Source organism: Legionella jamestowniensis (genome assembly GCF_001467745.1).
In the GTDB taxonomy this organism is placed as follows: domain Bacteria; phylum Pseudomonadota; class Gammaproteobacteria; order Legionellales; family Legionellaceae; genus Tatlockia; species Tatlockia jamestowniensis.
In genome coordinates this window covers 224,042-281,712 of record NZ_LNYG01000012.1, presented here as the reverse complement: position 1 = coordinate 281,712, position 57,671 = coordinate 224,042, and the positions used below count along the sequence as shown (strand labels likewise).

The window sequence follows — 57,671 nt, the reverse complement described above, 5'->3', positions numbered from 1 at the left end:
GGAAAAACGTCAGTGTTCTTCCTCGGCTACGATGGTAGATAAAATGGGTAAACCCGTAAAATCTTCCATGGAAATTACATCACCAGAGAAGCGACAACAAGAAGAGACACTGCCCACTGAAACAAACGAGGAAAAACCAGATTTGAAACGGGCTCCGCCACCTCCTACCCCACTTAAATCCACGCCTTTTTAGAGTTTAAATAGGATGTTGATAATTTGATCCTACTGTTTCTGGATTTGGAATCATTATTTATTCTAAAGATTTATCATTAATACCACCAATAATTACCCGCGTTCCTTTAATACCACCGCCGGGAATATCAACAAACTCTTCATTGAGCCAGCGTGCGTCTTCAGTAAAAAGACGTATACAACCATGACTAGCACGATAGCCTGGTACTTCTTCACTACCATGAAGCGCATAGCCACGGAAAAAGTGCATGCAAAATGGCATTTCAGCACCGCCGTGGTTTCCATCAGAACGTCTAGGGAAAGCAGTAGAGACGCAATCAATATCTTGTTTTCGAATAATTCGATACGAACCAGTAGGCGTAGAACAGCCTCCTACGACCCGACATTGATCAATTCCTGAAGAAATTGGACCCCACCATAAAAGTTCCCCATCTTCATCGTAAGCCCCCCAGGCCAGTTTTTCCTGACTGACATAAATCGTTTTTTCCCCATCCGATTCAATGTAACGAGGGAAAGGGGAAACGTCATAAATGGTAATACGATCAAGGTTTTTGGGAATTGCAATGGTTATTCCTGGACGAAGACGAATATTCATGCGGTTAATTCGTTTGATGATATCTCTAGCTTCACTATTAGGGAACAAATTACTCCAGGTTTGACCTGATTTAATTTGGATGCAGAAAAAATCGGGATGGTTGCATAAAGTTTCTCCGTAACGTGTATACGACCAGGCAGTGGTAACTGTCGTCATCATTATTATTATAATTAAGCTTCTCATGATGATTCCAATTTTTAGTACTGGTGATCTTTTTAACGGCACATCGCAAAAAAACTTTATTTAAATTTTCAACTTGAAAGGCGATTATTAAAAGTAAAGACCCTAGGCAAATACCTAGGGTCTAGTTAGGGATTAAATAGTTAAACTGGAGGTGGGGGTCCTCTACCCACTAATCCCATTATCAATAGAACAACAAAGATAACCAGGAATATGAAAAACAACACTTTTGCTATACCGGCTGCTGCTGAAGCTATACCACCAAATCCAAAAGCAGCTGCAATGAGTGCAATAATTAAGAAAGTTAATGCCCATCCTAACATGCTTCCTCCTTACGCTATCCATAACGATTGAAGTATCCATACTTTTTGAGTGTTATACTCCTACTTTGAGCGATTTTTTTTAACTCCTTCGCTAAAACATAAGCTTAAAAAATAGCCCTTCATTTTCTAATTTTAGACCTTTGAACCTTTTTTTGACAAATACTCCTCACTCTAAACGCAGTCAAATATAAAAAAACAGGGTAAAAAATACATAATTTTCAAAAGACTAACTTAATTTCGATTAAAAATGTTTATTTACAGTACGTAATGTCAGAGGTTTCGAATGATATATTACCCTCGATTTTCAATAGGGCATTCAGGGCAAGTAAAAGTAGAATATCCTTCTGATAAGGTTGATAAAGCTATTCAGGAGCGATGAATGGACTTATTCGGTGCTGGAGTGTAAATAATTGATTGGCGCAATAGGGGATACGAAAGCAGCAAATTAGAATACTTAAACTTTAAATTGGGTTATTTCTATGAAGGGCATCGGGCCATTGTCGATTGTTGGGCTACATTAATCTTCTCTTGCAGGGACAAGGAGCTTTTGAAGAATTAAAATCAAAAGTCGAAGCAAAAAAACCTGAAAATGCAGCATTTGATAAAAAAGGACTTACTCAATTTAAGAAATTATCGTTGGTCAGATGGGACAGGCAGACTGCCAAAATGTGGGTGGTCCATTATTCCTAAGGACCAACTGACCGATGAAAAAGCATGGTTAGACGAACAAATCTATTGTCGGGTCGGTGCTTCAGATGCCTTACGGCAAAGTGAAATCACAGCCTTTAAAAGGTATTCATTTTCGAGCAGAGCAAGTTTGAATCAATCAGAAGGTTCTTTTTTAGACTAGATTGCCTGAGATAAAAATAAGTTTCTAAAAATACTTGAACGTCAAGACTGTTTTTTTAGAATTTATTTGTTAATATGTCTGTCCGCAGTTACGTTTTTTATTCTCACCACATCTTGTGGATATTTATCTTAAATTTTAGCATTAATTTCTCAATACATTCTTTCAATATTAATTAAACTCCTTTGCTGGCAAGGACTCTTATTCTTGATACAAGAACAATTCTTCCATTGATTTATCCACAAAATCTGTGGATAAATCTGTGCATAGCTTGTCAAACATTATATAAAGTTAATAGTTAGAATTGTGTTTATAAATCATCCCAAGTATGGCGACTCGAACAATTATAATCCTTATTATTGAGCCAATTGATTATGAAGAGCGACATGGTCACTATCCATCAAGTTTTAATTTTATATTGTTTCAGGGCAGATCCAATTAACCCATGGAATTGTGAGAATTGTAATGGGATTTATCCAACTCATTAATTTTTTTCTGCGAACTTGATGAGTATTCTGCAAAGAATCTCTTAACTTAAAGCAATCAAAGTACTGTTCTATTTGGCTTTAAATTAGTTCAAAACTATTGAGAAGGAAATAATTACTTAAAAGCTACCATAAAAAATTGTATGGTAGCGAAGGTAGGTTAGAAAGGACGTTGTCCTATATCACAAAGAGAATATTGCATTGCTCGTTCGCATGGAGCATTATCTACGCCATAGTGTATTTCTAGTTCTCCAATGTTTTGAGAAGTTAATACCATTAAATCATTTTGTTTTACAAATTCATTAATGTCATTAATGCCAGTTTTCCATAAGTTCTTCAATACTGAATTGGGAGCTAAAGAATCGATAGTCTTTTGTTCAAAATAGTCAAATAATAAAGAAAACTCAGAGAAAGCCAATTTTAATTTCTGAATAACCAGAAGTATTTGTTCCTTCTCTAAGTACATTGTATTCCCCTCCCAAATAATGAGGGTGGGTAACTGAAAATCAATATTCGAAGAGGTTAATATTTGTATAAAATCTTCTTTAGTGTAATCAGCTCTTAAGTAAGTAGCATTTTTGTCGAGTCCATGACCTTTAAATATGTTCTCTTTCTCATCTAAAATTTCAGCTTTATCAATTTCCCAGAATCTTACTTGAGCATATTTAGGCGCATTTTTTTTATCCTTTTGATTTTCTATATTTTTTTTATAAGCTCTTATATCAAATCCGGCTCCTAATATAATAACTTGTTGGTAATTGTTTTCTTTTATATATTTTTCATATTGTTTATTAATCCATCTTTCGCGAGAGCTAACTGTTTTAATCTGCTTAATGTCTGGCCTTTTTTCGGCATTATTTATATCTTCCTCATTTAAAAAGAGTCGAGCAGACTCATTATGTGCAAGAGGCGTTTGGCGATTACCATAACTCATTTTTTGCCAAAATGAAGGCTGAGAAGTAACATATTTGACGGCCATAACAGGCTTCGCTGTTTTACTTACTTCTATCTTAGTTTGCATTGAATCTCCTTTTAACTATTGATTAAAAAACCTCTCTCATTCAAAGCTCTAAAATTCATTGGATAGCATATTAATTAAGAGTTTAGAATTTGGGTTTTGAACAAGTTCCTCTTTTTGTGTTTTTGAAAGTGTTTTGATATAACGTTCAATGCGCATAGCCTTTCTTTTATTGCCCTTTATTTCCCAGCTTTGAGCAATTGAGAGAGGTTTGAAGCTTCTCGTATATTTACTTCCTTTGCCTGTAAGGTGTTCTAAAAACCGTTTTTCAAGATTATCTGTATATCCTGTGTAATAGCTTTGATTGCTACAGCGCAAAATATAAACCCAATAGATTTTTTCAGGCATGTTGCAGAATAGTTACTTAGATTTAACTTGGATGAATATATCGTGTTGTATATTACTAATCAAACATAGGGGAATAATTGGAGCTAGACACCCCCTTTTTTTGTCACAAATTCAAGAAAACATCTCATCCCAGGGTTTTGGTATATAAGATGGTGGGTTAGATCTTGCAGCGGTTCATCGCTTAACGTGGGTTCACCGAAAGTATTTTAGGCTTCTTTTACCTTGAAAAGCATGCTCACCATACTCTCTTTTGAGTCCCTTGCTTGAAGTATTAGCCGTGCAAGATTTCTAATCACGATTATAGAATAGCAAAAATAGTTATTTTCAACCGCTTTAAAAGCCCTTATTAGGGTAAACAAAAAGAAAAGATGGGATTTAATTTTTTTCACTCGTACTATTTATTTGAACTATCTTCCTGTTTTCTTCTAACAGTTTATTTTTTCTGTTCTATACTTGATTCACCCTATCAATAAAAGGAGATAATCATGAACAGGGACGATAAAGAACGCATGAATCAAAACCAGCAAGGTCAAGGTGGCCGCAATATGGGACAAAATCCCGATGAACGGAAACAAGCCCCTGGCCAAGGTGGTCAAAAACAAGGTCATCAACCTGGACAAGGTGAAAAGAAAGACCAACCAGGTCGATACCAACGTTAATTTCTTACACCACTAGAAGGGTTCTTCTAGTGGTTTTTTGAGTTTCTTTCCCAAAAGCCAATCCACATTCACCTCTAATTCATCGGCAATGGTTTGTAATGAATGTTTATTAATTTCAATGTCCTGCAAGACAGATTCTGTTTTAAACTTGGGAAGTTTAAATATTTTGGCACATGCGGAAATTCGCTCCGGTAAAACGATAGAAACTCCTATGGAATCTTTATTCGAATGTTCTGAGAGAAGACGATTAGGTATCATAAACCTCGGGTTCTTCGTTAGAATACAGGTGTCCAAATTAGTCCCTAACGAGTCAGTTGATAAATTAAAAGTGCTGCACGCAAAGAAGGTGGAAGCAGGGTGTTTTATTAAATGTTTGTTTAAATCGAGATAAGATTCGATATAATCATCAGCCGGAGAGGGGGAAACCTGCTCGAACTTTTGAGCTATAAGGGGAATGCCTCTGGGTTGCTCTAGCAAGTAGTGCTTGATTTCATGAATACGTGAAATGGGAACACGAATGGTTTTTGTCGCTTCGCCATATTTATTACTGCCTGCGGGACGTCCTGCTCCTACTCTTCTACCCCCACAACTCACTGCCCCCGTTGTTATAATTATTGTGACACTAATCAAATGATAGAGGGCGGTAAAGCGCGCTTGTAAATAGCGCAAATTGACCGTTTCTTATCAAAAATGTTTAAATATCTTGAATAATCAGTAAAAATTTTTTGATGACTTAACCCATTAACAATCTTAACTCAAAGAAACCCTTAGATAAGGTGATTGAAGCTTATAAATAATTCGATACACGAAAAGAGGGCTGGCTAAAAGTCGCTCTTATCACGTAATGGATTACCAATCATTTTTGGTGTCTTTATTAGGTCTGATATTTAAAATAATTGTTCCAGGTATTAGAAACGTTCATGTGGGGTTTGAGCTCTTTGATTCCCGGTCGGTATAATTACTGTGTAAACACACAGGTCTTTCTAAATGATAGTCATTTTCAGCTAATTCAGTGAGTTTTTTAGCTAAAGATTTGGTGTTATTTCCATAATTTAGGGTATCTTCTGAGCAGTTACTAAGAATTTCATGAAATTGATTATAGGCCTCCTGGCTACTGGGCATCGATAAATAATGTTGTGCCCAAAACAACAGCTCAAACTTCTCGTTTCTTAGTTGTCTTGCTTCGGCTTTGGATTCCTCCTGAATATTCTTATTCCACAGAATAAACAGATTTTTCGCTATACTTCTCGCAAGAGGGTCGTCGCGCCGAATATCATCTTCCAGTTTGATTCGGTATTGGCCAATAGCATCATACAACTTTCTGGTTTTGATGGTTAATTCTGACACCTCTTGATTGGCACTTGTAAAACTAACCAAAACACTGCTTAGGTTAGTTATATCATAACTATTACAGTTATTTTTAACTGGAATCCGGTTAGCCGTAATGATTTCTTGCATTTGCTCTTGAGTATGCCTGGCTTCTATATCCAGGTTTAGTGTTATCCGACCTAAATCGGTATGGCTGAAGGAAAGAAATTGTTTTCCACTCATATCGCCATTTTTATTAATATTTATTTTTGTACCGGGTATGTTTATATTGAGGTCGTATATACTAAGCTGGTTAAGTAACGTTTGACAGGCCCCTTCGTCAAGTAGTTCTGGATGGCTATCCGAATAGCTTATTTCTAAGCGCTCATCCGTTAACCGTAAGGAACTTGCATTTTCTACCATGTAATCAAAAGAATTTCCCAGACTTGGGTGGGGGGACAACTTTAATCCTGAAACTTGGCATAATTCTATCATTTCTTTAAGAATTGATAGTGCTGTCAGATGCTCTTCGTAATTCTGACTGTTGTAATACTCTTTTCTTACCTCAAATATATCCGACAGACGATAGCCTAAAGGTATGTTTAAAGAGCGCTTTTGACGGGATGAGTATTGCTCGTTTCTATTAAGTAGCTCGATAGCCCCGATGGTGTGTTTTACCCCTAATAAATCCCCCAATTTTTTATTTAACTGTTCCCACTCCCCACTTGTTTTTGAAAAACCAAAACTAATTTTATCTGTTTCTATATCTATAGGCGTCACCAAAAAATAATTCCCAAGCCCATCATCTTCAAATCTAAACGCATGAAGCGCTAGCCCTCCAGGAAATAAATCAGGGTTATTATCAACTAACTCCGATACTTCTGCGGCAAAACCCCTATTGTCTTCTGTGGTCAAGCCCACATTACACGAGAAAAGCTCTATGTCTGTTACCTGAGGATTTTGTTCTTTAAGCCTGATCAGAAACTCAAAAAATTCGTTAGAGGACTCGAAATCCCCAAAACCATTACGTCTCCCGTGCCCCATAAAGCTCACCCGAACTTGCTCTACTGGCAGTATAGGAACATCACCCCATTGGTATATGCTTGCTGCTTCTTGGAGTGGTAATAAGTCCAGCGTCTCGGGCTTTGCCATAACGACCATATCCTGATTTAATTTCTCAGCAATTTTTTGGTTATGCAGGAGATAATCGCTCTTTTGCTGATCCGTCGAAGTGGGTAAATGTATAAAAATGCGTCGCATAAATATCCCTATTAATGACATTATCTTAATATTAGTACATGCTGGGTTTAATACGCATATTTGATGTAGGCCAATGAGTTTATATTGATTATCGGGTTCATTTAGAAAAGCATTTAATTTTTGTAGGTATCTCGGTCTAGGCACTGAGATTCATTTTTGTTTACAAGGATGAGCAATTCTTCTTTTAATGAGGTTCTCCAAGAAAACAAATGGGTAAATCATTTTTATCCTTGTAAAAAAATAACACCAGGTTGATAGGGGGTATTTAAATCGGTAATGAGTTTAGAAGGTTTACGGACTCATTATAAATGGCTTTTGCTTTTACTAGAGGGTTAAAGGCGTAAATTCCTTAAACGTTTTCTGTAAGAAGTTGCACATCACTTGCCGCTTGATGCCTTTGGTCTTGTGATAAATTTAATTGAAGCAGTGAGCTTAAATCATAATGGGAAAGCAAGGGATAACAACTTCTCGCTAATTTTAGAGTTCAAAGCACTTTGGATTGGTAACCGATAGCCACATTGTTTAAATGCATTTTTTAAAAATCCATAATCAAATAGCGCATTGTGTGCTACCAAATACAATCATTCAGCAAAATCAAATAAATCAGAAGCAATGGCTTCAAAGGGAAGGGCAGATTTTACCTCTGGATTAGTAATCGTGATTTTCGGGTTAATCAAAGTAGCCCAAGTTTTTTCAATGCCTTTTTCGCTTAGTATGATAACAGCGAGTTCAATGATTTATCGCGTGTCACTTTTAGGCCAGTGGTTTCGATATCGATTACTGCCTATCGAAATGGAATGGACATACAACTTTACGATTAAAAAAAGAATACATTGTAATTAAAAAAAACTTCAAAAATAATCACCCAAATTAATTAATTCATATGTAAAACTATCGTTGTCCATGTCAGAGTCAATAAATTATCCTAGCCCATTATTGTCAATCAAGCTTTACCAATACTTCATGATTACTTAGCTATAATAAATTGAAAGTGTAATTATTTTACAAGTGATGAGATGGTATCTTCTATACATAATCAGCATAGACGTGAGTCTTTTTCAATTCAGAGAAAAATGCAAAGGATTATGACAAATATTTTATTTCCCACGATAAAACGAGATTGGTACGCCTTTAAGGGTTATAAAACCTTTGAAGAATATGCCGAAAGTATGTTTTCAAAGAAAGCTATTAATAATAATATAATAAAGAAAGGCTGGGAAAATATTAAAGCTGAACGTAATTTTGTTATGAGTCAGGATGTAAGAGGAAATTTTTGCAAATTAGATAGTATTAGCTTGTCTCCTATAAATAAAAATAACAAGCTTCCTGGGGCTGGAAAACACATTCTTAATTTCCTTGGAAGTCAGCAGTTTTACGAGGGATTTGTTCCCAGCATGATAAAACAACAAATAAAATCTGGAGCCACCATTCATGCGTTTAACTATCCAGGAATGTATAGCAGTACCGGAGAAGTTTTAGAGTTTAATGATTTGGTGAATTCAGGCATTGCCATGGTAAATGATTTACTGCAAAAAGGTATAAAACCTGACGATATCATACTTCAAGGCAATTGCATGAGGGCTGCAGTTGCAGAGGCGGTTGCTACCCAATTTAGAGCGCAGAATGTTCAACTACGAGTTGTAAATAGTAACAGTTTTAAATCTATGAAATCAGTTATTCTTGAAAAATATCATATACCTTCAATGTTAAGCAATCTTGTCGATAAATTATTAAATTATACAGGGTGGAAGATAACGCCTGGCAAACAACGGCAAGGGGAGCATTATAGCCCCTATCATATGATCTTAAGGAGAGCTGGAGATAAAACTATACCTCTAAGAAGTCAAATGTCTAGCTCAAAAAAATACAGTAATGGAAATGACAGTCCCTTCGAAAATTATAAAGAAGAATTTAAACAAAAATTAGAACCTCATTTAGAATTAAAACACGAAAATGCATTTCTTACAGAAGAGCAACGCAAAGCATCAGAAGAGCTTTCCAAGATATTGGGTTCCAAAGTAGTCAAAGATCCCCACCTTGCTCCTTCAGAGAGTATGTATTCTGCGCGGGATCAGACTAAGAACTTTTATGATATAATTAATACTTATCTGCAAATATCCGAAGAGTATATTGCTAATCATAAGCAAATTCTCCCTGCCGGGTATATCCCAACGGCTCCATTCATTTTAGAAACTGAAGAACAAGTCGTAAGCTATGAAGAAGAAAAAAAAATGTCGGCTTTAGTTGATGTTATTCAGGCATTGCATAATGACTACTATGAGGAAGAATCTGACAATAAATTAACAAGCTTTGAACGAAAAATTCAAGCTTTTGTTAATCATTCTTTTATATTATACCACCAGCTTTATAGTGGCAGTGTTGCCCATGATGGATTTAAGGAATACAGTAATTTTAGTCTTGCTATTTCTCGCATTGAAAAATTAGGATCCAATACGATTACGGCTTTGTCTGATGTTCTAGAGGAACACATTAGTAATAAAATGAAACCTAATTCTTATAATCAATTTATGGTAGACCTTTTATTAACCTATCTAGCTCCAGAAAGGATGGAAAAAAAATCACATGCCACACGAGAAGATTTACAATTTTTAATAGGAACACTAAGAACGCTCAATACTGAGCTACAAATTAATACCACTGTTTCGCATCATCAAGCTATATAGTCGAGATATGGGTTGAATTATACATCTGGGTAAAGCGAATTGATTCATTTGTTGACAAGAAAAGACTATTATAGCTTATTTGTGTGATTCATAGAGCGATCGCAAAAAACAGATCTTGAAGAGTTTTACGCTATTACAGATTTATCTGACTTTGAAACTCTTAGAGAAGAGCTAGCTCAATGGCAATTTTTTTATAACTGACAGCGTCCTCATGGTTCACTAAGAGGAAAACCTCCCTCGGCTATCGTAGCTGAATTAGCGAAATAACTCCCTTCAGTGAAGAGGTGAGTAATAACTATAGAATAGACAATGAACGCATCCAAATAGCCAATTATCATGCAGATTTGATTATGAAAAAATTGAAATGATCTCTATGAATCACACAGTTTATGTGTACAGCATAGTTGTACTATTGGTGAGGTATTAAATATTTTTTGGCATGGATGAATAATAAAACTTGCTAAAAACATTAGATAACAACTATCCTTAACGAGTGGTACCATTTTCGAATGGTATGGAATTGTACCGAATAGTTACTATTACTCTTTGTCTATCTTTTCCCTTATATCTTGCCATGCTTGGTGAATTTCGGCTAATAAAGTATTGGCTTGGGTTAGTAAATTAACATCATTATCTAGGTTGGCTTTTAACAAAATTCTTTGAATATATTCATAAAGTCTATCAAGATTTGCAGCAATTTCCCCACCGTTTTCATGATCAAGACTGCTTCGAAGCCCTTCAATGATACTGATCGACTTACTGATATGTTCCCCTTTTTCACTGATTTGATTGCGTTGAATATTGCCTTGCGCTGTTGCGATATGAGAGCGTGCGCCTTGAAGCAATAAATGAATTAATTCATGGGGGCTCGCCGTATCAATTCGAGTTTGGAGCTCTATGGATTTATATTGCTCAAGCGCTTGTTGGTACGGTATTTTCATGGCTATTTCCTATTTAATTGCGGTAAATTGGCAAGTTGTTGACTTAAAAAGTCACTGGTACCCTGCATTCTTACTAAAAGCGAATCCAGCGCAACAAATTGTTTCGTATAGCGTTTAGTAAGTATTTCTGCCCTCATTTCAAGTTGTTCACGCTCTTTTGCAATTCCTTCAACCCGTTTATCCAATTGTGCAGTACGGGTAGAAAATTCACCGTTTTTCTCATCCAAATAGATTTTTAGTAAATCATTAAATTTCGCGGCCAAACCGTCGGTGACAGTAATTTTTCCTCGAGAGCCTGTTCCTCCGGCAAGGATATCTACTGCAAGACCTTTAAAATTATCAGTTCCTGACAAAGTCAGGCCATCACTGGAGGAAGCATAGACGCCTCCAATTTTCCCTGATAAGTCAACTCCCGGAGTGAAACTGTCTACTACGAGATCGTAGCTGCCAGCTTTAACGGTTGTACCTACTGATTTTATGCGAACATTGCCATCAGTTGCTGTGGCTGTTTTGGCCAAAAGAGTCCCAATATCGTTATAGTGATTATCAAGAGCCTCGGTAAACTTGGTGTCATTAATCACAAGAAGACCTTTTTCATTGGTTGTGATGCCAATGTCTGCCAAGGAACGAATTGCATTACCAGATTCACCTACAGGTTCACTAATCAATTTACTAAGATTTAATTTAAGGCTACGAATACCGGTATCACTTTGCATCAGCCCACCTTTTTTGGTTGCTGAATTATAAGAGGTTAATGAATTAATGGTTGTAATAGTGTCGTTATATTGTTTAACGAATTCATTGACCATTGCTTTGAGTTGATTTGTATCTTTCTCAATTCTTAAATCAACAAGAGTACCTGGTTGGGCTTTCTTCAGATTAAGGGTAATACCTGCAATCGCATCTTTAAGCTGGTTACTGCTTTGCGTTAATAAAAGCCCATTGATCATCACCTCACTATTTTTAGCCTCTACCGTTTGAGTTAACGAATTAATACCTGTAGTCGGGTCGTAGGCAAGGGCAGATAATCCAGCGGTATCATTATTAGTCCCATCATCATCGACAACGGTAATTTTCATAGCCATTGCCTTGCCTGTTTCAGGGCTTAATAAAGTCAGGCGTGCCCCTTGTCCGTCTTGAATAATACTTGCTTGCACACCGGAGTTACTATTGTTTATCGCATCTCTAATTGCTGTTAACGTATTGGAGCCTGGAGCTATGTTAATTGTCACTGGGTCTTTATCGGGATTAGCAGTAAAGCTGCTGTAATCTGCACTATAAGTGCCAAAATCGATGGTGATACTACCGCTGCCTATCGTGGATGTTGAACTGGCAAAGGCAGTTGTTGCTAAATTTTGTTTTGTGGCAAGCTGATTGACTTCAATTTGATAGGCTCCTGAGGCCGCCTCTTTGCCAATGATGGCAGCAAGGATGCTTTCATCACTTACTGTACTTTTCATTGAATAGACTTGAGAAATATCAGCCAACTTGGCCATGGTAGTCTGCATTTTGGCAAGGCTACTTTTTATCATCCCTAATGCTGACAGCTGCGTTGAAAAATTAGCTTCCTGCTTGTTTAATCTGTTCTGGGCTGGCGTTAAATCTGCTTTTACCAGTGCTTCTACGATTGCTTTAATATCAAGGCCTGAACCGACTGATGAGACTGCCACGATAATGTCCTTATTCTGTTGTAAGCCATACTGGATGTATTGTCTCGTGGAGAGTTACGGCCACATCCATTCCTAATTAACCTGTAACTAGTTGCCGAAGTGCTGTACTCAAACATGCTTATCAATAGAGCCACTAATCATTTCATCAATTAATGATAACAATTGCAAGTACTCGTCTGCAGGTATTTTACGAATGACTTCTTCGGATAATTTATCGGTAACAATCGCTTGTAAAATGCCAGTCACTTCATCAACTGAATATTTAGTATCAGCAGCTTTTGGCGTTGTCGAGGTAGGCCCTTTGTTGAACTCCATTTTCTCGCTGCTTATTTTATTAGATTCAAACGAAATCGCGTTTGGTTTCTGTAGTTCAATATCCATGACAACAAACCTCCTCTATGCCACCAATTTTGAAGGCATACACAAAAAAACACCATGCGGTTGAAGCCCGCATGGTGTGTACTTACTATCCAAGCAAAGACAACACAGACTGTGGCAAACTATTCGCTTGGGCAAGCATGGCAGTACCAGCTTGTTGCAGAATTTGCCCTTTAGTCAGGTTGGCTGTTTCTGCTGCAAAGTCAGCATCTTGAATTCGGCTTCGTGCAGCAGACAGGTTTTCTGATACGTTCTGCAGGTTCGCAATGGTTGATTCAAATCGGTTTTGCAGGGCACCCATTGCGGCGCGGTTAGAGCTCACGGAAGAAAGCGCTGAGTCTAAACGCAGGATGGCGGTTTGTGCGCCATCAACAGTACTTACGTCAAGGGTATCAATACCACTTGCATCTCTGGCGATTGAGGCAGAAAGACCTATGGTGGCAACTGTACCGCCGATGGAGATACTGTCGGTAGCACTCAGTGTAAGATTACCACGTAGGACACCATCAAAATCACCACCCGTTACAGTGATACCATCTGTACCAGCGGTGAAACCAGTACCACTTTCAGTCACATCAATGTTACGGCCATCACTCGCTGTGAGTGTGAGGTCACCGCCATTTAAGCTGGCTATTACTCCAGTTTGGCTGCTAGCGGAGTTAATTGCATCACGCAGTTGGGTATTAGTTAACGCCGTAGATACATCTTCGTTGGTAAAGATGGCCACACCATTAATTGACAAGTTATAAGTATCTGCTGCAGTACCACCAATAGCACCTAATGTTTGTGTACCAGAAGTAGATGCCGTTACTGACAGTCCTGCAATACCTGCATCGTTGATAGCAGCCGCTTTGGCATAGGCAGAAGTAGCATCTTGGAAAGCATTGCCTGTAAAGCCAGCACTGGAATTAATTGTAGATGCGGCACCACCACCCACAGCTATAGTAATGTCAGTCGCTGCTGCTGCAGAGACTTCCGTTCCGACTTCTTGCGCAATACCTCCGATAGAAGACGATTTAATACTACCCACTGCGAAAGTGATAGTTTGGTTAGCATTTGCCCCGACCTGGAAGCTGGCACTTGAGAACGAGCCATCAAGGATCCGCTGGCCGTTAAACTCGGTGTTTGTAGCAATCCTGTCAAGCTCGCTCTTTAATTGGTCAACCTCCTCCTGAATGGCTTGACGGTCACCGGAGTTGTTAGTTGAGTTTGCTGATTGCAATGCCAATTCCCGCATACGTTGCAAAATATTGGTTGTTTCCTGCATCGCACCTTCAGCAGTTTGTGATAATGAAATACCATCGTTCGCATTACGGATGGCCTGATTCATACCCCGAACTTGGGCAGTCATACGTTCAGAAATAGAGAGACCGGCTGCGTCGTCCTTTGCACTGTTAATGCGCAATCCTGATGAAAGACGTTGGATCGCTAATTGCATTGTTTTTTGTGAGCCGTTTAAGTTACGTTGCGCATTAAGCGACATCACGTTTGTATTAATCACTTGAGCCATGACTAAAATCTCCTCGAACCTGAATCCCTGGATGTGGGATTTACCTTATTATCGATAAATCGTTTTGTTATTAAATTTATCGAACCCATCGTTTTTATCGGAAATAAGGAAAAAAACTTTAGGGTTTAACTCGATTTTTTACACAAAAAATGAGATAAAAAGTGAGATTTATTATGCTGTTAATTTAATGGTCATTTAGCATTATTTTGGATAATTTTGTTAACGCAGCGCAATAAAAACAAGCGCTTAAATTAAATTCAGGTTATACTATTGCGCTAAAAAACTGGTGGATTTTGTTATGAGTTGGCTAAAAAAATTATTACCTTCGAAAATTAGGACTGAAACCTCTCAAAAAAAGGGGGTTCCTGAGGGACTTTGGGTTAAATGTTTAGGTTGTAGCTCTGTACTTTATCGTAGTGAATTAGTAAAAAATCTTTCTGTTTGCCCTAATTGTAATCATCACCATCGACTGTTGGCACGTGAACGAATTGCACAGTTTCTTGACGAGGCAGGCCAAGAGGAAATCGCTGCCCATTTAGAGCCTATTGATCGTTTAAAATTCAAAGATTCCAAAAAATATAAAGATAGAATCAGCCAAGCTCAAAAGGCAACTGGCGAAAAAGAAGCATTGATAGTGGTGAAAGGAACTTTAAAACGACAGCCTGTTGTCGTAAGTGCGTTTGAATTTAATTTTATGGGCGGATCCATGGGGGCTACTGTTGGCGAAAAATTTGTCCGGGCAGTCGATGCGGCTACCACTGAAAGACGCCCCTATATTTGTTTTACCGCAAGCGGCGGTGCCCGTATGCAAGAAGGACTTTTTTCATTAATGCAGATGGCTAAGACATCGGCAGCCCTTGCACGATTTCAGGATACAGGCTTACCCTTTATTGTCGTTCTAACCGATCCCACAATGGGTGGTGTTTCTGCCAGTTTTGCCAGTCTCGGCGACATTATTATTGCTGAACCCAATGCGCTCATTGGTTTTGCCGGACCGAGAGTCATCGAACAAACGGTAAGACAGACTTTACCAGAAGGATTTCAACGCAGTGAGTTCTTACTTGAACATGGTCATATCGATATGATTGTAGAGCGTAAAAATTTACGTTCTACCATTGCAGAGTTCATTGCAAAACTTTCACATCGAGATTCAGTTGACACGTTTGATGAAGCAATATAAACATTTTACCGTAAGAGAATGGTTGTGTTATCTTGAAACGCGCCATCAACAAGAGATTCAGCTAGGATTAGAGCGTATTAAAAAAGTTGCTGAATCTCTTGATTTACTACAATTACCAACGAAAGTAGTTTCTATTGCAGGTACGAATGGCAAGGGCTCTGTTGTCGCTGCACTTGAAGCGATTTACAAAACGGCTGGTTTTCAAGTGGCCAGTTATACCTCACCTCATGTAGTTTCATTCAATGAACGCATAAAAATTAACCAGAAACCCATTACAGATAGCGAGTTAGCTGAAGGTTTTTGTACCATAGAAGAAGGAAGGGGTTCAGTTTTTCTAACCTATTTTGAAATGGCAACACTGGCGGCATTATGGTATTTCAAGAAGTATCCTATTGATATTTTACTTCTTGAGGTAGGTCTTGGGGGACGCCTTGACGCAACCAATATTATTGATTCTGACTTAGCAATTATTACAACAATTGATTTGGATCACCAGGAATACTTAGGAAATGATAAAGAATCAATAGGTTATGAAAAGGCAGGTATTTTGCGGCATGCAAAACCAGTTGTTTACGCCGATAAAAATCCTCCAAAAAGTGTTATAAATACAGCCTCATCTCTCAATTGTCCACTTCATAGGCTCGGTATCGCTTATGATTATCAGCAGGATGATAAAATGCTTGAAGTTAGGGTAGAGGGTGATCAGGTTATTCGGTTAAAACGTCCCGTACTTCATGCAAATTCCATTGCAGCCGCTGTCATGGCTACCCATTGTTTGCAACCTGTGTTACCAGTGAGTTCTTCCTGTGTTGTCGATAGTCTAAATAATTTGTTTTTACCAGGGCGGTTACAGCTTATAAACGGCAAAGTCGCTACATTACTCGATGTTTCACACAATCCGCAGGCGGTTAATTATCTTGCAAGTTATCTTAAAAATTTGCATTGGAAGGGCGCTATTCACGCCGTTTTTTCAGCCTTAGAAGATAAAAATATTCCCGCATTAATCGAGCCCCTATTTGAGATAGTTGAGCACTGGTATCCTTGCCTTTTAACAGGAAAGCGGGCTGCGAAGGAGGAACAATTTGGCGCAGCCTTTCGTATTTATGATATAGTACCATTTTGCTATGCGAATCCTCTGCTGGCATACCAGGCTGCTTGCAATGGTGCTAGCATAGGTGATTTAATCGTAGTTTATGGTTCATTTTTTACTGTAGGGCAAGTACTGCCTGCTGTATGTAATACCAACCAGAGCTGAGGAGAGATGATGAAACTAGTGATGGATGAGCGTGTAAAGCATCGGCTTATAGGTCTTGCTGTTATTTTATCTATAGCTGCTATTTTTGCACCCGCAATAATAAAAAAATCCAATCAACGCATTGATGATAACGTTAGTGTTTCTGTTAAGCTACCACCCAAGCCAATTCCACCCAAGGTGGCGATGCCTGATGAACAGGAAATGTTTAAAACGGTTAAAGTCGCGCACGTAGAAATTCCGGATATTCCCAAAGAGACAGCGGGGCCAGCACTTGCAAAAGCAGAATCCCTCAGTCAATTAAATGATGTTAAAGAAGCAGTTGGGCCTATGGTGGCTAAAGCGAAAGTCCAGCCAACCCAGGTTGCTAAACAAAAATCAACTGTCGTTGCAGCAGCTACCAAAAAAGTAACAACTTCAACTGTTACACCTAAAAGGGTTTCTGTGGCTGCAAAAAGTAAGCCTGCAGCAAAATCTGTCCAGGTAGCCAAATCGAGAGTACAAACGCCTATTGTAAAAGATTTGTATGCTGTGCAGCTGGCAACTTTCTCAAAGCAAAAAAATGCCGATGCCCTGGTTTCGAAATTAAGGTCAAAAGGATATAAAGCAAGCTATAACCGGGTAAGCACGCCTCAAGGAATGGTTTATAAAGTTATTGTTGGCCAAGGTCGTCCAAAAGATCAAGCAAAACTATTACAACAACAACTCGCAAGTGTTATGCAAATTAAAGGATTTATTGTCACTACAGGGGTCAGTTAAGCATGCAATGGGTTGATTTGCTAATTATTGCAGTTATTGGCTTATCTGTTTTAACTGGCCTTATCCGTGGCTTTATAAAAGAATTAATTGCGCTTGCAGTCTGGGTTTTAGCCATTTGGCTTGCCTTTAGTTATTCGCAAAGTTTAGATCCCTGGCTACAAAAATACATCCAGGATAAAACAGCAAGAACAGCTACCGCATTTATTGTAATATTAATAGCCACATTAATTGCCGGTGGTATCATCAATGCATTTTTAAGCTTTATTTTGAAACGCTCAGGACTAAGCGGTACCGACCGAATGCTTGGTATGGGGTTTGGTTTTGTCCGAGGTGTTTTCATTGTAGCATTGATTATGCTGGTTGTTAGGATGACCTCCTTGCCTTATCAAGAATATGCAAGCCATTCAACCCTTTATGCCAAATTCGAGCCTGTTGTAACTTGGCTTTATGATTTGATGCCGGAATTTGTAAAACAAATTAAAGTTTTTGATCATTCGTTACCCTTGCCCTCCACGAGCTCAGATATTCAACAGCCTGCTCATGCAACGTCTCAAGCTGATGGGCAAATTTCCTTGCAGGCACAGCCAAATAAAGAAAGCATATTGGCAAGCCCCGAGGACTTTGAGCTTTCCGATACTTAAATTAAAATATACTTGCTATTATTTCTGCATAGATGAAAGTCTTCCGGCTTACCCCGACTCGTCCTTGGTATCCAGAGGATCAAACCTCATCACTTTATGTTACCATTCGGTACTCTAAACTTATATAAATTATTTTTTTGAATATAATCCAGCACTTTTTTAGGAATGCAATCTGAAACATCACCATTTTTAGCCAATTGATGCCTCAACCAGGTAGAGGAAATGTTGAAATCTCCAGCGTTATGACGATAAATTAAGCCTGAGGGGTGTATTTTAATGGCTTTGTCGTTATGCACTTCATGAGCAAGTAACACTTGGTTTATTTCTTCTGGAAGATTAATATCACAGGTACCTGGGCGCTGTATAATTAGCAGGTTGGCGAGCGATAATAACTTTTCCCATTGATACCATTTGGGAAGTTGAAGAAAAGTATCTAATCCCATCAACAATGTTATTGCTATTTTTTCTCCAAGTTTTTGGCGAAAGTGCTCTAAAGTAGAGACCATGTAAGAGGGGGAATCCCGAGTAACTTCAGATAAGTCAATGGTAAAGTTGCTGTCCTTTTTTTTCAGAGCAAGCTCCAACATTTCAATTCGTTGGGTTGCAGTTGCAACTGCTTTATCTTTGAGTACGGGGGTTTTGCAGGGCAGGAATATGAATTGATCAAAGTGAAAATAGTTCTGAATATTATTTGCGACGTTTAGATGTCCATTATGAACAGGATCAAAAGTACCGCCGTAAATGATTATATTATCCAAGATGACCTACTTTTTTACCCAGGCAGAGGGAAAGGGCAACTCTCTCTAAACCGGGCCAAATTTGACTATTTTGATTTGATTTTATCTGTTCATCAACCATTTTACAAAACCGCAATAACTGCATAAGAAGCTCTTTCGATAACCGTTTAATAGCTGGCTGATATAACTTGCTTTTTTGTGCCCATATTTTTAGCTGAGTACAGGCGGTGGAAAAAGGAATTGATTGCTCAGTAATTTCGATCAGTTGCAATAAATAACGTATATCTTGTGCTAATAACCATAAAATAAGTGTGGGTTCTGTATTGCTATCGTGGGCATAACGAAGATGCTGAATAACTTTATTAGCATCTTGTAATAAACAGGCGTCACTTAACTCATATAATTGATAATTACATTGATCAATCAGTTGTTCCTTGGCTGTGGTAAGCGTTAACACAGATTCATCAGCAATTAGATGAATTTTTTCTACAGCCTGTGCACAGGCTAGCATATTGCCTTGCGTGTATTGATAAATCAGTGCCGGAAGCTCTGCTTCAAATTTTATTCCTCGTGTTACCAATTGTTCTTTAATCCATTGCTGCGTGGCCATACTATTTAAAGGCTGAGCTTGAATAACATGAATCGCTTTATGGTTAGTAAAACTTTGCAATTGTTTGGTTGTCAAATTAGGAGAGCGAACAAGAAGCAAACAGGAAGGATTTATATTCTGAATGTAGTTAGAAATAAAATGTTTGCCTGTTGCATCTAATGTTTGCTTTTCATAACGAACATCTAGCAATGTAAAGGAAGAAAATAGCGAGTAGCTATTCGCTTTTTCCTCAACAAGACCCCAATCTGAGGGAGAATTGATATCGATTACTGATTGCTCTGTATCCGTGTTTTGTTGTTGCCAGCGGTGTTTAATTGTGGTGGCAGCTTCCGTTAATAAAAAATGATCTTGGCCAAAAAGGATGTAAATCGCAGCAAAAGGGTTGCGACTAAGATAGTTATCTAAAGCCTGTTGTTTGATAAGCATACTATTTAATTATTTTTCGTCTTTGCTAAAACGTAACTATTCTTTGCCTGGCTTAGGCGATTAACAATCTGCATCGCGGCATCAGCCCGCATCTCATTTTTCAACAATGTTTCTTCTGCATCAGAACCTAAGATTCTGTCATTATTAATAGTAATTTGTCGAGTTACAAATACATGCGCTGAAGAGATTATAGGTTTACCTTTTATCTGCACTAAAGAGAACTGTACTTCATAGGTTAATAAATATTGTCTGGGTGCTGTGCTTGCACTTATATTAGTAATTTCTTGCCTGTAGCTGTCTTTTTCAATAATCAACAAATAACTTGCTTGCGCCGGATTCTCAATCACGGAAAGATTATACCCTTCCAATTGATCTTTAATTCGATTTTGAAGATCCTCGTGGGCATCTTTTATAACAATTGCAATGTTGTTAAGCCAAGAAGGCAAATCGGCCATTCCACGTAAGTGAAAACCACAGCTGACTAATAAACTAATTAATAAACACAGCAGAAAACGTTTCATCATGGCTAGATAACCAGGTTGATTAATTGGCGATGGGCAACTACCACTGCTTTTTTAACCGGTTTTTCCTCAAGGAAGTTGTTAACATGCTGCTTGGCCAACTCGATCAATTCGTTTTCACCCGTATCACTACTTGCCGTGAATTGTGCACGTAGTTTCCCGTTAACTTGAACTACGAAATCCAGTTCATCAGTTTTTAAAGCACTTTTATCTACTTTTGGCCATGAAGCATCAATAATAGCTTTCTCGAAACCAAGCTGCTGCCATAAATGATGGCAAATATGAGGGGTTATAGGGGCTAGTAAACGAAGGAGAATACTCATTCCTGAGTGTAGGAAATACTTGTCTTCTTCCGTTTCGACCTGATAAGAAGAAAGTTCATTGAAGAGTTTCATACACCCAGAAACAACGGTATTAAATTGATGACGCTCATAGTCCATGCTCGCCTGCGACAAAATTTGGTGAACTACCAGACGAGATTTTTTAAGACGTGAGGAGGTCTGTTGCCAGTCAATGTGGCCATTGCCGCATAAAATGGTATCGTTGATCTCTATAAGGAGTTGTTGGTATTGATAGGCAAATGCCCAAATGCGCTTTAGAAAGCGATGAGCACCCTCTACGGCTGCATCAGACCATTCCAGCGATTGTTCAGGTGGGGCTGCAAACATTACAAACAAGCGAGCGGTATCAGCACCATAGGTATCAATGAGATGATTAGGGTCGACCACATTACCTAGGGATTTGGACATCTTATGGCCGTCTTTGAGAACCATACCCTGCGTTAACAAGGCCTTAAAGGGCTCATCGGAGTTCACCAGGCCTTCATCACGCATGAGTTTATGAAAAAAGCGGGCGTAAAGTAAGTGCATTACTGCATGCTCAATACCACCAATATATTGATCAACAGGTGTCCAATATTTTGCTCGGTCATCCAACATCGCATTATCCTGACCTTTGCAGGCAAAACGGGCGTAATACCAGGAAGATTCAACAAAAGTATCGAAGGTATCTGTTTCACGACTGGCTTCTTCACCGCATTTTGGGCAAGTTGTCTGAACAAATTCACTACATTGAGCAAGAGGGGAGCCACTGCCGGTTAACTGTACATCATAAGGCAATGTCACTGGTAAATCTTCTTCAGGAACAGGAACTATTCCACATTCGTCACAGATAATCATGGGGATAGGGGTTCCCCAATAGCGTTGGCGAGAAACTCCCCAGTCTCTTAAGCGGTAGTTAATCGTCATTTTACCCGCATCATGATGCTCAAGATAGTTAGCGATTTCTTTTGTTGCCTCAGCTGACGTAAGGCCATCAAACTGGCCTGAATGGATTAATTTTCCTTCTTGGGTGAAGGCTGATTTTGTGTAATCGTGTTTACTGCCATCCAGCGGAATGATTACTTCTTTAAGGGGCAGGTTGTACTTTTGCGCAAACTCCCAATCGCGCTGATCATGGGCAGGGACTGCCATAACAGCCCCAGAGCCGTATTGCATCAATACGAAGTTGGCTATCCAGATAGGTATTTCCTGGCCAGTCACAGGATGAATTGCCGTCATTCCTGTAGCAATCCCTCGTTTTTCCATAGTTGCTATGTCCGCCTCAGCCATGCGAACTCCCTGGCAGCTGGCAATGAAATCTTGAATATCTGAGTTATTTGTAGCGACTTCTTTAGCAAGAGGATGATCAGGTGCTACAGCAAGATAAGTTACACCCATTAAAGTATCTGGGCGGGTAGTATAAATTTTGAGACGCTTAGGAAAATTGGTTACCTTAAAGCTGATTTCACAGCCTTCCGAACGCCCAATCCAATTTCTTTGCATTTGTTTGACTTGAGCGGGCCACTCATCAAGAATGTCAAGATCATTTAATAATTCATCGGCATAGGCGGTAATTTTAATAAACCATTGAGAAATCTCACGCCGCTCAACCAAAGCGCCAGAGCGCCAACCGCGGCCATCGACAACCTGTTCATTCGCCAGTACTGTTTGGTCGACAGGATCCCAGTTAACCACTGCATTTTTCTTATAAACAAGACCTTTTTCAAATAACTGAATAAAGAACCATTGTTCCCAGCGGTAATAGTCAGGATCGCAAGTAGCAATTTCACGCTTCCAATCGTAGGCATTCCCTAGGCGTAGGAATTGTTCTTTCATTGAAGCAATATTCTTTTGGGTCCATTCAGCAGGGTGTATACCATGTTTGATCGCTGCATTTTCAGCGGGTAAACCAAAAGCATCCCAGCCGATAGGTTGTAAAACATTTTTTCCCAAAGCACGTTGATAGCGGGCTATCACATCCCCTAAGGTATAGTTTCTAACATGTCCCATATGTAATGTACCACTTGGGTAAGGGAACATGGATAAGCAGTAAAATTTTTCCTTATTTAAGTCTTCAGAAACATTAAATGATTGTTTTTTTTGCCAATATTGCTGAGCTTGTTCTTCAACTTCACACGGTTTATAGCTGTTATCCATAGTTACTTATTAATATTACAGTAGGGCTGGTAAGGATAGCGTCTCTTGTGCTTTGCAGCAATAGTTAATGATTTGGTTTGGATATAAATATACAATAAAAGCTATAAAAAAGAACAATTGTTAAACAAAAAAAGAGGGTGGGTTTATCGCCAAAGACCACCCAAAAAGTAGTTCCACGCATTGGTAGTAATGTTGCTTTAAGCGTGCCAGCACTAAAGGCAGGTAAAGAAGCAACCAGCTCACCCTGATTGTCAATGAGTGAGGATAATCCGTCATTATTTGCGACCACCTGATATCGTCCTGTTTGAAGGGAGCGCACTTGAGCCATTTGCAATTGCTGGTACATTGCCAATGAATGCCCAAACCAGCCATCATCGCTAATTGAAACAATCCATTCTGCGCTAGGTAATTGTTGACGCAGCAAATCGCCGTAGGCAAGCTCATAACAAATTAAAGTAGCAATAGAATGTTTCTGCACTTTTACCAGTGGTTGATTTGTTTGACCGGGAACAAGATTAGCATCAGGGACAGCTAACCATTCACTAATCGTTTGCAGTGCTGAAGGGATATACTCACCAAACGGTACAAGATGTTGTTTAAGATAAGAGCCTTTTGCCCTACCCAAACTAATTAACGCATTGTAATAAGAATTTTCATCGTGCCGGGTAGGTTTGGGAATGCCTAACAAGATAGCGCTGCCAGAGTCTTTGGCCTTCTGATGTAGATTTTGAAGAAAATCTTCAATATAACTTGGTGGCAATGGAATAGCTGATTCTGGCATAACGATTAACTGTGTACCCAGCAATTTTTCAGTTTCAGTTTGATAATGTTGCAGTAATTGCCAGAATAAATTCTCATCCCATTTATCACGCATGGATAAATTGGCTTGAATAACGCTGACTGAAAGAGGTTGTGCAGTTTGTGAAGACCAGTTTATAAACTTAAAAACATAAGGAGATAAAAGTAGGATGACAAAAATAATTTGTACACCGTAGCGTTTGATTCCAGTAAATTGCATGCTTACTGCAAGTAAAGAAGCAGCGAGGCAAGTTAAAAAACCTACTCCAAATACACCCAGTACAGGAAGAAGAAACTTGCTGGGTGCATCAAACTGTCCAAATCCCAAGAGAAGCCATGGAAAACCACTAAACAATGTTGCGCGTAAATATTCAAATAAAATCCACAGCGCGCTAAATAAAAAACAAGAATAGACAGGCAGGCGTGGGCTGGCCAGTTTCTTAAAAACGCCCACCATCAATGCGGGGAATAACGAGAGGTAAAGAAGAAAAAATAATGTAATCAGTGCTGATATGAGGCTATTAAGGTGGCCATATTCATGAATACTGACATAGACCCAGGAAATACCCAGGCCAAAATATCCCAAGCCATAAAAAAGCCCATTTAAAACAGGATGAGGGGTTTGTGGATTGGTAAGTTGTGCATAAAAAAATGCGATACTTAGAATGGCTGCGCCAGGGATATGAAAAGGTGCAAAGCCTAACGGTAGCATTAAGCCAACAAAAAAAGCGCGCAGAAGGTGGGCATAATTAATTGTTTTTGCCGAAATTAACGACAGCTTTTGAACTGAAGCAATTTGATTCATAGATTTATGCGCTTTAACTTAAACGACAGGACGATAGAACACTAATGAGTAAAGGTCAAGATTTCTACAAATAATTCATAAGATTAGTAAAAGTAAGGTAATGTTTCTAGGATTGCAGCTTGGCAATAACTTTAGGGTCTAAACCTATATCCAAGTACCGTTTTTTTAGTGTACGATGACGGCTCGTTTTACAAAGGAGAAGGATGTAATATGTACAACGTTATGATTACCGGCGCTGGGAAAATCGGGAGTTTAATCGCCTGTTTGTTAGCAGACAGCGGTGATTATCAAATTCATTTGGCCGATTTGGAATTTTCTGGTACGGATGTAAGCCGTTTATTGCAGGCGATCCCTGACATAAAAACAGTCGCTTTGGACGTCAAGGATGAAGTAGCAACGCAAAATTACCTTGAAAAAAATAATATTATCGCAGTTATTTCAAGCCTTCCTTATTTCTTAAATACGCATGTCGCAAAAGCGGCAAAAGCAGCAAAAGCCCATTATTTTGATCTTACGGAAGATACTTCTGTAACGGAGGCAGTAAAAATTATTGCCGAAGGGGCAAATACGGCGTTTGTTCCTCAGTGTGGTTTAGCTCCTGGCTTTATTAGCATTGCGGCTAATAGCTTAATGAAAGAATTTGAAGAATGTCACCATGCTAAATTACGCGTCGGTGCTTTACCTCAACGCGCCAGTAATGCGCTACACTATTCTTTAACATGGTCTACGGATGGGGTTATCAATGAATATGGTAATCCCTGTTACGGTATCGAAACGGGTAAGCCTACTATTCTAAAGCCTCTAGAAGGTCTTGAGTCTATTCAGATTGATGGTTGTGAGTACGAAGCTTTCAACACTTCAGGTGGTTTGGGAAGTTTAGCTGAGCTTTATGAGGGTAAAATACAAAGTTTAAATTATAAAACAATGCGTTATCCTGGCCATTGCGAAAAAATGCGTTTACTAATGAATGATCTTAAACTCAATGAAGATCGTGATACATTGAAACGTATTTTAGAACGTGCTATCCCCAAAACCTATCAAGATATCGTTATTGTGTATGTCACCGTTGAGGGCATGAAGCAAGGTGAGCTTACTGAAAAAAGCTATGTGAAAAAAGTTTATCCGCAAGAAATTCGTGGGTTGGAGTGGTCAGCCATTCAAGTGAGTACAGCGTCTGGCGTTTGTGCGGTAGTCGATTTAGTATTGGGCCAGGCTAATGAATATCATGGCTTGGTACTACAGGAGAATTTCCGTTTGGCAGATGTATTGGCTAACCGCTTTGGCCAGCATTACGCTTAGGAGAAGTCAATGGAATTATTAAAACGTCTTAATATTGCTGAAGTTAATCCTGGCGCTTTTAGCGGTCAGGGGTGGCAGAGCGAGATTGGTTCAAGCCGCTTGCCTTCCTTTAATCCGGCAACAGGTAATAGGCTTGCGGAAGTAGCCACTTGCTCTATGAAAGATTATGAACAAGTGATTGAACGTGGTCAAAAAGCTGCACTAGCCTGGCGCGAAGTCCCTGCTCCACAAAGAGGAGAAATCATACGGCAACTAGGTCAGGCTTTGCGTGAACATAAAGATGCCTTAGGTAGCCTGGTTTCTTTGGAAATGGGCAAATCGAAGCAGGAAGGGGATGGCGAAGTGCAGGAGATGATAGATATTGCCGACTTCGCAGTAGGTCAATCCAGAATGCTCTATGGCAAGACAATGCATTCAGAGCGGCCCAAGCATCGCATGTATGAACAATGGCACCCTTATGGTATTGTTGGTGTAATTTCGGCGTTTAATTTTCCTGTTGCAGTTTGGGCCTGGAATGCCTTCATTGCAGCGATTTGTGGGAATGTGACGTTGTGGAAACCCTCCGCAAAAACACCGCTCTGTGCGATTGCTGTTCAGTATATCTGCAATAAAGTACTGCAGAAAAATAACTGTCCTGAAATTTTTGGGTTAATCATTCCAGAGTCCCATGATGTGGCCGACGCAATGGTCAATGATGCGCGTATCCCTTTGATCTCATTTACAGGCTCAACTGCTGTAGGAAGACAAGTTGCAGCTAATGTGGCTAAACGCCTTGGAAAAACCATTCTGGAACTTGGTGGTAATAATGCCATTATTCTTGACGAGTCAGCAGACCTAAATTTGGCCATTCCTGCCATTGTTTTTGGAGCGGTAGGTACGGCAGGACAACGCTGCACTTCAACACGTCGTTTGTTTGTTCATAAATCGATGTTTAGCGATGTTGTTAAGCGCTTACAGCATGCTTATGAGCAAGTGACTATCGGCGACCCGTTGGATAGTAAAAATTTAATGGGGCCATTGATAGATGAACAGGCGGTTAAACAGTTTAAGCAGGCTATTGCTCGAATTACCTCAGCAGGTGGACAAATTGTTTTTGGTGGCGAGGCGTTGAATAAGCCTGGTTCTTTCGTGCAACCCACCTTAGTTACTGATGTTGAAAATGATTGGGATATTGTGCAGGAAGAAACATTTGCACCTATTCTTTATGTAATGCCCTACAGCTCGATAGAAGAAGCCATTTCCTTACAAAATGGTGTTCCTCAAGGGCTTTCTTCTGCAATGTTTACACAAAATTTAAAGCATGCTGAAGCTTTTCTAAGTGCTTTAGGCAGTGATTGTGGTATTGCCAATATTAATATTGGGACTTCTGGTGCTGAAATTGGTGGTGCTTTTGGAGGCGAAAAAGATACTGGTGGAGGTCGAGAATCAGGATCTGATGCCTGGAAAGCTTATATGCGTCGTCAAACCAATACCATTAACTGGGGAGATGCATTGCCTTTAGCGCAAGGGATTCGCTTTAATATCTAGCAATTGACCTCAGGGAAATGACAGTAAGTGTTGGTGACGATGCTTTATCGTCATCTTGAGCGAAGCGAAAGATCTCCTGCAGCTAACTTCGAGGTTTAAATGAGGGATTCTTCGCTTTGCTCAGAATGACGGAGTCTTGCTTAGAATGATGAAAATTACTCAAATAGTAAGGTCCGTAGATGTGCTCATACGGACTGTGTTGAAGGCCTTTTAACATCAATTTTAAAGGTTTTGGATTAGGACTATTGCACTTATTACAAGTGCCCCACAAAAATAGAGGACAGGATCATGCACGAACCTTTTTTCATTAAGAAAGTCGCGGTTCTCGGTGCCGGTGTTATGGGGGCTCAAATTGCAGCCCATTGCGTGAACGCAGGGATTGAAACGTTATTGTTTGACTTGGCAGCCAAAGAGGGAAGCAGCAATGCTTTAGTGGACAAAGCAATTGCTCATTTAGGTAAATTGAAACCCTCACCAGTGGCGACTCCCCAAACAGCCGCGTTTTTGCAAGCTAGAAACTATCAGGATAATTTAAATGATTTAAATAGCTGTGATTTAATTATTGAAGCAATTGCCGAGCGTCTTGATTGGAAAGAAGAGTTATACCGCAACATTGCACCACATGTCAGTAAACATACTATTTTAGTAAGTAATACGTCAGGTTTAAGCATTAACACGCTTTGTGATGTATTGCCTCAAGCGTTGCGTGAGCAATTTTGTGGCGTTCACTTTTTTAATCCCCCACGCTATATGCATCTTGCCGAGTTAATCCCGGCGAACACGACCGATCCTAAATTGTTAGATCAGCTTGAAGCTTGGTTGACAAGTCGTCTTGGCAAAGGGGTTGTTCGCGCAAAAGATACGCCTAATTTTATTGCTAATCGGATTGGTGTTTTTTCACTATTAGCAACTTTACATCATGCCGAAGCAATGAATCTTGGTTTGGATGAAGTCGATGCACTTACGGGGACCTTATTGGGGCGGCCAAAATCTGCGACATTCAGGACAATGGATGTAGTCGGCTTGGACACCATGGCACATGTAGTAAATACCATGAAAGAGCAGTTGTCTGATGATCCCTGGCATGCTCATTTTAAACTCCCCGAATGGTTAACAGGTTTAATTAAGCAGGGACACTTAGGCCAGAAAACAGGTCAAGGGATCTATAGAAAGAATGGGAAGATAATTGAAGTATATGATTTGTCTTCACACTCATATCGTCCCGCCAAGGGGGAAGTTAGCGAAGAATTGAAAGCAATTATGAAAACGCCTGATGCAGCACAACGAATGCAGCATCTGATGTCTTCAAGCAATAAACAAGCACAATTTTTAATGGCTTGTTATCGTGATTTGTTTCATTATTGTGCTTATCATTTGGAAGAAATCGCTAATAGTGTTCGAGATGTTGATTTGGCTATTCGTTGGGGCTTTGGATGGCAGCAAGGGCCATTTGAAACTTGGCAAGCGGCAGGCCTTACTGCGATGTTAGAGCTCATCGAAAAAGCGAAAACTGCAAATGAAACATTAAGTCAAGCCAGATTACCGGATTGGCTTAAAAAGGTTAATGAATTTTATCAGGAAGAGGGTGCTTATTCGCCACAGCAGGGCAATTATGTCTCACGTAGCCAACTTCCCGTATACCAGCGTCAATTTTTCCCTGACAGGGTTTTAAAAGAGAAAAATTTTTACGCCCCGACAATATTTGAAAATGATGGTGTACGGTTATGGCTTCTTAAAGACGAGGTCGCTGTACTTACATTTAAAAGTAAAGCCAATACTATTGGCCAGGCGGTGCTTGATGGTATAGAGCAAGCACTGGATAAGGCAGAAAAAGAATATCAGGGATTGATTATTTATCAATCGGATGCCAGTAATTTTAGTTCAGGAGCAGATTTAAGAGGCGTGGCATCCCTAATCCAATCTAATAAGATGGATGCTTTAGAAGCAATGATAACGCAGTTTCAGCATGTGGCGATGCGCTTAAAATATTCCCCAATTCCCACGGTTGCCGCACTTCGTGGTCGAGCTTTGGGTGGCGGCTGCGAGTTAATGATGCATTGTAGTGCAGTTGTAGCTGCTTTTGAATCTTATCCAGGATTGGTTGAAGCTGGTGTTGGTTTAATCCCAGCCGGTGGTGGTTGTAAAGAAATGGCAATGCGGGCAGCCTGTAAGGCAGGAGATGCTGATTTGTTGCTGTTTTTACAATCTTATTTTCAACAAATTGCGACCGCTTTTGTGGCTGGTAGTGCGCCAGAAGCACGTCAAAAAGGCTATCTACGTCATAAAGATCATTGGGTAATGCATCCTAATGAAGTGCTCTATGCTGCTTTAGCCCAGGTGAAACTCATGCAAGCCATGAATTATCAACCTCCTCTTAAAACGCGTTTTAAAGTAGCAGGCCGTGAAGGCCATGCGCGCTTGCAAGCAGGGCTTGTTAATTGGCTAGAAGGTGGGTTCATTTCCCAACACGATTATTTCCTAGCGAATGAATTAGCCAATGTGTTGTGTGGCGGACAAGTGAATGAGGGGGAAATGGTGGATGAAGCATGGCTGCTCCACTTAGAGAAAAAAGCGTTTATGACCTTGGCAGGGACACCTTTGTCACAAGCTCGCATTAGCCATTTATTAGAAACCGGCAAGCCCTTGCGCAATTAAGGAGACTTAACAATGACAAATGTATATGTAGTTGATGTATTGCGTACTCCTGTTGGGAAAGCGCCAAGAGGTGTCTTCCGACATACACTGCCTGATGACTTATTGGCACATACGATTCGAACTTTAAAGAAGCGCAATCAATCTGTCGATTGGCAAGCTATTGGCGATATCGTTATTGGCTGTGCAATGCCTGAAGCGGAGCAGGGGATGAATGTGGCCCGTATCGCTTCATTACTGGCAGATATTCCTCAGTGTGTTCCAGCGATGACAATTAATCGTTTCTGCTCTTCCGGGGTGCAAAGCATTGTCACTGCGGCTGCCTCCATCAGTAATGGTGATATTTCCCTTGCTTTGGCTGGAGGCGTTGAAAGTATGTCAATGGTTCCCCTGGGAGGTAATAAATATACTGCAAACCCTGCCATTTTTAATGATGAACATGTTGCTATTGCCTACGGAATGGGAATTACTGCAGAAAATGTCGCCAAACGCTGGGAAGTTACGCGTGAACAACAAGATGAGTTTGCTGCTGAAAGCCATCGTCGCGCAGTGGCCGCGCAACAACGTGGTGATTTTAAAGAAGAAATAACACCAATGGAAATTACTGTCCGTCAGGCTGATTTAGCAACTTCTGAAGTACTCTGCAAAAAGAAACTAATTAGTGATGATGAGGGGCCTCGTGCGGATACTTCCTATGACGTTATTTCTCGCCTTAGGCCTGTATTTGCGGCAAAGGGGACAGTGACAGCAGGTAATAGTTCGCAAACAAGCGATGGGGCTGGTATTGCCTTATTGGCTAGTGAAGACGCGTTGAAACGATATGACTTACAACCTATGGGGCGCTTACGGGGTTATGCTGTAGCTGGTGTCGCCCCTGAAGTGATGGGTATAGGTCCTATTAATGCTGTGCCATTAGCGCTAAAGCGTGCAGGATTAACCCTGGATCAAATGGATTGGATTGAGCTTAATGAAGCATTTGCGGCTCAGGCTTTGGCCGTTATTAAAACGCTCGATCTCCCGGGTGATAAGGTTAATCCTCTAGGTGGTGCTATTGCCTTAGGCCATCCTCTTGGTGCAACCGGTACAATTCGTGCTGCAACATTATTACATGGCCTGCGCCGCACAAAAGGTAAATATGGAATGGTTACTATGTGCATAGGTACAGGAATGGGTGCTGCAGCCATATTCGAGGCGATTTAAACTACACTTAGTACTACCAAGGCATCTGATAGCACTTCAGATGTCTTGCCTGGGATATAAATCCCTTATGACAAGGAACCGTCATGGATGTCATGCTACTGGAAAAACCGGGTACCCCTTTAAGATCAACTACTGTAAAATGTCCTAAACCTCAGGCTGGGCAAATTTTAATAAAAGTAAAAGCCTGCGGCATTTGCCGTACTGACCTTCATGTTGTAGACGGTGAACTTCATCAACCCAAACTCCCGCTTATTCCCGGACACCAAATTGTTGGTGTAGTTGAAGAGTTAGGCAACTCTGTAAATCAATTTACCATTGGCCAACGTGTAGGGGTGCCATGGCTTGGTAGTAGTTGTGGCTATTGTGAGTTTTGCTTAAATGGGCGTGAAAATTTATGTGATTCTGCTCAATTTACCGGCTATCAAATTGACGGTGGCTTTGCAGAATATTGTGTTGCTAATGCACCATTCTGTTTCCCAATTCCTGAAGGTTATCCTGATGAACAAGCCGCCCCTTTGTTTTGCGCAGGCTTAATAGGGTATCGCGCCTTATTAAAAACGGGCACAGCAAAGCACATAGGTCTGTATGGTTTCGGTGCTGCAGCCCATATTTTAATTCAAGTTGCAAATTATCAACATCGCAGCGTGTATGCATTTACCAGCCCGGGTGATGAAGCTGCTCAGAATTTTGCTTACAAGCTTGGCGCTATCTGGGCAGGTGGTTCCGATGAAAAAGCGCCGCGTTTGCTTGATGCTGCTATTATTTTTGCTCCTGTGGGTGAATTGGTTCCGGTTGCTTTACAGGCAACAATGAAAGGTGGTGTAGTGGTTTGTGCCGGAATTCATATGAGTGATATTCCAACCTTTCCCTATGAAATTTTATGGGGAGAAAGGACGTTGTGTTCTGTTGCAAATTTAACACGAAAAGATGGAGAAGAGTTCCTGGCATTGGCCCCTAAAATCCCAATTAAAACGGAAGTTCATACCTATTCTTTGACACAAACTAACCAAGCACTCGATGATTTGCGGCACGGACGGTTTACGGGGGCTGCAGTTATTGTATTGAAGCAATAATTTCCAGAACAAGTTGTCCAATGTTGATTGGAATTGATGCCTATAGGGTATTGTAGTTTAGAAGATCACGGCATTGCTATAATGCAATTCAAATTTTGTCGTGGGCAAAGATTTTATTTTGTTAAAAATATGTTCTTAATATTCTCTTAATATTAAACGTGTAATTTGCTCTTTTTTATTACCAAGGAGAGAAAATATGCCCTTTAATATTGAATTAATGACAGATGACGTCGCTGTTAAAATCCAGGTGGTTAAAAAAGTAATTACTATTTATTTTAACGGCGAAAAAGAACTTGCCAGTCAAAAAAGAAATAACTGGGAACATCTGCATCAGCATTTTATAAATGATATGCCATACGTTGGCCCGGAAGAAGGAATCGGGTTAACTTCTGGGGTTTATCATCGAAAAAAGGAACATACAAATGTTCGAGAAAGTACTATTTATCATCTTCATATACCATTTTTAATTGAAGTTACCCCAGAGATTATGAAATGTTATCTTACTAAAATATTTGAGCAACAAGTCGTGCATAGTAAGGAGTATAAATTCTTCCAGAATATTCACGAGGTAAAAAATGTAGCTGAAACTTTCTTTCAGTATTACCAAAACTATAAAGGAAGTACTTTAGAAAAGGAGTATGAGGAGGAAACTACATTAACTCCTTCAGAACAAGAAGAACATAAAAAGGATATAAAAAAGGCACAGCAAAATACAAGGAACAACACTAATCAAACCTTATTTTTACTTGCATCACTACTTTCTTCTCAACATCCTATATTTAGACCAAGAGTGGTTGAACCAGTTGATGAGCCGAATTTTATCTATGAGGAAGAAAATACAAATTGTAATATTATGTAAGTTAAATAAGGGAAATATGGACGTGAGCCCTTATTAAGTTTCCTCCTTCTTATGTTTTGATGAAATTCACAGTTGGCTTCAAATAAACCCTCCCCTTATTTAAGGATTTTAATATGTGGGTATATTTGAAGCTACATTTAGTTTAACAATCCTCGAAGATGTGCTACCACGCAGGCACCTAAATCGTTTAAATAGTATCCTCCTTCTAGTGCAGAGAGCATGCGTCCCTTGCAGTGTGTGTCAGCGATTTTTTTAATCTTTTGTGTTATCCATCGATAGTCTTCTGTCCGTAGCTTCAAATTGGCCATGTCATCTTTATAGTACGCATCAAACCCTGCGGAAAAAAATATCATGTCTGGTGCAAATTGCTCAATTTTTTGCAACCAGAGCATTTCAACTTTTTCACGAAATAATTCTCCGGTAGTTCCAGCAGGAAGTGGAATGTTAAGAATATGTTCGCTGTGTGTGGTGGAACCACTGTAAGGATAAAACGGATGCTGAAATGTAGAACAATACAATACTCGGGGCTCTTTTTGAAAAATGTCTTCAGTACCATTGCCATGATGGACGTCAAAGTCAATAATGGCAATACGGTTTAGGTTAAACCTCTCTAAAGCATGCGCGACACCAATAGCAATATTATTAAATAGACAAAATCCCATCGCTTTATTATGTTCAGCATGATGCCCAGGAGGACGAACATTACAAAAAACGGTATTTACTTCTTGATTCATGATTAATTCCACACCGTAAATAACAGCGCCTGCTGCCCGCAATGCGGCAGTAAGCGAGTGAGGATTCATCATCACGTCAGGATCCAGAGAAACCATTCCTTCCACCGGGGACATCCTAAAGACATAATCTACATAATCCTGGTCATGAACGCGCAATAGATGTTCAGGTTCAGCCAAAGGTGCCTGATAATAACGCAACTGATTGGTTAAATCAGAATGGGATACAGCGTCTTCAATTACTTTAAGCCTGGCTGGTTGTTCAGGATGAAAAGCCCCCATCTGATGAAGTAAACAATCCTGATGTGAAATAAATCCTATTGTCATTGCTCATTCCTTTAATCATTTACTTATATTAATTGTAGCTCTGGCAGAGGGCACACACTTTATTTTGAGTCTTTATCAGATTGTACTGAAAAACCCATGCTGGTTGTGGGTATTTCGGTTTTATTTTTTAAGATTTAAATTTTACAACTTAAGCTGCTGCTTATGCGATTTTAACCTACGCTAAGAATTTATCCCTAGTCAGTATTCTTGTAAATTTTACTCCAAAACTTTCTACCGTATTTGGCTTTGTTGCCTGGATATTCTACGCTTTTAATAAGAGTATAACTTGGGGGTCAGCATGCGGAGTAAGTTTTTTATTGCCGCTGTTCTTTTTGCCAACTCAGTTTTTGCCGATGTAATTGTTGGTTTTTCCGCTTATGAAAATGGTGATTATGCTACGGCTTATTCCCATCTAGTCCAAGCTGCGAATGAAGGTAATGAAGAAGCGATGTACTTGATTGGGCGCATGTATCAATATGGCCTCGGAGTAATTAAGGATGATACAAAAGCCAAAGAATGGTATGAGAAATCAGCGAAAAAAAATAATGCACTGGCTCAACTTAGTTTGGGCTTCCTTTATGATAATGGACAGGGGGTCAAAAGAGATTTTCAGCAAGCTTTTCATTGGTATATGAAAGCTGCGGAGCAAGGTAATCCAATAGCCCAACGTAATATTGGTTTAATGTACGCCGTGGGGGATGGTGTTGAAGCGAATGAAACAAAAGCATTTGACTGGTTTAAAAAATCTGCTGAGCAGGGTTATGCACGCGCCCAAGTGAACCTGGGTTATCAGTACATGATGGGACAAGGTGCCCCGAAAGATGTAGAAAAAGCCTTGTACTGGTATGAAAAGGCGGCTGAACAAGGGGATGCTAAAGGACAGTATAGTCTTGGTCTTTTATACACAGGTAAATATGGCATTGCCCAAGATCAGCGGGCTGCTGCTTATTGGTTTTCTAGTGCTGCCAATCAAGGACATAAAAATGCACAGGCTCATTTAGCCTATCAATATTTGAAAGGATTAGGTGTGGAGCAAGATTCTGAAAAAGCGGCTTATTGGTATCATGCCTCTGCGGAACAGGGCAATGCTCAAGCCCAGGCCGAATTGGGACAACTTTTATTGAGTGGCACAGGTATTGATAAGGACTATCAGCAAGCAGCTTATTGGTTTAGCAAAGCAGCGAACCAAGGCAATACCATGGCTCAAGGGAAGCTTGGTTATCTCTACCTGGCAGGATTGGGCGTAAATAAAGATCTTAGCAAGGCCTACGCCTGGTTAAAGCTCGCGGCTTCTAATAAAAATGAACAGGCAGCAAAAGAACTTTCCCGTTTGGAGCCCACCCTGTCTCCACAAGAGAAACAAATGGGCGATCAACTCTTTCAGCAAATGCAAAAGAAAAATTGACGGATTGTTCTCAGAATGTATCGAATCCGCTGTATTCCTTCCAGGCCAGATCTTCTCGGCTATAACTGGTAATCTCAGCGAGAGGCGGCCCATTTTTTAACCAGTGCTCAAATTTTTCAAGCTGTTTTTGATCACCACAAGCAAGAATTTCGACCCGCCCATCGGCCAAATTTCGTGCCCAGCCATTAATTCCTAGCTTTTTTGCCTCTTCCTGGGCTGAGGCTCGAAACCAGACTCCCTGCACTTTTCCTGAAATATAACAGTGCATGCACAGCTGTTTACTCATGGTTCCCTCCACGTTTGAAATGACCGGAATATCTTAGCTTAAAGTTTTATACTGAGTTAATCAAAAACCAGAATAACTTTGTCCACCTGTAGGGGATGTATTGTAGTTTTCTTCTGGGCTATCTGCCTGTTCTTCTTCCTCTTCTTTTGTGGACCATAATCGACACCAAAGATTTTCTAAAGAGGAACTTCTCTTCATGTTATTGTTATCGCTATTATTAGCAAACATTCTTGCAAAGTCTAATGTGGATAAATCCATGCTTTCAACGTCATGTTGCAGACTACCTGGCTTTTGACGATCCCAGTACACCAAATCCTTTTCAATAGATTCTAATGATTGTGCACTGATCAAAGGATTTTCTTCAGCGATTCGATGGCCGCTCTTGTTCATAGGTACGACTTGTTCTAATTCACTACTAATGTCAGAAAAAGGCTGATCAGGATATTTCTTTAGTAAATAAAATTTAACGCATTTTAAAAGTTTTTCGTAAGGAATTGAACTTAATTTAGGTGCTGTATTGTTTTGATAAACCCAATAATAAATTCGATCAGGTTTCTCTGAGTTTACTTCACGAGACAATCCATAATAATGAAAAATAGCAAAATTACAGGCATTATATTTTTTTAATTCATTCCCTGTTGTAGATGTATGAAGGTAAGCAAATAAAAGATGTAGAAAGCGATGTGGAAAAGCGGCTTCTGTTTCTATCGGTGGGCGTTTAACCACTGTTAAGCCAATTTCCTCTAGCGCTGCTATTAGGTCTCTAAAAGAAAGCCGTTCTGCAGTGGCATAAGTATCTGGCACACGATTGCCCATATTTTGAGCAATGACGTTTAAAGAGGTTGCTATTTTTTTCGAACCGTCATTTGCTTCAGACTTGTTTTCAAACAAAGGCATCTGATGCTGCATCACTCTTTGTAAGCGATAAGCATACCTTATGCCTTCAGGGGTACAATATTCAATACTAATACAGCCTGCTACTGAGCCAGATGATCGAATGATGCACTCCCCTTTATTTAGGGGAAGCTTTTCTGTGTTTAATACACCGGGATGAAAATTCTTATCTTGTTGATATGGGAATTGCTGTAACTCATCTACTAAAGAGGTAAAGACTTCTTGTCTATTTAATCCTGCCTGATTAGATGAATAGGTAAATTTTGAATAAGGCATTATTATCTTCCCATAGATTGATAAAAAAGAGAGGTTACTATCTTTTTTTAAAATGGTCAATAATGAGCCTATGTGATTTTACAAAGAACAACCACGGGTAATTCAATAATAACTTCACTCATCACTAAAGTATTCTCCCTACAATCATTATGTTACTCGATTTCAATTCGTTGATCTCTGCACAGGACAAATTTTTTATGAAGTCGTCGCGAAAAAGTGAAGCCAATCGAGAACAGATTTTTGTTTAGATAGCACTAGATTGCTTCGCTAGCGCTCGCAAAGACGTGATTCTAAATTTTTGTCTCGCACAGAGTTTTGTAGAGGAAAGGTTTTTTATAGAATCATTGCGAAAAAGTGAAGCAATCCAGAACAGGTTTTTGTGCAAAAATAGTACTAGATTGCTCGCTAGGGCTTACAAAGACGCGATTCTAGAATTTTTGTTTCGTACAAGCTAGTAATTTTTTGAGTTTAACGTTAATTTCATGCTAAATACCCTCAGGTCGTGTAGGTAGGTTAGTCTAATAGTAGGGATATTAAGTTGATTGAATAGTAATCAATCAAGTATAATGCACCATTTGAGCCTATAAATTTTTATGAAATATTTTGCCTTACTGTTATTTTTAGTATGTCATGTCCTTTATGCACAGACTTGTACTGTGAAACTGGGTGATAATACAAAAGTTAATATTATTAAACAGCCTGGCCATGGGAAAACACTTGTTCATTTGCACGAGAATGAGGTTACCGCTTTGCAAGCAGCAAAGATATATGTAAAACACCATGGAGGGACGTTAATCACTTTAAAACATTCAGGAAATCGTAATATTGTTTTCTATTTGCATGGTACGCGCTATGAATTCGATCCTAATCGTATTTTTACGAATAAAGGAATTACAAAAACTCTAAAACAGTTCGGCTCCTATTCACGCGAGGCTCATCATGAGGTTAGAAAGCTTGCGAGAGAGATTATATGTTCTATTCCCCCAGGAAAAGTGATTGCTGTTCATAATAATCGAGGGTACTCAATAAAAGAATATTTTCCTCATCATTCGCTAGCGACAGATGCAAAGGCTTTAAATTATATTCCTCAATCAAGCTATCGTAATTTTTACTTTGTAACTCAGCGTCGTGATTTTAGTCGATTAAAAAATCTGCAGTTTAATGTTGCTTTGCAGGCTAATAGAGCAACGGATGATGGTTCTTTATCTTATTATTTAGGAAATAAAATCTATATCAATATTGAGGCTGCTTATGGAGCCTTAAAAGAGCAGTTAAAAATGATTGATGATGCTTAAATAAAGCAACAAATCTTATTCCTACATACTACGGTTTATCCCTGAGAGATAGTTGCAAAACAAATAGAGTAATTGGTTGTTTAGTAAGATATTTTTATAGACTGCCGATGTACCGCACTTTATGCGCAGTATAGAATAGGGTATTTAATAAAATCAATTACCTGCTATTTACGTCATTGGATCCTGCTCCGCACAGGACAAAAATTTAGGATCGCGTCGTTGCGAGCGCCAGCGAAGCAATCCAGTACGATCTTTAAACAAAAATTTGTTCTGGATTGCTTCACTTTGTTCGCAACGACGACATATAAAATTTTGTCCTGTGCAAAGGTGCCTCAGGTTTTTATTTTTCGACTTAGGGCGAATTTAAACTTTCTCGTATTACACTGACTGTTATATTCCCTTTTTTATCTTTGCTTCGCTTAAGTACGGTATAGACTGTTAAATTTAGTTCCTGATTTGAAACAAAAGCAATGCTAAGAAAATATTGGCTTTCAATCGTTACTTGTTCACTACGAATATTCAATTTTTGCAAGATAGGGCCAAGACGTTTAGTATCTTGAAAGCCTGTATCGCCACGCGCTTCAATTAATTCATTAACTTGTGATGGATTTAAGCCATTCCCTAGACTTGCCAAAACTTCTGGAGAGGTTGTGTTAATATTTATTGGCGTTACTTCTGGAAGTACCGTTAGAAAGTTCGCTAACGTCATATAAAGTTGTGCATTTACATCTTTTATCAGCCGGAATTCAGATAAATGTTGCAGCAATTGTTGGGCAGGATAATGAGGTGGTTTTTGATGCAAATAATAGTTTAGAAACTCATCCTGGCCTCTTCCGGGTTGATAGGGGGTTATCCAGTTGTAAATGGCTAATACCAGTTGTCCTCTTTGCGCTGGATTAAGTTTGGTGGGAGTTTTCTCTAATAATTTTAGGAACGTAGAGGCATATTTTTTATCGGTTAAATTGTTTAAATTAAAGCGTGATTGCAAATCATATAGACTCCCTTTTATTATTAGCTCCGGATAAATTGTTTGTAATTTTCGAGGAAACTCAAGAATTTTTCCTGCGCTGTCACTACTTGTATAGTTTTTTTTCATACTCAATTGATTCAACGACCAGAAAGAAACTGCCTGAGAAGCCAAGTAAAGTTTATCACTAAGTATGCCTAGACGAACTCGGTTAATATCCAGCTGCAGGCGAGAGCTCATCGCTGTGGCAGCAATGGCAACCATGGTCATGATAAATAATGCCGAGATGAGGGCACTTCCAGTTTGTTTCGATTTATTGCTCAGCATACAAAGCCTCAGGAATAATAAAAAGTAAACTGATTTTGTCCCAATCCCTTAGTGTCAGATTAATTTGAATTGCCTTGGGCAATGGCTCTGTCTTTTGATTTTGGCGAACGGCATTTTCACGCCATTCGGGTAGAACCTGTAAATTATGATTGAGATAGGCAAATCGGCATGCAGTAAGATTATCTAGAACAATTCTGTCTTCATATCTATCTCTATTGGTGGTATCAAGTGTTGGCCAAATACGGCGTATAAGCTGATTATTTTTGCAAACATAAGCAAGACGCTGCAGGTTGCTTCTCTTTTCAAGACTATGAGGGTTTTCAAGACCAAGCCTTGTTAGTTCAAAATAGGCAGGTTGACCAATAAAAGCGGGGAAAAAATGCATTTCATTGCCAAAAACTGCACGAGGAATTGCTTGTGTAATATCTCTTTCTAGCAAAAGTAAAGCGAGTTGCACTGTATTAAGTCGATCAGCCTGTTGGTTTACTCTTGCCCTGGTATTGAAAGCATAATACATCACAGAAGAAGTCACTGTTGCCAAAATGGCAAATACTGCCAGAGCGATCAAAATTTCAATTAAGGTAAACCCTGATTTTTTATTCATGGTGGTACCGGAAGGCTATCAAAGGGTTGGTGAAAGGACCAGCCTGGTTTTTACTAACGGTTATTGTAATTTGTTGCACTGATTTTATGGCAGTTGCGCCACTTTTAACACGAAAGTACCACCGTTGTCCTAACATCGTGGTTGATTCAGTAATTTCCTGGCTTGATGTGGGATTTAATAATCCTAATTGCACCATGGATACCCCTTGCATGGCTACCCAGTGGCTAATTGATTTTTCTTGAATTCGTTGCGTATTGCCTACATTTTGCGCCGTGGCCTTAAGAAGGGCAGTGAGCGCAATGGCGATAATTGCCAGAGCCAAGAGCACTTCAATTAATGTAAATCCTTTTTCATTAAACGATGAGGATAACTGCTTCATGATACTTCAGGAAATACGAAAGCAATCTGTCCGTTATGATTGCCTACCAAAGTAACCATATTAGGCTTCTGGATAGTGCCGAAATATAAAGTAAATGCTGTCATATCACCTGATGCATTGACAATAATATCGGGATATTTACGGTTGCTTTTAGGGGATTGAAATTTCACAACAAGATTATCCGGAAAGATTTGAGGTTTAAATATCGATTTTGCAGACATGGGTTTCCAGCTTTCTTGTTCATAACGAAAGGTTTGATAGCTATTTTGATTGATAGTGAGGCCAAAAGGTTTCATTTCAATTATGGCGCGATGCTGCAAAAGTTTAAGATAATTGGTAAATTGCTCTGCTGTTATCATGACTCGTCGCGAAGCACCAAAATCGCCAAAAGCTAATAATGCAAAGCCAAGGGTGATGCCGATGATGACCAACACCACCAGGATTTCAATCAGGGTAAATCCCTTAGCGCGCATTCCAGTTACCTATTTCGGCATTAATGCCTGTTCCACCGGGTTGGCCATCTGCACCAAGCGTAAAAACGTCAACCTCACTGTGTTCGCCTGGATTCAGATAAAGGTAATCACGGCCCCAAGGATCTTTGGGCAAGGAATGTAAATATTGTTTCCAGTCTCGTGGTACAGGATTGGAGGTGGGTTTTTCAACCAGGGCAATCAATCCTTGGTCAGTGCTTGGATAAATGCCATTATCTAATTTATAAAGGTCAAGCGCGTTTTGAATCGCCAAAACGTCTTGTTTTGCCTTAACAACTCTCGCTTCGTCAGGACGGCTAATAATTTTAGGTACAACAATCGAGGCAAGAATACCAAGAATCACTACAACCACCATGATTTCAATTAATGAAAAACCACTTTCTTTACTCATTCAAAAACTCCTGCTATTTACTAAATTAAACTAAGTAACTAATTGCTCCATCGAAAAGATAGGTAATAAAGTTGCTAGCACTATAAAAAGGACAACAGCCCCCATCAATAAAATGACTAATGGCTCTAACAGCGTTAATGCGGTGTCAATGAGTCGTTTCACTTCATTATCCAGGTGCGATGCCGCACGCTCCATCATTGTCGCAATCTGTCCGCTTTTTTCACCGCTAGCTATTAAATGAATCGCCATTGGATTTAAAAAACCAGTTTCTTTAAGAGCCTGACTTATAGCTGTCCCTTCCCGTACACGAATAGTTGCCTGATCAAACGCATTGCGCATTACAAGATTGGTGACTAAGCTTGATGAAACACGCATGGTTTCAAGTACACTTACTCCTGCGGCAAACAAGATGCCAAAGGTGTGGATATAACGGGCTACATTCACCGATCTAACCAAATAGGACGTTACTGGTAATCTTAACAAAAGCTTGTGCCAACCCGTGCGAATATTAGTATTTGCAAGACTTTTTTTGAAAACAATTAAAAATAAAACGAACAATAATAACACAATTAGACCATAGGATTTAAGAAAATTACTAATAGTAATTAAAACCTGGGTCATGCCGGGTAGTGATTGGCCACTACTGGTGAAAACTTCAATGATCTTAGGAACAACAAAGGCAAGTAAGAAGCTAATAATCGCAGTGGATACAAGTATCATCAAAGAGGGGTAAATAAGGGCTTGTTGAATTTTTTGACGTGTTTCCTGTTGATTTTCCGTATAGTCTGCAAGCTTTTCCAATACTAAATCCAATCGTCCTGTTTGTTCTCCTGCGCCTACAGTTGCACGATATAATTCGGGAAAGGCATTAGGGAACTCACCCATCGCTTGTGCTAAGGCATATCCTTCCACAACTTTCGCACGAACGCCTATAATTAATTCACGTACTTTATCTTTTTCAGTTTGTTCACTTACCCCTCGCAGGGATTCTTCAACAGGAATACCTGCAGCAAGTAATGTAGCTAATTGACGAGTGAAGAGTGCAAGATCCTGTGAGGATAATTTATCTTTTCGGCGAGTCAGCTGTTGTTTAGCTAAAGTACGAATTTGGGTGGGAATCATACCTCGTTCACGCAAGAGTTGACGTGCATGACGTTCAGAATCTGCTTCGATAACGCCTTTTGTGGTATTTCCTGTTTTACTTAGCGCTTGATAATGATAGGCGCCCATAGGTTGGTTAATAAAATAGTTGAAGATATAACAGTTTAATCTATTGGGTTTAGTAAGTCACTTAGGGTAGACTAGCTGTGGCCAATCTAGGAGGAAAGAATGAGTAAAGATAGACTACTTGCGGCAATAAAAGAACATGATGCAAAATTTATTGACTTGCGATTTACCGATACTCGAGGAAAGGAGCAACATATAACCCTTCCGGAGTCCGCAGTTGATGATGATTTTATTGAAAATGGAAAGATGATAGATGGGTCGTCAATTAAAGGTTGGCAAAAAATTCATCAGTCAGATCTGGCGCTAATTCCAGATCTAGAGACAATTCTGCCTGATCCTTTTTATCAGGATAGTACATTAATTATTCGTTGTAATGTGGTTGATCCTCAAACCATGTTAGGGTATGACAGAGATCCCCGCTCCATCGCAAAACGTGCTGAAGCCTATTTGCAATCTACTGGAATTGCGGACAAAGCCTATTTCGGTCCTGAACCTGAGTTTTTCCTGTTTGACAGTGTAAGGTGGGGCAATAACATTCGGGGTTCTTTTTATGAAATAGATTCTGATGAAGGCCAATGGAATTCGGAAAAAGTATTTGAAGGCGGAAATATTGGCCACAGACCAAGTGTTAAAGGCGGGTATTTTCCAGTCCCACCGGTAGACTCATCACAAGATATCCGCTCTGCCATTTGTTTAACGCTTGAGTCATTGGGGATGGTTGTAGAAGCACACCATCACGAAGTCGCTACCGCTAATCAATGTGAAGTAGCAACACGTTTTAATACCTTAATGAAAAAGGCAGATGAGCTGCAGTTACTGAAATACGTTATTCATAATGTAGCTCATAATTACGGAAAAACGGCTACCTTTATGCCCAAGCCTTTAGTAGGCGATAATGGGAATGGTATGCATTGCCATCAATCTTTAATAAAAGATGGTGTGAATTTGTTTGCTGGAGACCAGTACGCGGGGTTATCTGAAACAGCCCTTTATTATATTGGTGGTATTATCAAGCATGCCCGTGCATTGAATGCATTAACTAATCCTGCTACCAACAGCTACAAACGCCTGGTTCCTGGTTTTGAAGCGCCTGTACTGTTAGCTTATTCAGCGCGTAATCGCTCAGCGGCTATTCGTATTCCACATGTAAGCAATCCAAATGCCCGTCGCATTGAAGTACGTTTTCCTGATCCGATGGCTAATCCTTACCTTGCTTTTGCGGCAATGATGATGGCAGGGTTGGATGGTATACAGAAGAAGATTCATCCTGGCCAACCGATGGATAAAGATTTATATGATTTACCACCGGAAGAGTTAATTGATATACCCACTGTATGTAGCTCTCTGGAGCAAGCGGTCTATCATCTACAAGAAGATCAGGATTTCTTACTGCAAGGTGATGTATTTAGCAAAGATTTTATCAAGAGTTATGTTGAACTTCGTGAAGCAGAAGTCTCAATGCTTAGAAGTATGGTTCATCCGCTTGAGTTTGAATGGTACTACAGTCTCTAAACAGTAAGCTGTGTATCATTGTTCTATTGACTCTGGCTGTTAATCCTCTGTTTGCTGAAATTTACCAGTGGGTTGATAGCCAGGGTGTTATTCATTTTAGCGATTTGTCTCACGAAGGTGCTATAAAACTTGAGTTATCATCAGTTTCCTATCCGTCTTCATCTCCTAAAGTTGAACAACAGAAGGAGCTTCGCTTCCCCCCAATATCAAAACCCACCGAAATAGCAATTGTGCAGCCTGAACATGAGGCAACCATTCGTAATAATTTGGGGGAATTGATAGTGATTGCAAAAATAAATCAGCCATTGCAAACAAAAGAAACCCTTGTATTATTTTGTGATGGAAAAATAATAAAAAAAACTCGGACAAAATCGACATTTATCCTAAAAGGAATTGACCGCGGAGCTCATGAACTTGTCCTTAAAATTCTAGATGAACAGGGCAAAGTGCTCTCAACAAGCAAAGCAATTGTTTTTTTCATGCACAAGGCATTTCGTAAAAAAGTACTATATTAAGCTTACGTACCGCGACTTGTTCGCGGTATCCAAAATTTAGAGCCCAGAAGTGGATCTCGGATACTGCGGACAAGCAGCGCGTAGGTAGAAAAAACGTATTACTTTAAAACACAACAATAGATGCCGAACCTTCTGGATGGTTCTCATCAAAGCCATGCAATTTTTCAATAGGTTTGCAAGTACCTGTTCTTTGGTGAAATACAGTATTGATATTAGGATAATTTCTGCTGATTTCAGTAGGTATATTAGCCGATGGCGGTGGCGTGCTTTGTTTGCCAGTGTTCATCGCTAGTAGTTCTTCTCTTGTATAGGTTAATTTTATCTTCATATCTGAATTATTAAGGTGAAAGGGGGGCGAATGGTAACAAAAAACACTAAGTGTTGAAAAGATGCCTAAAGAATTAAAGTAGCCTAATATCTTATAAAATATCCCTTGAAATTATCAATAAAACCCACATATATCGGTCTAACTTTATTATTTTATTGTAAAAATTTTGGAGATTTATAAATGGTAAGTAAGCAGCAAACAATGGGCTTTCAAACTGAAGTAAAGCAAATGTTGCACTTGGTAGTTCATTCCCTTTATTCCAACAAAGAAATATTTTTACGTGAATTGGTTTCAAATGCTTCGGACGCTCTGGATAAGTTGCGCTTTCTTGCTCTTTCAGATTCTTCGTTGTATGAAGGTGATTCTGACTTGCGTATCGTTGTTGATTTTAATGAAAAAAATCGCACCATTAGTATTAAAGATAACGGCATTGGATTAAGTTGGGACGAAGCTGTCGAAAATTTAGGGACAATTGCAAAATCAGGAACCAAAGAGTTTGTCAGTCATTTAACAGGTGAAAGTGCGAAAGATGCTCATTTAATTGGCCAATTTGGAGTGGGTTTCTATTCTGCATTTATTGTCGCTGATAAAGTGACGGTAAAAAGTCGCCGGGCGGGACTCAAAGCTGAAGAAGGAATTATTTGGCAATCCAATGGTGAAGGGGAGTTTACTATTGGTCACGAAAAGAAGGCGGAACGAGGGACTGAAGTTATTATTCATTTGAAGAATGATGAAGATGAATTTTTAAGTGATTGGCGGTTACGCAACATTATTACGAAGTACTCCGATCATATCTGTTGGCCAATTGTCATGAAAAAGAGGGATGATGAAAATAAAGAAACGAAGGAGTTTGAAACTGTAAATAAAGCGACTGCACTTTGGACATTGCAAAAATCTGAAATTAGTGATGAAGATTACAAGACGCTTTATAAGCATATTTCTCATGATTTCCAGGATCCTTTGATCTGGTCACACAATCATGTGGAAGGAAAGCAGGATTATATTAGTTTGCTATACATTCCTTCTCATGCGCCTTTCGATTTGTGGCAACAAGAAATGAAGCATGGTTTAAAATTATATGTAAAACGTGTTTTCATTATGGATGACGCTTCCCAATTTCTGCCTAGATACTTGCGTTTTGTAAAAGGAATCATTGATGCCAGCGACTTACCATTAAACGTTTCGCGTGAAATTTTACAGGAAAACAAACAGGTGGAAGCGATTAAGTCCGCCTGTACCAAACGTGTGCTTTCCATGCTGGATAAGCTTAGCAGCCAAGAGCCTGAAACCTATCAAAAATTCTGGAATGAATTTGGTTTGGTTCTTAAAGAAGGGCCCATTGAAGAATACAGCAATCGTGAAGCGGTTGCCAAACTGTTACGCTTCGCCACTACAAAAAGTGATTCTGAGAAACAAAACGTCTCGTTAAGGGATTATGTTTCACGAATGAAGGATGGACAGGACAAAATTTATTATCTGACTGCATCCAGCTATAATGCAGCCAAAAATAGCCCACATCTGGAAATTTTCAAGAAAAAGGACATAGAAGTTTTACTCTTAACCGATCGCATCGATGAATGGCTGGTTGGCTATATGAGTGAATTTGATGGTAAAAAGTTACAATCTATCAGTAAGGGTAAAATTGATTTGGATGTTGCTGATGCACCTGAAATTAAAAAGCAGGAAGAGACGCTGGCACCCATGCTCAAGCAAATAAAAGAGGTATTGGGCGATAGGATAAAGGAAGTGCAATTGACTAACCGCTTGACTGAATCGCCAGCTTGCATTGTTGCTGATGAGCAGGATATGGGATTGGAAATGCAACGCATCCTTCAAGCAGCGGGACAGCAAGTACCGCCAAGTAAACCTATTTTTGAGATTAATCCAGAGCATACACTGATAAAGCGCCTGCACAGTATCGAGGATGACAGTCGCTTTTCCGAATGGGTTGTCATGCTGTTTGAACAAGCTGTATTGGCAGAAGGCGGGCAATTAGACAATCCTGCTGATTTTGTAAGCCGTGTTAACAAACTTTTATTGGAGGCTTAAGAGTTCTTGAACCAAGGCAAATCACTGAAGAGAAATTTGTGACTTCAGTGGTTTTCTATACTCAAGAAACTTAAAAAATATTTAATAAGATTGGCTGGCTATATTCGTTTTAATACTCTTATTCACTACATACTGCGGCTTGTGTCCGCAGTATCCAGGAGGTTCCAGTCTGATTTCGAAGTTCAAGATGCCGCGAACGAGTGGTGTTAGAATGTTGTTTGTTGTAGGTTAAGGCATGCCGTTTTTGGGATGGGTAGGAATATCCAAGTTTTCTTGCGTATTAATCAAGGCTTTTTTTTGTGCTAATTCAGTTTTGAACTCTTCGTATTTAGAGCTCAAATCAGCAATCACTTTTTCCGGTTGAGTTTGTCTGAGCTTCTCATACACCATCTCAAGTATCTGCTTTAGTTCAGTCATTTGCTTTGCCAAGGCTTTAGAAGGAGCCATTTCATATTGTTTAGCTAATTGTTCATAATTTGCCTGCTTGTTTTCTACAAAGGTATAAACTTTATTGAGTTCTTCTTTACGAACGTTAATGTCTTGTTCCATGCGTTGCAGAGCTTCTTCAGCTTGCCCTAGACGTCGCATACGTAAAAGATGCTCATTTTCTTGCAGTATTACCTTATAAGTAGAAAAACCAGCTTCCTTATCAAAAAACGCATTACCCATACCTTTTACTCCAAAAATTTATCCTTATTGAACTTTCTTTTCTATGGTTAAATCATTTTCACTGTGAACGACATCTTTTTGTGGTTTTTCTGGAAGCTCCGTAGATGACTTAGCAGTGGATACAGCATCAAGTTTTGCTCTTACTTCCTGAATAATGTCAATAGGGGGAGCAGCCGCTTTATTGAGAGCTTTGTCTAGAGCCGTAACCTCAGATAGCAAAGAAGAATCTTCCTCAACAAGTAGCTTATCTTCGACTACCTTCATAATAGCAGGTTTTGTTTCGTTAAAGTGGGTATCAAGGGCTGACAAATCCTCATCGCGTTTTCTCTCTATAGCTTCTATATCCGTAACGGCTTTGTCATATTTATCTTTACTGATTTCGTATGCTTTCTCTTCTTGTCTTTCTTTGCTATTTTCATATGCCCATTCTTCGTTAGCCCACTTGTTTTCCTCATAGGCAGATTTGGCAGTAGTTGCCAGAGCTATGCCCCCTACTGTAGCACCTCCGGCTATAAGCACTGTCGTTACTGTCCCTGCTGCAAGAGCAAGGCCCAAAGGAGCTAAAAGACCAGATGCCAGCAAGCCTGTGATTAGGATAGTTAAGAAAATGAGGCTAAGACCTCCTATAATATTGTTACGGTGACGCTGCCAGAAGCTTTGACCGTGTTTTTGTGGAGGGACGGATTTTGATGATGGAAGCACAGGTTCTGCTTTTTTAAGACGTGTGTGTAAGTCTATTGCACGGTTTGCGTTGTCTCGATCAAACGGGCTTATTTTTCGTATGATTTGGGTTTTAGCGTTATTAATAATGTCATTCTGCTGCTTTTTGAACCCTTGATCCAAGAGCTCAGAAACCAGGTCAGTAAACTGCATATCCCTATAAGATTCCGCTTTACTTGGGTTTGCCATTATTCCTTTTAGCGTATTGCTTTCTGCTAAAAGAAAAGTGTGTATATATTGCGCTTCTTTATCTGACTCTAAATGATCGGCAAGCCTTTTAAGCTGTTCGCTAAAAAAGATTACCTTATCTTGTAATTCCTGGCCTTGTTTAACGAAACTGCTAATTAGTTGCGTAAATTCGACATCTCTGTATATTTCTGCATCTTCTAAGGAATTGTCTCGTAAGCTACGCAGCTCCTCTGCTTTCATGCCAAGCCATGCCCTAAGAGGATATTCCTTAGAATCTTCTGTTAGACTTTTGGTGTATTGTTCAAGTCTAATTGCAGCAAACGTTAATTGATTCTTTAATTTTGCATCATTGGATAATTGAGTATTTTTCGATCCAATATGCTCATTAATTTGATAAAAAATGGTTTCTAGTTTTTGGTCAAAATCATCATAGAACGTTAACTTAGTTAAAGCACGCTCTTCTTCGCTATTAAGATAGTGTTGTAATTCCTGATGCTCAGGAAGGCTTTTTCTTGCATTGAGAATCAATTCTTTCAGAGCAGAAATCTTTTTAGGGTCATCTTTCTCTGCTTTTTCTTGGGCAAGGAATAGCAACTCGTCAAATTCTTGGGTAACTCCCGTTTTTAAAACAACTTTTGCCTGTGCTAACATCATTTCACGCTGATAGTCTTGCCTTTCATTTAGTTCAATCATTGCATAAGTAGTCAGAAAATGGCTTAGCATAAATTTCTTCGAACGTTCTGGTTCTGAATCTACGATTTGTTGCATATGTTCATTAATTTGTTCAACAACCATTTCCAGTGTTCTTTCAAAGTTATCGTCTTTGAAAAAATCAAAATCAGTTAAAGAGTATTTTTCTACCTCATCGAGATATTGTTTTAAAGCTTTATCTTCAGGTAGGCTCATTCTTGCATTGTCTATTAGTCTCTGCAATTGGTTCTTTTTAAAATCGTGATTATCTATGTTTGTAGATTCAGCAATGCGTTCATCTAGTTGATTGAAATGCGCCAGGGAAAGTTGATCTCCCTTAAAGAGTCCTTTTAATAGGTGACTGAGGCCTTTAGAATTGAGGTGTTTATCTAGCTCAGCAGGTATATCTTGATCGGTTATGTCCTCGCCATGTTCGAGCACCTTGTCAATCTCTGCATTTATCTCCTTGTCTTTATCAGAACGAATTTCCACTTTACTATCAGCTAAGGGAGTTGGGGCAGTAATGTAAATAACTTCTCTGTCTTTTGGCGCCGCAGTTATATTTTTTATAATAGCCACTGCAAGATAATGTTTGCGTTCTTCTACGGGTACAAAAGGCTCACCTTTCTCAAGATCAGGATCATTTCTTATATAGGCAATAGATAGACCACAATCAACTCCTGCATCATCTTCATAAGCCAAACGGATAGACCCATATGCTCCTTTTTTAGTGCCCTCAGCTTCAGCACGTGGTCCTGATTCAACTAGTCTTTTTAACATGCCATTGATAGTAAATACAGCACCAGTGAGATTCCCTTGAGTATATGAAAGGTCTGAATCTTTACGTCCTTCAGTTCGGGCTAGACGTTGTTTCATTTCTTCAGCAGAGGATTTGTAGCTTAAATAAGCTGTTCTATTTAGATCTCTTTCTAAGGCATCAAGGTATGTTTCTTTTGTTTGTTGTGCCTCATAATAGCCAGTTAAGAATCCAAAAACTGGTATTAATTTATCGATGACTTCAACATAATTGCCTGAATATTTCTTAAAGTTGGCCACTTTTTTATCCTCTAGGAGGTTTTTTACTTAAGTTTATTATAACTTACTTATTGTTAACTAAGTATTAAGCGATGCGGTATCTCTGTTTGTGTGTTTTTATGAACAAGTTGTCTGAAATTTTTCTAAAATAAGCAGTTGTGTAATAAAAGGCGTTGAATTTAACGCTTATAAAATCTAAATTCTACTAATACTATTTCCTCTCTCTTAATTTGCAAAAATGAAATTTTATTTATAAGGTTAAAACAGTAACTTTAATTGGGATCGCGCCGGGACTGAGAAATGCAGGGAGCAAAATATGACAACGCCAAACTTTGATCAGAACAAAGCAGAAAAATTCGCTGAAAATTTACTCATGATGATGAATCAGGCAGCTTTAACATTAATGTTATCCATTGGACATCGCACAAAATTATTTGATACCCTGAGTAAAATGCCTTTTTCGACTAGCGCTGAGATCGCGAAAAAAGCCAATTTGCAAGAGCGTTATGTGCGTGAATGGTTAAATGCTCTGGTTGCTGGAGGTATTATCAATTATAACGCTGAAAATAAAAGCTATTATTTACCACGAGAACATGCCGCGTTTTTAACACGCGAAGCTTCTCCTAATAATTTCGCAGTGATTGCCCAATTTATTCCTGTATTGTCCCACATCGAAGATTCATTGGTAGAGGCTTTTATTCATGGAGGTGGCGTTCCTTATGAAGCCTATCCTCGTTTTCATGAAGTTATGGCTGAAGAAAGTGGACAAACCATCTTGTCAGCGCTTCTTGATAAGATTTTACCTCTAATGGATGGCATGATACAAAAACTGAAGCAAGGTATCGAGGTATTGGATATAGGTTGTGGTTATGGTAATGCATTAATTCTTATGGCAAGACATTTTCCGAATAGCCAGTTTACTGGTTATGATTTATGTGATGAAACCATAGAGCACGCACAAAAGATGATTCGAGAACGGGCATTGAATAATATTCAATTTATCCAAAAAGATTTGTCTAATTGGCATGAAAATGAAAAATACGATTTGATTACGGCGTTTGATGTTATTCATGATCAAGCAAAACCTGGGGATGTTTTAAAAGGTGTTTACCGGGCATTAAAATCGGATGGTGTTTTCCTCATGCAAGATATAAAAACATCTAGCCTGGTAGAAAAAAACATAGGTAGCCCTTTAGCACCTTTCATTTATGCTATATCCTGCATGCACTGCATGACTGTTTCTCTCTCACAAAATGGAGCTGGTTTAGGTGCTGCCTGGGGAGAGGAGTTAGCTGAGCAGATGCTAAGAGAGACTGGGTTCAAAAAAATTGAAAAACATTATCTCGACCACGATATTATGAATACCTATTATGTGGTAAAAAAGTAGAGCAAAGACAATATACTTTATTTTAGCAATTGAGAAAACGGCTATTGGTTTGAGGCGGGAGTGTTTTATAAAGAATTGCAAAAATTCTGAACTCCCCCGCTTGACAATAATCAACGTTTGGCTTAGGCATTAAACCCAGATAAGCCTTGGTAGATTTTGTTTATTTAACAGAATAAATCAAATAGATTTAATAATTACTCGTCTGTTAAACGGAAATACTTTGTACCAAAGTAACGTTGTAATTTTTTTCTGATAGTGCCTCGGCTGATTCCAAGCATTCTTGCTGCTTGTAGTTGGTTACCACGTCGTTTTTCCATCACAGCTTGCAAAAGAGGTGGTTCAACTTCTGAGAGAATCATGTCATAAAGATCATCGATAGGTTTATTTTTATTCTCAGCTAAAAAACGGGTCACCAAGCTATAAACCAGGTCTTGAAGACCTTGATCTTGTTTCACACTTTGAGAAGAAGAGGCTTGTGTATCAATGACATTCATCATAACTTCCTTATTTTAGTTAAATCATTCTATCCAAAATACTTTCATTGTCATATGAAAGCAAAATTTATTGTACATGAAGGTTAATTGATAATCTAGAAGTAACTAAAAAAATGACGCTATGTTTTAGAAAGATATTTACACCATTAACTCTTGCTGAACCAATTGCGCTAAACTGCAATCGGCTTCCTGATGTGAAAGGGAAAGTTTAAGTTGTTTAAGGCGTGCCACCATCCGTGAAATGACTTCGTTATCAGTGAGTAAAGCCGTCACTACTCGGCTTAGTTCTTTAGGGTTGCAATCATACTGCAAAAGCTCAGGTACAATCATTTCATTTTTTAATAAATTACATAACCCCAAATATTTAACTTTGATGACTTGCATCGCAGCAATATAGCTAAGTAGTGAGGCTTTATAAATAATGCACATCGGTTTTTCAAGGAGGGCACATTCCAGCGAAGCAGTGCCGGAAGCTACCACAACACAATCGCTGCAAGCGACTACTTCAGTAGCCCTACCAATGGTAAAAGAAACACTTATTTTGCTTTTATCAAAGTAGGAATGTATGAGCTCAGGTTTTAAACTTTGAGCAATGGGGATGACAAAATGTATGTCTGTGTGTTGCTGACTAAGTAGTTCAGCGGTTTGCACCAATACAGGCATGTGCTTTTCAATTTCATTCCTTCTGCTACCAGGCAACATGGCAATCATGCGTTTATGAGTGGGTAAATTCAAATGCATCCTTGCTGCCTCTACATCGTTACAATACTGCACCTTATCAACGAGGGGATGCCCTACAAACGAAACGGGAACACCTGCTTTTTGATAAAGTGCTTTCTCAAAAGGAAGAATCACCGCCATTCTATCGATAGTGGCACGAATTGCTTTAATGCGATTGGCTTTCCAGGCCCAAATTTGGGGGCTAATATAATATAAGATACGAAGCCCTAATTCCTGTTTGGCATATTTGGCTAGGCGTAAATTAAAGCCTGGATAGTCTACCAAAATTAATAAGTCCGGTTTGGTTGATTCTAGATGGCATTTAATGGCATCAAATGCGTTTTTAATCACCTTAAGATGGCGGACAACCTCAGACAAACCTGTCACACCAAAGCTGGCAAGGTCACTGATAAGATGGACGCCTGCATTCTGCATATGACGCCCACCAATGCCACTGATTTGTAACGCTGGCTGCCACTCTTTGAGTTGATTAACCAAATTGGCAGCATGCCTATCGCCGGATTCTTCGCCAGCGATGATAACAATTCGTTTAACTGAAAGCATTTCTTAGGCTTAAATTGGAATGAATTAATGACGTAATTTTTGCTGCAACCTCCAATGCATCACGTCCTTCTTCACCCGTAACCAATGGAGTGGTATTGTTTTCAATGCAAGATAAAAAAGCTTTGATTTCTTCCAATAACGCATCACCTTTCTCAAAGACAGATTGGTGCCTGGTAATTTCCGGAATGCCAGGGAACATTTCTCCTTCACCTTTTTGAAAAACGGCAAATTGTTTATTCTGATAATCAATTGAAATATAGGAGTTGGGTTGAAAAATCCGAGTCTTACGCTCTGTTTTAAAACTAATACGACTGGCGGTGACATTCGCGACACAGTGATTCTCAAAGGTTAGCCTTGCATTCGCTATGTCGATGGATTTTGAAAGGATTGGTGCTCCCTGCGCATCAATATTAATAATGGGACTTTTAACAATTGCCTGGATTAAATCAATATCATGAATCATCAAATCAAGAATGACATTGACATCTGTACCCCGAGGATTAAAAGGGGCTAATCGTTGCGATTCTATAAACAAAGGTTGCTCAAGATGTGTATCCAACGCTAGTCTGGCCGCATTAAAGCGCTCAAGATGGCCAACTTGTAATTTAGCCTGATGTTGCTTTGCTAAAGCAACTAACTCATTGGCTTGCTCAACAGTTTCTGTGATTGGTTTTTCAATTAACACATGGATACCGCGTGCAAGACACGCTTTGGCAATTTCATAATGCTGGTTGGTCGTAGCCGCAATACTTACTGCCTCGATTTTCCCGAAAAGTTCATGATAATCAAGAAAAGCAGGAACATTAAGTTCCTGGGAGACTTGTTCGCAAGCCTCTCGGTTTACGTCACAAAGGGCAACTAATTCGGCATTCGGTAGCATTTTGTATTTTTGAGCATGAAAGCGACCCAAATAGCCTACGCCGATTACGGCACATTTAACCTTATTCATAAGCACAACATTGATAATAATTTGTGCGAATGATCGCATTTCCTCACTAATAAATCAATGAATTCAATCTTTCAACAATTAAAGGCTAAGCTTATAGAGAAAACCATAAAAAGATCAATAATTATTCTATTGATTTAAATAATAAGCGGTAAAAATTTTTTAGATGCCAAATTAAATTGGAATAGGTATCATCGCTCTTTTACGAAGGTAGGAGCTTTGGTGTGGACATGTATATTGCAGGCGTGGATGAAGTAGGGAGGGGGCCTCTGGCAGGTCCTGTAGTTACTGCTGCTGTTATTTTGCATAAACCCATTGAAGGTGTCACAGACTCTAAAAAACTTACCCCCTTAAAGCGGCAAGAATTAGCAACTAAGATTAAGGAAGAAGCTTATTGTTTTGCATATGGCCGCGCTGAAGTCGAAGAAATAGAAAGGTTGAATATTCACTATGCAACCTTGCTCGCTATGAAACGTGCTATTGAAGCGCTACCAATACAACCGCATGAAATTTGGATTGATGGTTTGTTTGTTCCCCAAGTTAGTATTCCTTGCAAAGCAATTGTTGATGGCGATAACTTAGTTCCAGCTATTGGGGCTGCTTCTATTTTAGCGAAAGTCTTACGGGATGAGGAAATGAAAAGGATGGATTTAATGTATCCTGGTTATGGCTTTGCCTCGCATAAGGGTTACTCCACAGAAATGCATCGCAATGCCCTGATTGAGCTTGGGCCATGTGCTATCCATCGCAAGAGCTTTGCCCGAGTTACGGAACTTTTAACTGTAGTGAACACTAAAGAGAATAGTTTAACAGAGTAGTTGGGTCGTTTTCGATCCAACTACTCTCGATTACCTACCGAATGACATACTATTAAACAAAATTCGATGCGAGCTAATTGACATAAGGATGCCAAAACTGGTTAAAAAAGTCACCATCGCGGTGCCCCCATAGCTGACTAAGGGTAAAGGAATACCCACAACAGGCAAAATACCCATCACCATGCCAATATTTACAAAGGCGGATAAGAAGAATGTCATTGATAAACTTGCAGCTAAAAGACGGGTAAAACTTGTTTGCGCATTTCTAGCAATATAAAGCCCACGCAGTGAGATCAAGATAATGAGAAGAATTAAAATACTGCTACCAACAAAACCAAATTCTTCACCACTGACCGCAAAAATAAAATCTGTCGCGTGTTCGGGTAAAAAATTTAGATGGGATTGACTGCCCTCAAGCCATCCCTTGCCAAAAGCACCTCCAGACCCAATGGCAATTTTTGATTGAATAATATGATAGCCAGCGCCTAAAGGATCCTGTTCTGGGTTAAGCAGGGTAAAAACGCGTTGTTTTTGATAATCGTGCATGAAATGCCACAGCAAGGGTGCTGCTCCAGCTATTAATGCTGTAAGCATGAAAAGAATTTTCATACTTATACCGGCTAAGAAAACCACACTTAAACCAGCTGCAGCCACCATAATTGCCGTACCTAAATCGGGCTGCTTGGCAATAAGTAACGCGGGAAAGAAAATAATCAATCCCGCCATTATTAGCGATTTAATATCAACCGGTTGTGATTTTCGATCGAAATACCAGGCCGTCATCATAGGAATAGCCAACTTCATAATTTCAGAGGGCTGGAAGCGAAACAATCCCAGATCTAACCAGCGTTGCGCGCCTTTTCCAATTTTTCCCATTAACATGACAGCGATAAGTAAACCTAATCCAACGCCATAAATCCAGGGGGTCCAAACTTTGTATTTATGCGGTGGAATCACTGCAAAGATCATCATCATGCCTATAGCAAAAGAAAGTCGCATGGATTGACGAAAAATCATACCTACGTTTTGATTTGAAGCACTATAGAGCACCAACATTCCTAAAGCGATTAACATTAAGAGCAAACCTAACAATGGCAGATCCGTATGAATTGATTTGCTTGTAAATCGATAAACCGGACGTACAGAATGTGCTTTCATGATTTCTCTTCATTTTTTTTCAATTCAAAATAGGCATCTAACACTTTGCGTGCCACATTCGAAGCCGCAAAATCGTTTTCCACAACGACAGCCAATGCAATTTCCGGGTCTTCATAAGGGGCAAAAGCAATGAATAATGAGTTGTCTCTTAAGTATTCAGGAATGTCTTCATAGCGAACTTTTTCATATTGATGACCGCCAAAAACCTGTGCGGTGCCTGTTTTGGCGGCAACAGAGTAGGGTGCAGTGCGGCCAAAACGATAACCTGTCCCCTCATTGCTTGTAATGACAGCTAGCATCCCTTCAGCAACAATAGTCCAATAATTGTCATCTTTAAGATGCATGGGGTATTCTTCAAGAATTTTATATTCTTGCATTTTACCATTGTCGCTTTGAACCGATTTTTGTAACAAATGTGGGCGAAAGCGCTTACCTTTTTGACTTAAAGATGCTGTCGCATTTGCAAGTTGCAGTGGTGAAGCTAACATAAATCCTTGTCCAATAGAGGTGATTACAGTATCACCGGGATACCAGGACACGCCTTTATTTTGTAGCTTCCAATGCTTATTAGGAACTAACCCAGGAGCTTCTTCGTTCAAATCCACATGTGTCAATTGACCAAAGCCAAATTGTACAAGCATATCTTCAATAGCAGCGATACCCATTTTATGTCCTAACTGATAAAAATAGGTGTCGCACGAAACTGTTATTGCCCGCTTGAGATTGATGATGCCATGGCCCGTTTTTTTCCAGTCACGATAAGCATGGCTAACACCGGGTAAGCGAAACCAACCTGGATCATAAATACTGTAGCGTGCATCAATGACTCCTTTTTCCAAACCAGCTAACCCCATGAATGGTTTAATGGTAGAAGCGGGAGGGTACAATCCTCTTACTGCCCGATTATAAAGGGGTTTATCGCGAGCTGTAGTCAGCTGTTGATATTCTTTCGCCGTGATGCCATTAACAAAAATATTGGGGTCATAGCTGGGGGAACTGGCCATAGCGAGGATTTCACCATTTTTGGTATTAATGGCCACTACCGCGCCGCGTTTTTCTTTCA

General features: G+C 39.4%; 53 protein-coding genes and 1 pseudogene (2 of these 54 running past the window's edge). 22 read left to right on the top strand and 32 right to left on the bottom strand.

The features are described from left to right. Window positions 1–193, top strand: partial view of an ankyrin repeat domain-containing protein gene (locus Ljam_RS04425; RefSeq protein ID WP_058448917.1) — the 3' end only. The gene continues 1,886 nt to the left of window position 1, outside the view; the window shows 193 of its 2,079 coding nt (coding positions 1,887–2,079); its start codon lies beyond the left edge, outside the window; the stop codon is at window positions 191–193. Window positions 194–250: 57 nt separating this feature from the next. Here the strand turns inward: Ljam_RS04425 and Ljam_RS04420 are convergent, their stop codons facing one another. Both Ljam_RS04420 and Ljam_RS04415 read right to left on the bottom strand, forming a co-directional pair. Next, window positions 251–970, bottom strand: coding sequence for a L,D-transpeptidase (locus Ljam_RS04420; protein ID WP_058448916.1), 720 nt, complete (start codon window positions 968–970; stop codon window positions 251–253). Window positions 971–1,110: 140 nt separating this feature from the next. Beyond that, complete coding sequence (locus Ljam_RS04415) at window positions 1,111–1,290, bottom strand: DUF1328 domain-containing protein (RefSeq protein WP_058448915.1); 180 nt, start codon at window positions 1,288–1,290, stop codon at window positions 1,111–1,113. A gap of 589 nt (window positions 1,291–1,879) precedes the next feature. On the opposite strand from Ljam_RS04415, the gene Ljam_RS14890 reads away from it, so the two are divergent. Further along, window positions 1,880–2,140, top strand: a complete 261-nt coding sequence (locus Ljam_RS14890) for a hypothetical protein (protein ID WP_074881773.1) — start codon at window positions 1,880–1,882, stop codon at window positions 2,138–2,140. A gap of 642 nt (window positions 2,141–2,782) precedes the next feature. On the opposite strand, the gene Ljam_RS04405 is transcribed toward Ljam_RS14890, so the two are convergent. Both Ljam_RS04405 and Ljam_RS04400 read right to left on the bottom strand, forming a co-directional pair. Continuing rightward, window positions 2,783–3,643 (bottom strand): class I SAM-dependent methyltransferase, encoded by an 861-nt coding sequence (locus Ljam_RS04405; protein ID WP_058448913.1) that lies wholly within the window; start codon window positions 3,641–3,643, stop codon window positions 2,783–2,785. 48 nt (window positions 3,644–3,691) lie between these two features. Continuing rightward, on the bottom strand, window positions 3,692–3,988 hold the full coding sequence (locus Ljam_RS04400) for a GIY-YIG nuclease family protein (protein WP_058448912.1): 297 nt from the start codon (window positions 3,986–3,988) through the stop codon (window positions 3,692–3,694). 485 nt (window positions 3,989–4,473) lie between these two features. Between Ljam_RS04400 and Ljam_RS15130 the strand changes: the two genes are divergently transcribed. Next, on the top strand, window positions 4,474–4,647 hold the full coding sequence (locus tag Ljam_RS15130) for a hypothetical protein (RefSeq protein WP_156411911.1): 174 nt from the start codon (window positions 4,474–4,476) through the stop codon (window positions 4,645–4,647). A 12-nt stretch (window positions 4,648–4,659) separates the two neighbouring features. Here the strand turns inward: Ljam_RS15130 and Ljam_RS15465 are convergent, their stop codons facing one another. Together Ljam_RS15465 and Ljam_RS04390 are read right to left on the bottom strand one after the other, a co-directional pair. Then, window positions 4,660–5,316, bottom strand: a complete 657-nt coding sequence (locus tag Ljam_RS15465) for a hypothetical protein (protein ID WP_058448911.1) — start codon at window positions 5,314–5,316, stop codon at window positions 4,660–4,662. A 249-nt stretch (window positions 5,317–5,565) separates the two neighbouring features. Beyond that, window positions 5,566–7,215: a hypothetical protein gene (locus Ljam_RS04390; RefSeq protein ID WP_058448910.1), complete on the bottom strand. Its 1,650-nt coding sequence runs from the start codon at window positions 7,213–7,215 to the stop codon at window positions 5,566–5,568. Window positions 7,216–8,231: 1,016 nt separating this feature from the next. Between Ljam_RS04390 and sdbB the strand changes: the two genes are divergently transcribed. Then, the gene (sdbB, locus tag Ljam_RS04385) at window positions 8,232–9,899 is read left to right on the top strand and encodes a Dot/Icm T4SS effector alpha/beta hydrolase (protein WP_338011347.1); all 1,668 of its coding nucleotides are present in this window, start codon (window positions 8,232–8,234) and stop codon (window positions 9,897–9,899) included. 90 nt (window positions 9,900–9,989) lie between these two features. Then, window positions 9,990–10,267: pseudogene (locus Ljam_RS15635) on the top strand (integrase core domain-containing protein); the annotation flags it as partial. A gap of 171 nt (window positions 10,268–10,438) precedes the next feature. On the opposite strand, the gene fliS reads toward Ljam_RS15635, so the two are convergent. The 4 genes from fliS to Ljam_RS04365 all read right to left on the bottom strand — a co-directional run bounded on the left by fliS (window position 10,439) and on the right by Ljam_RS04365 (window position 14,398). Continuing rightward, complete coding sequence (gene fliS, locus Ljam_RS04380; RefSeq protein ID WP_058448908.1) at window positions 10,439–10,840, bottom strand: flagellar export chaperone FliS; 402 nt, start codon at window positions 10,838–10,840, stop codon at window positions 10,439–10,441. Window positions 10,841–10,842: 2 nt separating this feature from the next. Next, window positions 10,843–12,510 carry a flagellar filament capping protein FliD gene (gene fliD, locus Ljam_RS04375; protein WP_238583692.1) on the bottom strand — a complete coding sequence of 556 codons (1,668 nt, stop codon included), beginning with the start codon at window positions 12,508–12,510 and terminating at the stop codon, window positions 10,843–10,845. A gap of 108 nt (window positions 12,511–12,618) precedes the next feature. Continuing rightward, window positions 12,619–12,891 (bottom strand): flagellar protein FlaG, encoded by a 273-nt coding sequence (locus tag Ljam_RS04370; protein ID WP_058448906.1) that lies wholly within the window; start codon window positions 12,889–12,891, stop codon window positions 12,619–12,621. A gap of 85 nt (window positions 12,892–12,976) precedes the next feature. After that, on the bottom strand, window positions 12,977–14,398 hold the full coding sequence (locus tag Ljam_RS04365; RefSeq protein ID WP_058448905.1) for a flagellin N-terminal helical domain-containing protein: 1,422 nt from the start codon (window positions 14,396–14,398) through the stop codon (window positions 12,977–12,979). A 298-nt stretch (window positions 14,399–14,696) separates the two neighbouring features. Here Ljam_RS04365 and accD point away from each other — a divergent pair, with 298 nt between their 5' ends. From accD to Ljam_RS04345, 4 genes are read left to right on the top strand one after another with little or no spacing between them, the layout of a single operon-like run. Further along, a complete protein-coding gene (accD, locus tag Ljam_RS04360; RefSeq protein WP_058448904.1) occupies window positions 14,697–15,578 on the top strand; it encodes an acetyl-CoA carboxylase, carboxyltransferase subunit beta in 882 nt (293 codons plus the stop codon). Then, window positions 15,565–16,833, top strand: coding sequence for a bifunctional tetrahydrofolate synthase/dihydrofolate synthase (gene folC / locus Ljam_RS04355; RefSeq protein WP_058448903.1), 1,269 nt, complete (start codon window positions 15,565–15,567; stop codon window positions 16,831–16,833). The genes accD and folC overlap by 14 nt, the downstream gene beginning before the upstream one ends. A gap of 6 nt (window positions 16,834–16,839) precedes the next feature. Next, the gene (locus tag Ljam_RS04350) at window positions 16,840–17,589 is read left to right on the top strand and encodes an SPOR domain-containing protein (RefSeq protein ID WP_238583691.1); all 750 of its coding nucleotides are present in this window, start codon (window positions 16,840–16,842) and stop codon (window positions 17,587–17,589) included. A gap of 2 nt (window positions 17,590–17,591) precedes the next feature. Beyond that, window positions 17,592–18,230, top strand: a complete 639-nt coding sequence (locus Ljam_RS04345) for a CvpA family protein (protein WP_082651572.1) — start codon at window positions 17,592–17,594, stop codon at window positions 18,228–18,230. 89 nt (window positions 18,231–18,319) lie between these two features. On the opposite strand, the gene nadD is transcribed toward Ljam_RS04345, so the two are convergent. The 5 genes from nadD to lnt form a co-directional block, all read right to left on the bottom strand. Continuing rightward, window positions 18,320–18,988, bottom strand: a complete 669-nt coding sequence (gene nadD / locus Ljam_RS04340; protein WP_058448901.1) for a nicotinate-nucleotide adenylyltransferase — start codon at window positions 18,986–18,988, stop codon at window positions 18,320–18,322. Next, window positions 18,981–20,003, bottom strand: coding sequence for a DNA polymerase III subunit delta (gene holA, locus Ljam_RS04335; protein ID WP_058448900.1), 1,023 nt, complete (start codon window positions 20,001–20,003; stop codon window positions 18,981–18,983). Before holA ends, nadD begins: the two co-directional genes overlap by 8 nt. Window positions 20,004–20,008: 5 nt before the next feature. Then, entirely contained in the window at window positions 20,009–20,527 is a 519-nt protein-coding gene (locus Ljam_RS04330) for an LPS-assembly lipoprotein LptE (RefSeq protein WP_058448899.1), read from the bottom strand. A gap of 2 nt (window positions 20,528–20,529) precedes the next feature. After that, window positions 20,530–23,001 carry a leucine--tRNA ligase gene (gene leuS / locus Ljam_RS04325; RefSeq protein WP_058448898.1) on the bottom strand — a complete coding sequence of 824 codons (2,472 nt, stop codon included), beginning with the start codon at window positions 22,999–23,001 and terminating at the stop codon, window positions 20,530–20,532. A 64-nt stretch (window positions 23,002–23,065) separates the two neighbouring features. After that, a complete protein-coding gene (gene lnt, locus Ljam_RS04320) occupies window positions 23,066–24,604 on the bottom strand; it encodes an apolipoprotein N-acyltransferase (protein ID WP_058448897.1) in 1,539 nt (512 codons plus the stop codon). Between the two features lie 210 nt (window positions 24,605–24,814). Between lnt and Ljam_RS04315 the strand changes: the two genes are divergently transcribed. The 6 genes from Ljam_RS04315 to Ljam_RS04290 all read left to right on the top strand — a co-directional run bounded on the left by Ljam_RS04315 (window position 24,815) and on the right by Ljam_RS04290 (window position 33,214). Further along, window positions 24,815–25,903, top strand: coding sequence for a saccharopine dehydrogenase family protein (locus Ljam_RS04315; protein ID WP_058448896.1), 1,089 nt, complete (start codon window positions 24,815–24,817; stop codon window positions 25,901–25,903). A gap of 9 nt (window positions 25,904–25,912) precedes the next feature. Continuing rightward, entirely contained in the window at window positions 25,913–27,430 is a 1,518-nt protein-coding gene (gene amaB, locus Ljam_RS04310; protein WP_058448895.1) for an L-piperidine-6-carboxylate dehydrogenase, read from the top strand. Window positions 27,431–27,718: 288 nt separating this feature from the next. Then, window positions 27,719–30,085, top strand: coding sequence for a 3-hydroxyacyl-CoA dehydrogenase/enoyl-CoA hydratase family protein (locus Ljam_RS04305; RefSeq protein ID WP_058448894.1), 2,367 nt, complete (start codon window positions 27,719–27,721; stop codon window positions 30,083–30,085). Window positions 30,086–30,097: 12 nt separating this feature from the next. Further along, window positions 30,098–31,282, top strand: a complete 1,185-nt coding sequence (locus tag Ljam_RS04300) for an acetyl-CoA C-acyltransferase (protein WP_058448893.1) — start codon at window positions 30,098–30,100, stop codon at window positions 31,280–31,282. Window positions 31,283–31,365: 83 nt separating this feature from the next. Next, the gene (locus tag Ljam_RS04295; protein WP_058448892.1) at window positions 31,366–32,355 is read left to right on the top strand and encodes a zinc-dependent alcohol dehydrogenase family protein; all 990 of its coding nucleotides are present in this window, start codon (window positions 31,366–31,368) and stop codon (window positions 32,353–32,355) included. 196 nt (window positions 32,356–32,551) lie between these two features. After that, on the top strand, window positions 32,552–33,214 hold the full coding sequence (locus tag Ljam_RS04290) for a hypothetical protein (RefSeq protein ID WP_058448891.1): 663 nt from the start codon (window positions 32,552–32,554) through the stop codon (window positions 33,212–33,214). Between the two features lie 137 nt (window positions 33,215–33,351). Here the strand turns inward: Ljam_RS04290 and Ljam_RS04285 are convergent, their stop codons facing one another. Then, on the bottom strand, window positions 33,352–34,272 hold the full coding sequence (locus Ljam_RS04285; RefSeq protein WP_058448890.1) for a histone deacetylase family protein: 921 nt from the start codon (window positions 34,270–34,272) through the stop codon (window positions 33,352–33,354). Between the two features lie 298 nt (window positions 34,273–34,570). Here Ljam_RS04285 and Ljam_RS04280 point away from each other — a divergent pair, with 298 nt between their 5' ends. Next, window positions 34,571–35,677 (top strand): tetratricopeptide repeat protein, encoded by a 1,107-nt coding sequence (locus tag Ljam_RS04280; protein WP_058448889.1) that lies wholly within the window; start codon window positions 34,571–34,573, stop codon window positions 35,675–35,677. Window positions 35,678–35,687: 10 nt separating this feature from the next. Here Ljam_RS04280 and Ljam_RS04275 read toward each other — a convergent pair whose 3' ends face one another. Both Ljam_RS04275 and Ljam_RS04270 read right to left on the bottom strand, forming a co-directional pair. Beyond that, complete coding sequence (locus Ljam_RS04275) at window positions 35,688–35,963, bottom strand: acylphosphatase (RefSeq protein ID WP_058448888.1); 276 nt, start codon at window positions 35,961–35,963, stop codon at window positions 35,688–35,690. A gap of 60 nt (window positions 35,964–36,023) precedes the next feature. Further along, window positions 36,024–37,193 (bottom strand): hypothetical protein, encoded by a 1,170-nt coding sequence (locus Ljam_RS04270; RefSeq protein WP_131762348.1) that lies wholly within the window; start codon window positions 37,191–37,193, stop codon window positions 36,024–36,026. 533 nt (window positions 37,194–37,726) lie between these two features. Here Ljam_RS04270 and Ljam_RS04265 point away from each other — a divergent pair. Then, entirely contained in the window at window positions 37,727–38,428 is a 702-nt protein-coding gene (locus Ljam_RS04265) for a Cof-type HAD-IIB family hydrolase (RefSeq protein WP_058448886.1), read from the top strand. Window positions 38,429–38,780: 352 nt separating this feature from the next. Here Ljam_RS04265 and gspK read toward each other — a convergent pair whose 3' ends face one another. From gspK to lspF, 6 genes are read right to left on the bottom strand one after another with little or no spacing between them, the layout of a single operon-like run. After that, a complete protein-coding gene (gene gspK / locus Ljam_RS04260; RefSeq protein ID WP_058448885.1) occupies window positions 38,781–39,722 on the bottom strand; it encodes a type II secretion system minor pseudopilin GspK in 942 nt (313 codons plus the stop codon). Next, complete coding sequence (lspJ, locus tag Ljam_RS04255; protein ID WP_058448884.1) at window positions 39,709–40,326, bottom strand: GspJ family T2SS minor pseudopilin variant LspJ; 618 nt, start codon at window positions 40,324–40,326, stop codon at window positions 39,709–39,711. Before lspJ ends, gspK begins: the two co-directional genes overlap by 14 nt. After that, entirely contained in the window at window positions 40,319–40,705 is a 387-nt protein-coding gene (gspI, locus tag Ljam_RS04250) for a type II secretion system minor pseudopilin GspI (protein WP_058448883.1), read from the bottom strand. The genes lspJ and gspI overlap by 8 nt, the downstream gene beginning before the upstream one ends. Next, window positions 40,702–41,178, bottom strand: coding sequence for a type II secretion system minor pseudopilin GspH (gene gspH, locus Ljam_RS04245; RefSeq protein ID WP_058448882.1), 477 nt, complete (start codon window positions 41,176–41,178; stop codon window positions 40,702–40,704). The genes gspI and gspH overlap by 4 nt, the downstream gene beginning before the upstream one ends. After that, window positions 41,168–41,587, bottom strand: coding sequence for a GspG family T2SS major pseudopilin variant LspG (gene lspG, locus Ljam_RS04240; protein WP_058448881.1), 420 nt, complete (start codon window positions 41,585–41,587; stop codon window positions 41,168–41,170). The genes gspH and lspG overlap by 11 nt, the downstream gene beginning before the upstream one ends. A gap of 30 nt (window positions 41,588–41,617) precedes the next feature. Then, window positions 41,618–42,817: a GspF family T2SS innner membrane protein variant LspF gene (gene lspF / locus Ljam_RS04235; protein ID WP_058448880.1), complete on the bottom strand. Its 1,200-nt coding sequence runs from the start codon at window positions 42,815–42,817 to the stop codon at window positions 41,618–41,620. 99 nt (window positions 42,818–42,916) lie between these two features. Here lspF and glnA point away from each other — a divergent pair, with 99 nt between their 5' ends. Both glnA and Ljam_RS04225 read left to right on the top strand, forming a co-directional pair. Then, window positions 42,917–44,326 carry a glutamate--ammonia ligase gene (gene glnA / locus Ljam_RS04230; RefSeq protein WP_058448879.1) on the top strand — a complete coding sequence of 470 codons (1,410 nt, stop codon included), beginning with the start codon at window positions 42,917–42,919 and terminating at the stop codon, window positions 44,324–44,326. Beyond that, window positions 44,308–44,841 (top strand): DUF4124 domain-containing protein, encoded by a 534-nt coding sequence (locus Ljam_RS04225; protein ID WP_058448878.1) that lies wholly within the window; start codon window positions 44,308–44,310, stop codon window positions 44,839–44,841. The genes glnA and Ljam_RS04225 overlap by 19 nt, the downstream gene beginning before the upstream one ends. A 103-nt stretch (window positions 44,842–44,944) precedes the next feature. On the opposite strand, the gene Ljam_RS04220 is transcribed toward Ljam_RS04225, so the two are convergent. Continuing rightward, entirely contained in the window at window positions 44,945–45,127 is a 183-nt protein-coding gene (locus Ljam_RS04220; RefSeq protein ID WP_058448877.1) for a hypothetical protein, read from the bottom strand. Between the two features lie 222 nt (window positions 45,128–45,349). Here Ljam_RS04220 and htpG point away from each other — a divergent pair, with 222 nt between their 5' ends. Further along, window positions 45,350–47,218: a molecular chaperone HtpG gene (gene htpG, locus Ljam_RS04215; RefSeq protein WP_058448876.1), complete on the top strand. Its 1,869-nt coding sequence runs from the start codon at window positions 45,350–45,352 to the stop codon at window positions 47,216–47,218. Between the two features lie 228 nt (window positions 47,219–47,446). On the opposite strand, the gene Ljam_RS04210 is transcribed toward htpG, so the two are convergent. Both Ljam_RS04210 and Ljam_RS04205 read right to left on the bottom strand, forming a co-directional pair. Continuing rightward, complete coding sequence (locus tag Ljam_RS04210) at window positions 47,447–47,887, bottom strand: hypothetical protein (protein WP_058448875.1); 441 nt, start codon at window positions 47,885–47,887, stop codon at window positions 47,447–47,449. 24 nt (window positions 47,888–47,911) lie between these two features. After that, complete coding sequence (locus Ljam_RS04205) at window positions 47,912–50,542, bottom strand: hypothetical protein (protein WP_058448874.1); 2,631 nt, start codon at window positions 50,540–50,542, stop codon at window positions 47,912–47,914. Between the two features lie 295 nt (window positions 50,543–50,837). On the opposite strand from Ljam_RS04205, the gene Ljam_RS04200 reads away from it, so the two are divergent. Continuing rightward, complete coding sequence (locus tag Ljam_RS04200; protein WP_058448873.1) at window positions 50,838–51,908, top strand: class I SAM-dependent methyltransferase; 1,071 nt, start codon at window positions 50,838–50,840, stop codon at window positions 51,906–51,908. Window positions 51,909–52,102: 194 nt separating this feature from the next. Here Ljam_RS04200 and Ljam_RS04195 read toward each other — a convergent pair whose 3' ends face one another. The 3 genes from Ljam_RS04195 to Ljam_RS04185 all read right to left on the bottom strand — a co-directional run bounded on the left by Ljam_RS04195 (window position 52,103) and on the right by Ljam_RS04185 (window position 54,635). Beyond that, window positions 52,103–52,402, bottom strand: coding sequence for a helix-turn-helix domain-containing protein (locus Ljam_RS04195; RefSeq protein WP_058448872.1), 300 nt, complete (start codon window positions 52,400–52,402; stop codon window positions 52,103–52,105). 138 nt (window positions 52,403–52,540) lie between these two features. After that, window positions 52,541–53,686, bottom strand: a complete 1,146-nt coding sequence (gene lpxB, locus Ljam_RS04190) for a lipid-A-disaccharide synthase (protein WP_058448871.1) — start codon at window positions 53,684–53,686, stop codon at window positions 52,541–52,543. Further along, window positions 53,673–54,635, bottom strand: coding sequence for a Gfo/Idh/MocA family protein (locus Ljam_RS04185; protein WP_058448943.1), 963 nt, complete (start codon window positions 54,633–54,635; stop codon window positions 53,673–53,675). Before Ljam_RS04185 ends, lpxB begins: the two co-directional genes overlap by 14 nt. A gap of 227 nt (window positions 54,636–54,862) precedes the next feature. On the opposite strand from Ljam_RS04185, the gene rnhB reads away from it, so the two are divergent. Then, the gene (rnhB, locus tag Ljam_RS04180; protein ID WP_058448870.1) at window positions 54,863–55,450 is read left to right on the top strand and encodes a ribonuclease HII; all 588 of its coding nucleotides are present in this window, start codon (window positions 54,863–54,865) and stop codon (window positions 55,448–55,450) included. Between the two features lie 30 nt (window positions 55,451–55,480). Here the strand turns inward: rnhB and rodA are convergent, their stop codons facing one another. Together rodA and mrdA are read right to left on the bottom strand one after the other, a co-directional pair. Beyond that, entirely contained in the window at window positions 55,481–56,608 is a 1,128-nt protein-coding gene (rodA, locus tag Ljam_RS04175) for a rod shape-determining protein RodA (RefSeq protein ID WP_058448869.1), read from the bottom strand. Next, window positions 56,605–57,671, bottom strand: partial view of a penicillin-binding protein 2 gene (gene mrdA, locus Ljam_RS04170; RefSeq protein ID WP_058448868.1) — the 3' portion only. It continues 787 nt past the right edge of the window; only the last 1,067 of its 1,854 coding nucleotides appear in the window; its start codon lies off the right edge, out of view; the stop codon is at window positions 56,605–56,607. The genes rodA and mrdA overlap by 4 nt, the downstream gene beginning before the upstream one ends.

Excerpts from the sequence above, each read along its gene's own strand:
- glnA (WP_058448879.1), top strand. The coding sequence starts at position 42,917 with ATGAGTAAAGATAGACTACTTGCGGCAATAAAAGAACATGATGCAAAA.
- Ljam_RS04265 (WP_058448886.1), top strand. The coding sequence starts at position 37,727 with ATGAAATATTTTGCCTTACTGTTATTTTTAGTATGTCATGTCCTTTAT.
- gspH (WP_058448882.1), bottom strand. The coding sequence starts at position 41,178 with ATGCGCGCTAAGGGATTTACCCTGATTGAAATCCTGGTGGTGTTGGTC.
- lspJ (WP_058448884.1), bottom strand. The coding sequence starts at position 40,326 with ATGAATAAAAAATCAGGGTTTACCTTAATTGAAATTTTGATCGCTCTG.
- Ljam_RS04185 (WP_058448943.1), bottom strand. The coding sequence starts at position 54,635 with ATGAATAAGGTTAAATGTGCCGTAATCGGCGTAGGCTATTTGGGTCGC.
- Ljam_RS04210 (WP_058448875.1), bottom strand. The coding sequence starts at position 47,887 with ATGGGTAATGCGTTTTTTGATAAGGAAGCTGGTTTTTCTACTTATAAG.
- sdbB (WP_338011347.1), top strand. The coding sequence starts at position 8,232 with ATGGTATCTTCTATACATAATCAGCATAGACGTGAGTCTTTTTCAATT.
- Ljam_RS04220 (WP_058448877.1), bottom strand. The coding sequence starts at position 45,127 with ATGAACACTGGCAAACAAAGCACGCCACCGCCATCGGCTAATATACCT.
- accD (WP_058448904.1), top strand. The coding sequence starts at position 14,697 with ATGAGTTGGCTAAAAAAATTATTACCTTCGAAAATTAGGACTGAAACC.
- Ljam_RS04405 (WP_058448913.1), bottom strand. The coding sequence starts at position 3,643 with ATGCAAACTAAGATAGAAGTAAGTAAAACAGCGAAGCCTGTTATGGCC.
- leuS (WP_058448898.1), bottom strand. The coding sequence starts at position 23,001 with ATGGATAACAGCTATAAACCGTGTGAAGTTGAAGAACAAGCTCAGCAA.
- Ljam_RS04365 (WP_058448905.1), bottom strand. The coding sequence starts at position 14,398 with ATGGCTCAAGTGATTAATACAAACGTGATGTCGCTTAATGCGCAACGT.
- Ljam_RS04420 (WP_058448916.1), bottom strand. The coding sequence starts at position 970 with ATGAGAAGCTTAATTATAATAATAATGATGACGACAGTTACCACTGCC.
- Ljam_RS04345 (WP_082651572.1), top strand. The coding sequence starts at position 17,592 with ATGCAATGGGTTGATTTGCTAATTATTGCAGTTATTGGCTTATCTGTT.
- Ljam_RS15130 (WP_156411911.1), top strand. The coding sequence starts at position 4,474 with ATGAACAGGGACGATAAAGAACGCATGAATCAAAACCAGCAAGGTCAA.
- fliS (WP_058448908.1), bottom strand. The coding sequence starts at position 10,840 with ATGAAAATACCGTACCAACAAGCGCTTGAGCAATATAAATCCATAGAG.
- Ljam_RS04300 (WP_058448893.1), top strand. The coding sequence starts at position 30,098 with ATGACAAATGTATATGTAGTTGATGTATTGCGTACTCCTGTTGGGAAA.
- gspK (WP_058448885.1), bottom strand. The coding sequence starts at position 39,722 with ATGCTGAGCAATAAATCGAAACAAACTGGAAGTGCCCTCATCTCGGCA.
- Ljam_RS04330 (WP_058448899.1), bottom strand. The coding sequence starts at position 20,527 with ATGATGAAACGTTTTCTGCTGTGTTTATTAATTAGTTTATTAGTCAGC.
- Ljam_RS04400 (WP_058448912.1), bottom strand. The coding sequence starts at position 3,988 with ATGCCTGAAAAAATCTATTGGGTTTATATTTTGCGCTGTAGCAATCAA.
- Ljam_RS04415 (WP_058448915.1), bottom strand. The coding sequence starts at position 1,290 with ATGTTAGGATGGGCATTAACTTTCTTAATTATTGCACTCATTGCAGCT.
- Ljam_RS04295 (WP_058448892.1), top strand. The coding sequence starts at position 31,366 with ATGGATGTCATGCTACTGGAAAAACCGGGTACCCCTTTAAGATCAACT.
- lspF (WP_058448880.1), bottom strand. The coding sequence starts at position 42,817 with ATGGGCGCCTATCATTATCAAGCGCTAAGTAAAACAGGAAATACCACA.
- Ljam_RS04225 (WP_058448878.1), top strand. The coding sequence starts at position 44,308 with ATGGTACTACAGTCTCTAAACAGTAAGCTGTGTATCATTGTTCTATTG.
- Ljam_RS04280 (WP_058448889.1), top strand. The coding sequence starts at position 34,571 with ATGCGGAGTAAGTTTTTTATTGCCGCTGTTCTTTTTGCCAACTCAGTT.
- Ljam_RS04350 (WP_238583691.1), top strand. The coding sequence starts at position 16,840 with ATGATGAAACTAGTGATGGATGAGCGTGTAAAGCATCGGCTTATAGGT.
- Ljam_RS04275 (WP_058448888.1), bottom strand. The coding sequence starts at position 35,963 with ATGAGTAAACAGCTGTGCATGCACTGTTATATTTCAGGAAAAGTGCAG.
- Ljam_RS04315 (WP_058448896.1), top strand. The coding sequence starts at position 24,815 with ATGTACAACGTTATGATTACCGGCGCTGGGAAAATCGGGAGTTTAATC.
- folC (WP_058448903.1), top strand. The coding sequence starts at position 15,565 with ATGAAGCAATATAAACATTTTACCGTAAGAGAATGGTTGTGTTATCTT.
- holA (WP_058448900.1), bottom strand. The coding sequence starts at position 20,003 with ATGCTTATCAAACAACAGGCTTTAGATAACTATCTTAGTCGCAACCCT.
- Ljam_RS14890 (WP_074881773.1), top strand. The coding sequence starts at position 1,880 with ATGCAGCATTTGATAAAAAAGGACTTACTCAATTTAAGAAATTATCGT.
- Ljam_RS04195 (WP_058448872.1), bottom strand. The coding sequence starts at position 52,402 with ATGAATGTCATTGATACACAAGCCTCTTCTTCTCAAAGTGTGAAACAA.
- lnt (WP_058448897.1), bottom strand. The coding sequence starts at position 24,604 with ATGAATCAAATTGCTTCAGTTCAAAAGCTGTCGTTAATTTCGGCAAAA.
- lpxB (WP_058448871.1), bottom strand. The coding sequence starts at position 53,686 with ATGCTTTCAGTTAAACGAATTGTTATCATCGCTGGCGAAGAATCCGGC.
- gspI (WP_058448883.1), bottom strand. The coding sequence starts at position 40,705 with ATGAAGCAGTTATCCTCATCGTTTAATGAAAAAGGATTTACATTAATT.
- htpG (WP_058448876.1), top strand. The coding sequence starts at position 45,350 with ATGGTAAGTAAGCAGCAAACAATGGGCTTTCAAACTGAAGTAAAGCAA.
- Ljam_RS04305 (WP_058448894.1), top strand. The coding sequence starts at position 27,719 with ATGCACGAACCTTTTTTCATTAAGAAAGTCGCGGTTCTCGGTGCCGGT.
- Ljam_RS04290 (WP_058448891.1), top strand. The coding sequence starts at position 32,552 with ATGCCCTTTAATATTGAATTAATGACAGATGACGTCGCTGTTAAAATC.
- Ljam_RS04200 (WP_058448873.1), top strand. The coding sequence starts at position 50,838 with ATGACAACGCCAAACTTTGATCAGAACAAAGCAGAAAAATTCGCTGAA.
- Ljam_RS04390 (WP_058448910.1), bottom strand. The coding sequence starts at position 7,215 with ATGCGACGCATTTTTATACATTTACCCACTTCGACGGATCAGCAAAAG.
- lspG (WP_058448881.1), bottom strand. The coding sequence starts at position 41,587 with ATGAGTAAAGAAAGTGGTTTTTCATTAATTGAAATCATGGTGGTTGTA.
- Ljam_RS04285 (WP_058448890.1), bottom strand. The coding sequence starts at position 34,272 with ATGACAATAGGATTTATTTCACATCAGGATTGTTTACTTCATCAGATG.
- rnhB (WP_058448870.1), top strand. The coding sequence starts at position 54,863 with ATGTATATTGCAGGCGTGGATGAAGTAGGGAGGGGGCCTCTGGCAGGT.
- Ljam_RS04370 (WP_058448906.1), bottom strand. The coding sequence starts at position 12,891 with ATGGATATTGAACTACAGAAACCAAACGCGATTTCGTTTGAATCTAAT.
- rodA (WP_058448869.1), bottom strand. The coding sequence starts at position 56,608 with ATGAAAGCACATTCTGTACGTCCGGTTTATCGATTTACAAGCAAATCA.
- amaB (WP_058448895.1), top strand. The coding sequence starts at position 25,913 with ATGGAATTATTAAAACGTCTTAATATTGCTGAAGTTAATCCTGGCGCT.